Raw genomic sequence first — 41,600 nt, forward strand, 5'->3', positions numbered from 1 at the left:
CATAAACCTGACTTACTTTAGTGTGAGACTCTTGATACTTTTGCTATCTGATCCGAGGATCAGCTCGCTGCCATCAAGCGCCCACACTTATCGGCTGTTAATTTTTAAAGAGCATTTCTGCGAGGAACTCCGTGTTTCCCGGCAGCGCTGCGTTTTCAGCAGCAGAGAAATGAGATTATGAACCGTGTTTCGCAGCTCGTCAACAACTTTCTACACGACTTCGTTGCGACTGCGGGGCTCAACTTCCTGTACCGCCAAGGCTCGCTACCTCCGAACCCCGACAGCACCGCTTCCCTTCCTCTCGCGCCGTGTTTGCGTTAGCGCGAAAGAGGCGTGATTCTAAGCACCCGCCCCCATCCGCGCAAGCCCTTTGTGAAGAAAGTTTGAAAAAGCCTCCGTGCGCTCACGCGCACGGGGGCTTCGGGCTCGACGGGCCGTGAAACCCGACGCACGCCGCCTTTCAAAGATATGACGAAGGCGCCCTTTCCTTCTATATAAGGGACACGGAACAGGCAAGGAAACTGGCGCGGTCGAGTATCATGCCGCGACCGAACCACGCACTCATATTGACGATGGACAGCACGACTCAATCCGGCGACAGCGACCTTCGCGACGAATACGCGGCACTGCGCGAGCGCGCGATCCTGCTGGAAGAACAGGTGCCGCCGCTTCTGCAACGCATCTCGGACCTGTTGCCGCGCATCAGCGGCGAATCCGAACTGGCGGATAGGCATCGCGAGCGGCTCGTCGGCGCACGCAATGCGGCGCTGGTCTCGATCGAAAACTATCAGCAGGCCATTCCGTTCCTGCAAACGGCCGACTCGATCATCGAGCAGCTGGACAAGACGCCCGAGCGCGACGAAGACATCGAGTGGCGCGAATCGCTGCTCCAACGGCTGGACGAGCTGATCGACGTCGCGGTCGTGATGATCGACGATGCGGACAGCTACTTCGAACACGCGCAAGCCTGCGACCTGTCCAGCGTGCCGAAATCCATCCTCGAGGATTGAGCGGACTGACCCGAAATCGCGCGATGTAGATGCGTCGCGCCACGCCCGCCGACAGTCGCTAGCTGACCTGCCCGTCGCCGGGCCTGCCGCATTCCCCCACGAAACGCCGCTGCGGCCGCCATCCCGCGCGGAGCAGCACGCCGCTCCTACGGCGAATCGAGCGCGATCGTCTCGCTCATCATCGGCACACGGATGTATCCGCCCGCCGCATCGCCGTACGCATGCGCGTTCCCGTCGATCACGTACTGCGCGGTCAACGCACACAGCGTCGCGTCGCGCGCATCGACGGAACGCAGCGTCGATACGTCGATGCCCAGTCGCTCCAGCAAGTGCCGGCGCTGGTTGCGCTTCTGCTTCGCCGACGCCACGGCCTTGCCCAGCATCGCGCAAGTAATCGCATACGGATAGGTTTCGAAGCTCACGCGTCCGCCCGTGTAGCACGCGTCGGTCAGCAACGGATAGGCGTCCGCGAGCGCACGGTAGACGCGCTCCCCCATGAACATCCAGTCGAAGAAGCCCGACGTGCTCGCGGCGGCCTGCTCACGCGACGGCGTCGGGAAACACGAAATCCGTTCACGCGCGAGCGCCTGTTCGGCCGCGCGGCGGCCGCTCCCCGTCCACCACAGGCTCGGCGCGTCGACGCCGACGGCGACAACGTCATGAGCGAGACACAAGGCGGCTAGCGACTCGGGCGCGACCCGCGCCTCCCGGCAGACGACCGTCGCCCCACGCAGGATCACGAGATCGCACAGCTTCCTGTCGCCGCCGACGTCGACGCCCGCCACGGCAGCCGCTTGCCGCGCGACGGATCGGGCCGATCGCATGCGCGTGCGTCAGTCCGCCGGCCGCGCGGCGTACGCGGTGTCGAAGATCGCCTCGAGACCGGGATGGACGCCGCGCATCGGATCGACGACCGACTTCGCCCAGTCGAAGTACGCCTGCTTGCGTTCGAGCGGCCAGTCCGCGGGCGGATGCCGGGCGATGTCGCGCAGGTTGCAGATCTTGTCGGCCAGTTTCACGAGCTTCGCGCGCCGGCTGATGGTGGCCGCGTGCTCGATCTGCAGACGCTTGCGCTCGTCCTTCGGCAGCGACTTGTCGTCCGTGACTTCCATCACGATGTCCGCCACGTCCTTGCCGAACAGCCGCAGCAACTCCTGCTCGGTCGTCTCCGTATCCTCGACCGTGTCGTGCAACACCGCCGCGACGATCACGCGTTCGTCCTCGACGCCGGCCTCGTTGGCGAGCACGTCGGCGAGCGCGATCGGATGATTGATGTACGGCGACGCCTCTTCGTCCTTGCGCCGCTGATTGCGATGCTTGTCCGCCGCGAACGCAATCGCGGCTACCAGCTTCTTCATATTCCCCCCTCGTGTGGCCAGACCCGCGACCGCCGAACCGGCCGCATCCGTTTCCGAACTGCTCATACTACCTGTACGCGATGCCCCTTCCCGCGGGCCGGCATCCCGGCCCGCTCCGCGTCATACGCCGGCCGGCGCACGCTGCAACTCGACCACGTTGACCCGCGCGCCGAACACGTCCCTCACGAGCGGCAGCAGGTGATCGTGGTGCGTCAGGAACAGCACCTGGGTGCGCGTCGACAGATCGCGCAGCGCGTCGAGCCCCGCCTTCGCGCGCGCATCGTCGAAATTGATGAACAGGTCGTCGGCGACGAACGGCAACGCGGTGCGGCTGCCGAGCTGCAACTCCAGCGCCGCGATCCGCAGCGCGAGGAACAACTGATCGCGCGTCCCTTCGCTCAGCCCCGCGACCTCGACCGACGTTCCCCTCGTGCGCCGCGCATACAGCGCGGGCGGCGTCCGTTCGGTATCGACGGTCAGCTTCGCGAATTCGCCCAGCGTGAGCCCGACGAAAATCTCGCCCGCACGCCGGAGCATCGGCCCCTGCTTCTGGTCGCGATAGCGATCCGTCGCCCACTTCAGCAAGCGGCTCGCCGTGGCTGCCTCCAGATACTGTTCGGCCGCGTCGCCCATCGCCGCCAGCGCTTCCTGCCGCTTCGACTCGGCAACCGCCGCGTTCGCCTGGCCGTCGATCGCGCCGAACGCCTGGTCGGCCACGACCTGTTGCTGCGCCAGCTCGTTCAGCCGCTTGCCGACATCGCCCAGCGACTGCTTCACCGCTTCGAGATGCGCGGGCACGTCGGCGATGTCCTGTTCCGCCACCTCGGCCTCGACGGCGGATCGGGACAGCCCGTCGCCGTCGCGCACCAGCGCTTCATGCGCGGCATCGACCGCCTGCCGAAGCTGGCGCTGCCGATCCGAGCGCTCGGCCAACGGCAGCGCCGCGTCGATCGACGCGACGCCGGCCAGTTGCAGCAGCGGCTGGATACGCGCATCGGCGCCCGCCACCGCGGCAGCCGCGTCCGCGACCTTGGCGTCGGCCTGCCGCACGGCCTCGTCGGCTCGATCGATCGCCCGCGCGACTTCCCTCGCGGCCGCAAGGCGCATCGTCAGCCGGCGCGCCACGTCCGGCCAGTCGCCGCTCGCCAGCCATTCCGGCGCGAGCGCTTCGGCAAGCCGTCGCGCACCGGCCTCGAGCGCGGCCAGCTCCGCGCGGATCGCGGCGATCCGGTTGCGCGGCGCGTCGGCATCGGCCAGTTCGGCCGTCACCGTGTTCGCGAGCCCGAGCGCCCCTTCCGCCGCGGCCAGCGTCGCTGCGCTCGCGGACAGTTTCGCGTCGGCCAGCGCGTCGCGCCATTGCGCCTGCCACGCGTCGTAAGCCGCCTGCGCGTGGTCGGCCCGCGACTGCGCGGTCGCGCACCCGCGTTCGGCTTCCCGCGCGCGATCGTCGAGGCTGTCCTTCCGTGCGGCCGCTTTCTCGGCCGACTGGACGAACGTCTCGGCGACGGCGACGAGCGCGGCCAGCCCGTCCGACTCGCCGCCTCGCGAGACCGTCAGCAGCGCCACACGCAGCGCGGTTTCCGCGCCGGCGCGGGCAGCACGCATCGCATCGAGTTCGCGGCGCTGACGATCGAGATCGGCCTGCGCGGCGAACACCGCGTCGCGCTTCGCGAGCCAGTCGCCCATCGCCGCCAGCGGCATGCCGGGCACCGCGGCCGCCGTCGCGAGCGCGGCCCACGTATCGCGATGCGCAGCCAGTTCGCGCTCGCGTTCCTCCAGCGCCGCCTGCCGGCGCGCCACGCCCGCCCGCGCGGATTCGACCTGCTGACGCAGCGACTGCAGCGTCGCCGCGGCCTGCGTCGCGCCGAGCTGCGCATCGACGAGTTCGTCGGCGAGACGCATCGCGTCGTCGACCGCCGGCGCGCCCGTCGCGAGATCGACGGCGCCGCTGCGGACGTCGCCCCACGCGCCGTCGCGACGCGCGCGCGCCGCCAGCACGTCGGCGGTCGTGACGACCTTGTGGTTCTCCGCGAAATGCTTTTCCTGCAATTCAAGTCGTTCGAGCTCTTCGAGCGCACCGTCCCGCGCGTCGCGCGCGGCAGCGGCCGCGCTCGCGCATTCGCTGTCTTCCTTGAGCAGCGCGGCGAGCCGTGCCGCCGACGGCACGTCGAGCGCACGCAGCGCGCCGACCGGCATGCGCCATGGTCCGAGTGCATCGAGCGCGCCGGACAGCGTGCGTTCGGCCGCCGCGATGTCGTGCGCGAGCGCCTGCTCGCGCGGGCCGCTGTTGCGAAAACCCTGGGCATCGGCCAGCGCCGCGCGCAACGCTTCCGGCACGTCGACGGTCGACAGGCGCGCCTGTTGTTCGCGGACCTGCGCCAGTTCGCGCGTGCGTTCGCCGAGCGATTCGCGCGCGCCGACGAGCGCCTGATGCAGCGCGCCGTGTTCGCGCAGCAGGTTCGCGACCGTCTTCAGCGACAGCGCCGTCGGCAACGCGGCGCGCAGCGACGCCTCGTCCGTCGGCCAGCCGAGCTGCGCGGCCGCCGACGACGCGGCGGACAGATGCCGTTCGACGTCCGCGCCGAGCAGCAGCAGATCCTGCGCGTGATTCATGCACGCGCCGCGCAGCCGATCGAGCGCTTCGATATCGGCTTCGAGCGCCAGCGTGTCGGCGTCCGCGACAATCGCATCGCGCGCCTGCCGCTTCGCGAGCAGATCGGCACGCCGCTCTTCGAGCACCTTCTGCTCGGCCGCGAGATCGCCCTGCGCCTTCAGCAGATCCGCATACGCGGTCGGCGGCAACTCGACGACCGCACCCAGTTCCGCCAGCGCCGCGTCCTTGACCGTCAGCTCCTTCAGATACGGCGCGAGCCGCCGCACGCGTTCGAGCTTCGAGCGCAGCGCTTCGAGCCGGCGCTGTTCCGCGCGCGCCTGCTCGATCTGCTGCTCGACCGCTTCGCGCGCGTCCTTGCGATCGACCCAGTCGCGCGTGCGCACCTGGACCGTCTTCAGTTCGGCCACCGCTTCGTTGAACGCCGTTTCGGCCAGCGCAAACGCGCTGCCGCTGCGACGCGGCGCCCACAATTCGAGCGCGCGCGCATCGAGCTCCTCGCGCACCGGCCCGAGGCTGCCGACCCCGGCAGCCGATTCGAACAGCACCTGGCCGAGCTTGTCCGATGCGTCGAGAATGCTACGGCCGCCATCCACCAGCCGCCCGTGATCGAGCCCGAACATCTGCTCGAAGAATTCGCGCGTCGCGCCATCCAGGACGGCCGCCAGATAGTCGTCGGGCAGCTTGTCGTCGGCGGGCGTGCGCAACGGACTGCGCCCGCGCGCACGGTGGAACGCGAGTTCACCCGTGGCGCTCTCCAGCACGCCGCCGATCCGCAATTCGGGCGTGCTGTGCAGGAAATCGAGCGGCGTCTGGAGCTTCATCCCGAACAGCAACTCGGACACGGCCGTGCGAATCGTCGACTTGCCGGCCTCGTTCGGCCCGACGATCACATGAAAATCCTCGCCGGCCGACGGGAACCGCAGCGTTTCGTCGGTGAACTTGCCGTACTTGATCAGATCGAGCTGGCTGATGCGCATCGCTTACTCCCCCCTCGCCAGCCGCGCGAGCAACGCGGGCCCGACCTGCTCGACCAGCGCCGTCAGCTGGCCCGCGCGCGCCATCGTCAGCAACGGCACGTCCTCCTTCACGTCGCTGCGGACCTTGCCGACGAACGGCTTCAGGTCGCGTTCGAGCAGCGCGAGGAAATCGGGATCGTGCGCGGCATCGGCCAGGATCTGCTTCAGGTCCTCCAGCGCTTCGAGCGGTTCGCTTTCGCCCGGCTGACGATCGGCAGCGGACGTCGCGAGCCGGACCTTCTCGAGCCACAGCCGCTCGTTGCCGATGATGCCGATCTGGTTCAGCACTTCCGCACGCAACTGCGGCGCACGGCCGAAAAAGAGGCCGTGCGCGGGCGTGCGCCCGGTGACGGTGACGCGCACCGCGCGCGGCACGTGGCCGTCGACGGTCAACAGCGCCTCCAGCGACTGGCCGATCTTTCGCGACAGATCGGCCACCGACTGGCAATCGGACGCATCGACCGACACGGCTTCCCAGCGCAGCACGTCGAGATACAAGCGTTCGACCTGCGTCCTGCCTTGCTCGACCGTCACGAGCACCGCGCCGCGCCGGCCCGTCTCGCGGATATGACGCCCCTGCAGGTTGCCGGGAAACACGACGGTGGACGGGCCCGTCCATTGCTGGAATTCGTGCACGTGGCCGAGCGCCCAGTAGTCGTAGCCTTTCGCGTGCAGTTCGGCCAGCGTGCACGGCGCATAGTTCGCGTGCGCCGCGTAGCCTTCGAGCGCCGTGTGCAGCACGCCGATGTTGTAGTGCCCGGGCACCGGGTCCGGGTAGCCGATCGCGAGATTGTCGACGACGGCCTTGTCCTTGAAGCTCTGCCCGTGCAGCGCGACGTCGAATTCCGGCAGCCTGACGGTTTCCGGCTTGCGGTGGCCGAACACGGTGACGTTGTCGGGCAGCGTCAGCTTTTTCGTCATCTCGCTTTCGGCATCGTGGTTGCCGCCTAAGACGAACGCGCGGATGCCGGCCTTGCGCAGGCGCCCCATCTGCTGGCCGAAGAAGATGCCCGTGTTGTGATCCTTCCAGTCGCCGTCGTACAGGTCGCCCGCGATCACGAGAAACGCGACTTCCTCTTCGATCGCACGATCCACGAGTTGCCGCAACGCCTCGCGCGACGCGTTGCGCAACTGCGCGGCCGGCGCGTCGGGATACGCGCTCAGGCCGTGCAACGGACTGTCAAGGTGAATGTCTGCCGCGTGGATGAACTTCACGAAGGTTCCTCTGTTTTATGGCGAACGGGCGACGCCGCTCGCACGGGCCGTGCCGTCAAGCGCAGGACCGGTAGCCGCCGGGCTTGCCGCCGCACCGGCGACACGCGCCGGAGCTGATCATGCTGCCCGCTGCAAGCGGGTCGGGATGGTACCTGAAGGCGGGTAACGACATGCGTTCTCCGTCGGTCCGGATGGCGGGGAAGCACACGATACCGATGCGAACCGACATTGTGCCGCAGCACGAGCGAGCGACAGCGATACCGCGCCGTCGAAGAACGGGCAGCGCACGAAATGATGGCCGCGCGATCGTCCGATCGCGCGAATGGTCATGACGGGATGCCCTGGAATGCTATCGGACCGCGCCGGGCGGGCCGGAACGGCACTTTCGTATCGTCTGTCGTCACGGTGTCGATCGGACATGCTGGCCCGTGCCGACCGGCGCTGCGATCGTGGCGGCCGGCTGTCGGGAGCCCTGCTATTTAAGCATGGCGCGCGGGCATTGGGCAGGAGTCACCCGTCGATCCGGGACTGATCGAGCGCGGCGCTTCGGTGATGTTCGTTGGAGGCACTTTCTCACCGACGGAAGCGCTGCCGCCGGGCGACCCTGCGCATGCGCACCGTCGAAGCCCGGCACTTCAACCGCACGTGACCCGCGAACACGGTCGGCAGATACCGTTTCGATGCCGGCTCGCCCGCCGCTCGGCTTGCAGCACGGCAACGCATCGCTATCGGGCAATGCGGGAACCGGGACGGCGGCGGCCCCGCCTTCCCGGCATCGACGATTCGACGAGATCGGTCTTTGCGACCCGATGGTGCCAACTTCAGATCATCGTCTCGCGCTCGGTCAGATCGGCGAACCGCCCCTCATGCGGTGACCAGCCTTTCATGCGGCTGCTCGAGAAAACCGTCTTCGTAGAAGTAATCGAAGAACGTGCGCAACCAGTCGTTGGCTGGACGCAGACTCAATGCGAGCACGTCACCCGCAAGCCGCTTCAGTTGGGTGACGTCGATCGGAAGAATGCGCCCGACCGTCGGATCCGCAACGGGGTTCAATTTCTTGAGTACCGGAATCAGCATCGAAAGCGGATGCGCCGGGTCCTGCCGGACATGTTCGGCCAATGCCGCGAGCCACGCGTCGTAGCTGGTCCGTTCGATCGCGAAGCCTTCGTCTTCGATGAAATCGACCAGTGCGTCCAGCGAGTTCCAGCGCGGGTTGACCACATGCACGCCATGCCCCGCGGCAGTCGGGTCGAGCGACGCACGTACGATGATCCGGCTGACGACGTCGACCGGCAGGATGTTGTCGAACCCCACGTCGCGCGGCGCCTTTCCAAACAGGATGATGCCCTTGATCAATCGACAGAACAGATCGTCCAGGTTCATCCGCCCGCTCACCGCATGCCCGACGATCCGCGCCGGACGATAAACCGTGACGGGAACGCCGCGCGCGTGCGCCTGGGCGAGCAACTGCTCGGCGACCCATTTGCTCTGCTCATAACCGCTCGTCAGGTGTTCGTGGAACGGCACCGCGAGCGTTTCGGGCAACGCATCGGAATAACGGTTCAGCGTGCCGACCGTGGACACGTAGTGAATCGGCGTCACGCGATGCAGGCTCGCCAGCCTGACGATGTCCTGCGTCGCCAGCACGTTGACCTGCTTCAGCGTCGCGTACGGATAAACGAAGTTGACCAGCGCGCCGTTGTGGTAGATCGCATCGATTTCACGTGCGAGCGCGTCGAATGCAGCCGCCGACAAGCCCAGGTTCGGTTCGCCAAGATCGCCCGGCACGGCAACGATCCGATCGCGGTGCCGCGCGTCCCACAAGCCATGCGACTGCATCGCGGCCTCGATGCGCCGTACGCCGGCCGCCGGATCGTCGGCGCGAACCACGCACATCACGCGCGCGTCGGTCGTCTCGAGCAGCGTATGAAGCAGGTGCACGCCGAGGAATCCGGTCGCGCCCGTGAGCAACACCGTGCGATACGGGCGCCACGCATACGGTTCCCGTGTCTCGATCGTCGGGTCGAGTCGCGCTTCATCCTGCAAATCGACGGCCGGCGTATCGCGACGCACATCGCCATTCGCGATGCTGGCGGCCAGGCCGGCGATCGTCGGGGCGGCCAGCAGCGTTTCCATGTCGATCGGCTGCTGAAGCCGTTCGCCCACCTGATACAGCATCACGGTCGCTTGCAGCGAATCCCCGCCGAGATCGAAGTAATTGTCGTGAATGCCGATGCGCGGCTGCTTGAGCAACACGCACCAGATGTCGTGGATCGCCGTTTCCACCAGGTCGCGAGGCGCCGCCTGGCGATCAGGCTGGCGAACCTCGACGTCACCGGACAGCAGCCGGACACGGTCGATCGTGCCTTTCGCGGAACGCGGCAGCGCCGCGAGCGCGACGATTGCGCCGGCGGACAGTGCCGGCACGCCGCGCAGCCCGGCCAGCCGGCGTACGATATCCGCGGCGTCGGCCGTCGCGTCCTGATGGAACAGCGCATAGTTCCATTGCCCGCTTTCGGCGATCCGCTCCACGAGCGCGACCTCATCGACACCCGCCTGCCGCGCAACGTCGGCCTCGAAATCGAGCCAGTCCACCGTCGTCTCGTCGGAACCCGCATTCCGGTCGGGCAGCCACGTATGACAGCCATGCTCCGTCCGCCACGCGTCCAGCGTCGTGCGCAACCACGTCCCGTTGCGCGTGACGGTCAGGCTGTCCCGGTCCGGCTTGCCGTTGCGCAGCATCAGATCGGGCACCGAATGCCCCGACACGACGAGCGTACCGAGCGCGTCCCCACCCGCCGGGTTCAGATGGGTGTCGGCGACGAACACGGATTCATTGGCCGATTTTGCCGATACCACGCCCGATTCGACGCGATCGAATCCATCGGCCGACGACACCGCATGCGGGAGCGACCACGCAGGCCAGCACAATCGTCGCAAGCGTTTCGCGCCGGGTGCGAGCTCGACGAGCCGCGCGGCGTCCGCACGCGTCAACGAGCGTGCATCGACCATGATCCAGTCGGTGCGAAGCGCGCCGGCCGACAGCATCGAGGAAGCGCGGACGATATGACGCGTCGCTTCCGGGCTGAGGACGATACCGTGCCAGTTCGCATCCGGAGACGCCGCCCGCCGCACAAACGCGGGATCACCAGCGCTCGCGATCTGGTGCAGCGACAGCCCGGCACTCAGTGCGCCCAGTACCGTCCACAACGCCGTATGCGACAGCGGCCCGTCGCCGAGCGCAACATCCCGCGATGCACCGGCCGGTAACGTCGAGCCGAACGCGCGCGCGGCTTCGACAAGCTGGGCGTGCGTATAGCGCATGACATGCCAATCGCCATCGATATCGCGCCGCAGCAGCGAGCAGGCGCCCTGCACCGGATCCGACCGATCGTCGAGCATACCGTCGATTTGCCCGTACATCGGATCCTGCTCGTCGAATACGTAACACATGACGCCGGTCAACGGCGTATGCTGCGCGGTCGTCACGCAGCTTCGCAGCGGTTCCGGCGACCAACCGCCATCGACGATCGCATCGAACGCGGACGACGGCAGATTCGGGTCGGTCATCACGCAATCGACGCCATAGGTCAGTCCGGACAGCAGCAACACCAGCCCCGACACGGGGTCATCGCATGCAATCAGCACGCGCTCGCCCGGCCGATAGCCGAAACGTCGCCATTGACGCACGGCACGCTGCACGCGATCGGCAATCGTTCCATAGGTGACGCCGTGCGCGTCACCCGGCGACTGGCGCCCGTCCGGTCGGGAAAAGGCGATCCGATCCGGCGTGCGAGCGGCCTGCGCGGCGATATGCGCGGACAACGTCGCGTCGCCGATCGATGCGTGTGCGGATGCGTCGGGCGCGCCGCCGGCACCCGTCGACGATCGCGCATCGAGCACGAGATCGCATACTTTTCGCGGCGTCGCGTCGATCAGGACTTCGAGGAGTCCGCGGTATTGCGAAGCCATGCGTTCAATGAATGCCGCGTCGAAGCGGGCCGTGTCGTAGGTCAACTGAAACGTCAGCGTATCCGTCGGCAATACGACCAGCGCCAGTGCATAACTCGTTTCCTCGACGGCACGCGGCTCGTCGATCCGCCACCCGCAACTCGCCGCGAGCCGGTCGAACCCATCCCGGCCCGGATAGTTCTCGAATACGTAAAGCGTATCGAACAGCGATTGCTGGCGCGGCACTTCGCTGCATTTCAAGACGTCCGTGAGTGCGCTGGGCGCATGCTGTTCCAGGCGCTGCGTGTCGGCTTGCAAGCGCCGCAACCAGTCGGCCGTATCGAGTTCGCCGTCGAGCGTCGCGCGCCACGGCAGCGTGTTGATGAACAGGCCGGCCATGCGTTCGATACCGTCCACCTCCGCGGCACGCCCCGATACGACGATGCCGCCGACGACGTCGTTGCAACCGCCGTAGCGCGCAAGCAGCATCGCCCACGCACCCTGGCAAAGCGTGTTGAGCGTCACCCGGGCCGCGCGGCATGCGCGACTGGCCGCCTCCATCCATCCGGCCGGCATCGTGTCGGCCCGAACCGACAGCGTGCGGCGCGTGTCGGCGCCGCCTGCTGCGCCGTTTGCCGGCGAAGGGCATACCGACGGCGCGAATCCTGCCGGCTTGCGATAGCCGCGCAACAGATCGCGCCAATAGTCGAGCGAACTGTCGCCATGGCGCGTGCGCAGCCACGCAACGTAGTCGCGATAGTCCCGCGCGATGGCAGGAAGCGGCGCGTCCGGGCGGGAATAACGTTGAAACACCTCGCCGAGCAGCAACGGCATCGACCAGCCGTCGAGGATCGCGTGGTGATAGGTCCAGAGGAACCGATGCCGCTCGTGAGCGAGCTGGATCAGCGTGACGCGCATCAGCGGCGCGACGCTGAAATCGAAGCCGCGTGCGCGGTCGCTCGCCAGCAGGTGCTCGAATCGATCGGCTTGCTCGTCGGCCGCGCGATCGCGCCAGTCGATCACCTCGAACGGCAATCCGACCGTATGCCGGACGACCTGCAACGGATTCTCTTCGTGCAGGCGAATGAACAGCGTCTTGAGTGTGTCGTGGCGATGCACGACCGCTTCCCACGCGCCGCGGAATCGCTCGAGGTCCAGCGGGCCATGCAACACGCAGGAAAATTGCTCGACGTAGATGCCGGAGGCCGGATCGAGTCGCGAATGGTGAAGCATGCCTCGCTGCAGAGGCGTGAGCGGGTAAATCGTATCGACGTTTCGGGTCATCCTGGATTCCTGGTGCGGTCATGCTCGACGAACGCGCGGTATCGCGCGCCGCCGCGTTCAGCGCTCGAGTGCGTCGATTTCTTCCAGCAGCGCGTCGAGCGCGTCCTGGTCGACATCGAGTTGAGGAACGTCGTCGGGTGTCAGACCGCCCACCCCGTCGGCGCTGCAATGGCGAATCAGCATCGTCAACGCCTCTTCGACGCGGCACATCAGGCAGCCGATGCTTTCGTCGACGCCCGGCACCCCGAAGAAGCTCGACTCGACGGTCAGCCTGCCGCGCGACACGTATGCGACGACGTCCAGCAGGTGCGTGCGCCGCTGGCGCGGGCTGCGGATGCCCGGCGCCGGTTCGGGCGGCCCGCCGTACAGCGGCGACGACGGCCCCGACAATTGCTCCAGTTGACCGAGATAGGTAAACAGGATCGGTGCGCGCGGAAACGACGTCAGCGCATCGGCGCCGGCCTGCGGCTTCGTGTCGAGATAGCGCAGCACGCCATAGCTCGCGCCCTTTCGCGGCACCTCGCGCAGTCGGGCCTTGACCGACTTGACGAGCGCCGACGGATCCGACGCGTTAGCCGGCGTGTCGATCAACACCGGATAGATCGACGTGAACCAGCCGACCGTGCGGCTCAGGTCGATCGCGTCGCCGAGCGCGTCCCGGCCATGCCCCTCGACGTCCACCAGCAACGCGTCGCTGCCGCTCCATGCGTGGAACCCCGCGTGCAATGCGGCGATGAGCAGATCGTTTGCATCGGTGCCATAGGCACGCGGCGCCGTGGTTCGAAACGCGTGCGTCAGATCCGCATCGAGCGTGATCGCGCAACTGAGCGACGATTCCTGATAAGCATGCTGAACGATCGAGGTCAGCCCGTGACGCATCAGCGCCACCCGCTTCGGCCCGCCCAGCACATCGCGCACCTGTGCGTTCACGTTGCGCCAGTAGAGGCGATCGTCGTCGAGCGCGTCGCCCTGCGCCAGCGCAAGCCACTGGTCGACCCAAGCCTTCACGGAACTCGTCTTCAACGGCAACGCCGCGGCCGTGCGGGCACGCAATCGCAGATAACAATCGGCCAGGTCTTGCAGCAGGATGCTCCACGACACGCCGTCGATCGCCATGTGATGGACGACGATCAACAGCCGGCTGCTCGACACGCTCGTGCTCTCGAGCCACCTGACCGCGATGAGCCGGCCGCCCTCGAGGTCGAGGCTGCTCTGCGCGGCGTCGATCGCGCCGCGCCACATGCGTTCGCAATGCCGGCCGGCCGAGTCGATACACGGGACGATCGCAAAATCGACGGCGTCGGCGTCGCCGGCGAACACGTGCCGCATTCCGTCGCCGTACGCGACGAACCGGGAACGCAACACGTCGTGATGGCGCATGACGACGCGAATCGCCTCGGCCATGACGTTCGCGTCGGGCGTCTCGCCGAGCGGAACGAGCAGCGCCTGGTTGAAGTGCGAACGGTCGACGTCGACGCGCTCGACGAACCATTGCGCCGCCGGACCGAGCACGGTCTCGCCCTGCACCGGCCCCTGATCGACATCGAGGCCCGGCGTCTCGCGCACCACCGTCGACAGGCTCGCCACGGTCGTATGCAGGAAGATGTCCTGCGGCTTCAAATACATGCCGTCGAGCGCGGCCCGCGACACGATGACCGCGGCCAGAATCGAGTCGCCGCCCAGTTCGAAGAAATCCTGATCGACGCCGACGGACGGCTGGCCGAGGACATCGGCCCAGATCGCGGCAAGTTTGCGTTCGGTGTCGGTCGACGCGCCACGGTCGGCCCGCTCGCTTGCGCGAGGCAGCGGAAGCCCGCCTGCGTCGAGTGCGCCGCCCGCGTCGAGCGGCAGCCGGTCGAGCACCATGATCGCGTCGGGGTGCATCGAGTCCGGCAGCGCATGCTTCAATGCCGAACGAACCGCGTGTTCGAGTGCATGCGCATCCGCGCGGCCATCGTCCGCGACGAGATAGGCGACCAGCATTTCCTGCGTGTCCCGAACGACGCACGCACAGGCGACGGCGGCCACGCCGGGAATCGCGGAGATGGCCTGCTCGACCGTGCCGATCTCGATCGGCACGGGCCGGTGAAGCGCGACCCGCGACGAAGGATCGGCGCACAGCAGGTCGCCGCCACGGCGGACGACCGACACGCCGGTGGGTATCAGCGTCGTGTCCGGGCGCGCGGTTTCGAGCGGCGCCCCCGCACCCGATGCGCGGATCGACGCGCCGTCGAAGAAATGCAGTTTTCCGGCCTGACGATCGTCGGCGAAACTTCCGGACGATCCGAGCGCGAACGCAACGCGCCCCGGATACGACGGCGCCAGCAATTGCCAGCCGTCCGGCCCGGCCGCGAACGCACACAGCGCCGAACCGGTGTCCGAGTGCTGCACCGGAACGAAGTACGCCGCTGCGGCTATCCGGTTGGCGGCGGCGAACGACTTCAACGGTTGCGGATGCTCGCCGTACGCGACGAGCGCGCGTGCCCGCCCCATGCCGGCGACATCGGCACGTTGCAACAGAAGCGACGGCACGAGGAGCGACGGGCCGTCCGCGAGCAACCGGTCGAGCGCCGCGTACGCGCTGTTCGCGATCGCCGGGTCGCCGGAAGCGAGCGCACCGATGGCGGCCTGCCCGGACAGTCGAGCCGTGCCGCCAACGAGTACGACCTGGGCCAGCGCCGCTGCCGACAGCCCGTCATGCGCGCCGTGCGGAACGAGCGTCGTTACGTTGGCGTCGAGATGAAGCAATTGACCGACATAGTCGAGCAGCGGCTCGACCGCCGACGCGTTGCCTGCGGCAACGCCGTCGGCACGCGCGGCGGCCTCGCGCGCATGCACCACTTCGATCGCGTCGATCTCCCAGCCGGACCACCCGTTGCTACGACCGCGGCACACTGCGTCGGCCGTGTCGTCCGACACCGTATAGCATGCGCCCACGGCACGGATCGCGAGCAACGCGACCGCGCGCTCGGCGACACTTTGCAGTCGGAGTTCGACACGTTTTCCGGCACCGATTCCGAGGGCATCCAGTTGCGCACGGACGGCACGAATCGCATCGCGGACCTCGCCGTCGCTGATCGCGCGATGGTCGAATTGCCAGACCACGCGCGAGGCATCCTGCGGCATCTCGGATTCGACATGGGACGTGCGACGCACGAATGCGTCGGCCGCGGCAATGCGGTTTCGCGCATCGTCGCTCGGTGCGGTCGCGAGCGTGTAATGGTGCAGAGAACGGCTGGTGTCAGCCACCACCTGCTCGACGAGATGCGCATACTGGCTCGCGAATCGCTCGATCGTTCCGTCGTCGAACAGATCCGTATTGAACGTCCAGGCGGTCAGATATTCGTCGCCGAGATCCTGTACGTTGAGCGTCAGGTCGTGTGTCGCGCCGCGCGTACCGGTGCTCGATGCGGCGAGACGCTCACGATAGAACGGCACGCCATCCCCGCCTTCGGCGGCGAAATCGCCGCGAGCCTGGTTCCAGTTGTACATCACCTGGTAGATCGGCGACCGGCTCGGATCGCGCGCCGGACGCAGTGCATCGACCAGCAACGGAAACGGATAATCCTGGTGATCGAGCACGCGCAGCATCATCTCGCGCGTGCGCCGCAGCAAATCGTCGAATGTGTCGTCCGGTCGGACTTCGCACGCGAGCACGACCGTGTTCACGAAATGGCCGACCACGCTCTCGCTGCCGGGCGCATTGCGCCCGGAAGTCGGTGCACCGATCATCAAGCGCGCCTGCCCGGTATGAAGGTGAAGATGCAATTGATAGACCGCGAGCAGCAGCATGTACGGGGTCACGCGCAGCAACCTGGCCGTGTCGCGCACCCGATGCGATAGGGTCGCGCCGAGCGACCGGTCGTACACGCGGCCATGCTCGGTTTTGCGCGGCGGGCGCAACCGGTCGGTCGCCAGGCTCAGTGCCGGAAACCCGTGTGCCAGCTCGCGCCGCCAGAACGCCGCGAGATGCTCGCCGTCCGCGCCGTCGAGCCGGGCGCGCTCGTGTTCGACGCAATCCTTGTACTGCACCGGCAGAGGCGGCAACTTCAGCGGTTCGCCCGCGCGGGCAAGACGGTAGAGCGTGCGAAGCTCGTTGAGCAGGATCTCGAGCGACCAGAAATCGGCGGCGATGTGGTGGACGTTCAACAGCAGCACCACGCGAATCGCGTCGGCGCCGTCGTGCTCGTTCAGCAGCAGCTTGAGCCGGATCGGCGATTGCGTCAGGTCGAACGGGCGATTCGACTCTTCGTCGATCCACCGGCGGATGGCGGCTTCGTCGGCCGCGAACACGCGATCGACCGAGAACCGGGCGCGCGCTTGCGACCCGACCTGCTGGCGCGGCTCGCCATCGATCACGCGGTACGCGGTGCGCAGGATCGGGTGGCGTGCGATCAGATAGTCGACGCAGCGACGCAGCACGGACAGGTCGACGTCGTCGTCGATGCGCGTCGCGTACGTCACGTTGTACGCCGCACTGTCGGGATTGAGCTGATGCAGCGACCAGAGCGATTTCTGCGCGAACGAGAGCGGGTAGGTGCCCGCCGTTCCCACGAATTGCTCGAGCAGCGCGATGAGTGTCGCCTTGTGGGTCTTCAGCTCGTCGACGAGCGAAGGTGTCACCGCGCCCTTCGGCGCCTTGTATTGCAACTTGCCGTCCTGGGCCCAGAGCTCGATGCCGCGCCCCGCCAGTTCGTTGATGAATTCGATCGAGCTCACAGCTCTCCTCCTTCCATTTCGACGCCGAACGTCGCTTCTCCCGACACCAGGTCGATCCGGTCCGCGGCGCGCGACGGCGGTGTTCCGTCGAGGGTCCGCGACTCGCCGCGGTCGAGCGTCGCCATGATCGTGCGCACGACGTCGTCGAGCGTCGCGCCTTCGAGCAATCGCCCGAACGGAACATCGACGCCCAGCTCGCTACGCAATGCATTGCGGAATTCCGCGGCCATCAGCGAATCGAGCCCGAGCTCGATCAGCGGGATATCCGGCGCGATGCGCTCGCTCGACGTATGCAGGGTCGCGGCGATTGCGTCGGTGAGATGTTCGCGCAGCAATTGCATGCGCTCGCCGTCCGGCAACCCCGCGATGCGCTCGCGCAAGCCAGGGCCGGTACCGGCCGGGCGATGCGCCGGCGGCGCCGGCGGCACGAGTTCCGACAACAGTGCGCCCATCGCCCGGCTCGGGCTGCGCTTGATCAGCGTATCGACGTCCACGTTCCAGATCTGCGTCTGCCCGTCCGGTTCGGCGGCCAGCGTGTCGAACACGCGCAGTGCGACGTCCGGCTCGATCGGCTTGAGACCGAACGATGCGATGCGGCGCAGTTGCCGCGCGTCGAGCTGATCGACCATCCCGTTGCCGCCCCACAGGCCCCAGTTCATTGTGTGCCCGGGCAGGCCGTCCTGGTGGCGCAAGGCCGTCAGCGCGTCCACGTAGGCGTTCGCGGCGGCATAGGCGCATTGCCCCGGGGAGCCGACGCAGGCCACGATCGACGAAAACGACACGAAGTGCCGCAGCGGCAGATGCGCGGTCGCACGATGCAGATTCAACGTTCCGGCGACCTTCGGCGCGAGCACCTTCACTACGTCGGTCATCGGCTGGGTCGCGAGCAGGCCGTCGTCAAGCGTGCCCGCCGCATGCAGGACGCCCACGAGCGGATGCGCGGAATCCGCCTCGAGCGCATGGACGAGCGCGTCGACGTCGGCGGCCGACGCGACGTCGGCCGCCACGAATTCGACGATCGTGCCATGCGCATCGGCGATCGATGCAAGCCGCGCGCGTTCGCTGTCGGCCGGCACCTGGCGGCTGGCGGACACGATCTTCGGCACGCCTTTCCGGATCAGTTGCTCGATCACCCGCGTGCCGATTGCACCGCGCCCGCCCGTCACCAGATAGGCGCCGTGCGCAAGCGGTTGCGCCGCGCCGGCGTCGCGTGCGACGAGCCGCGGGACGTATACGGTGTCGCCATGCGACACGAACTGCGTCTCGCCGGTCGCCGCGGCGCCCGCCAGTGCGGTCAGCGCGCTCGCGCAAGACACCGCATCCGGTGACGGCAGATCAACCACACACACCGGAATGTCGCCGCTCTCGTGCATGAGGCTGCGGGCGACGCCCCAGGCGGCCGCCTGAAACGGCGACACGCGCACGTCGATGCCGGGCACGCGCTGCGCCGCCTGGGTCACGATGCAGACGGTCGGCGTGCCCTGCGGCCAGCGGGCCGACTGCACTTCGCGCCAGATGTTCGCGAAGTGCCGGTAAGCTGCGCCGACCGCGGCGAGTTCGTCTTCGGATCCCGCATCGTCCATCGACGGCCACACGTAGAGCAGCACGGTCGGTCGTGCATTCGGGCCGGCGAGTGCGTCGTCGTCGAGCGCGGCACGAATGCGCCGGGCACCTGCATCGTCGTCGAACCGGTCGTCCACCGGCAGCGCCGCGATGGCACACGCGTTGCCAGCGTCTTCACATGCGCGCGCCAGCATCGCGTCCAGCGCGGAACCGCTGCCGATCAGCACGAAGTTCGCGTGCGCGTCGTCCCCTTCATGTTCGGCCGCCGCAAACGGCCGCCAGACGAGCGTATTCAGCGCGACAGGCTCCGCAGTCCGCTGAAATCGGCGCGGATCGACGGCCATCAGCCGCAATCCGGAGACGACGGCGACGCAGTTGCCCGCGTCGTCGTACAACCAGAGATCCGCGGTGGCAAGGCTGCGCTTCACCCGCGCACGCACCGCGCACCACACCGCCCGCACGCCGGGCATCGGCATGCAAGCGATCCGCTCGATGCCGATCGGCACGAAGGCGGTGTTCAGTTCCGCATCCCATAGCGCGCCCGCGACGGTCTGAAACGCGTTGTCGAGCAGCGCCGGATGAACGATGCGGACGAGGTCGTCCGTGCCGTCCGGCTCCATTTCGATTCGGGCCAGCGCCACGTCGCCGTCCCGCGACAGCGCGCGAATCGAGCGAAATGCGCCGCCATATTCGAGGCCGGTGGCCTGCAAGCGCGCGTAGAAACCGTCGACAGGCAACGCGTCGCCGCATTGCGCGCGCCATGCGTCAAGTGCCGGCACGTCGGTAACGCCGTGCGTCGTCCCGATCTGCGCGGCGCATTGCAACGTCCATTCGGGTTCCGAAGCGGCCGTGTCGTGACAGGCGTGAATGTCGATCCGCGCGCCTGCTTCGCCCGGATGCGGAGTATCACCTGCGTGCACGACCGTGCCGAACGTCACCGCGTGGCCGGGCTCCAGCGTGAGCGCGTTATCGAACGACACGTCACGCGCGACCAGCCAGCGGCCGGCCATCGGTTCGGCATCGCCGCCATCGCGCCGCGATCCGGCGTCGAGCAGCGCCTCGACGAACCCTGCCGCCGGGAAAACGAGTTGCCCGTGCACGCGGTGTCCGCCCAGAAACGGCAGATGCCGATCGGATACCTCGCTCTCGTAGCGAAGGTGGTCCGATGCCGGAATCGCGAGACGCCGGCCCAGCACGCCGCGACCGGCGGTCCGCCGCGCGCCGGCCGCGCTCGTCAGCACGTTCGCCCGCTGCGCCGGCTCCCGCGCATTCACCCAGTAGCGGTGTGCCTCGAGCGGATACGGCGGCAGCACGCCGCGGCGCACGGCTTGCCGCATCGGCGCACCGGTTCGGGAGCGCTCGTATGCATGCCAGTCGACACGCCGGCCACACATATAGACATGTGCCAACGCACGCAACAACTGCTCGGTCTCGCGCCCGTCATGGTTCATCGACGGCAGCGCCACCACGTTGCCACGATCCGCCCGCTCCGCCGCGCATGCGGTGACGAGGCTCGAAAGCGTCTTGCCAGGCCCGATCTCGACGACCGTCGTCACCTTGTCGTCGAGCAGGGTGTCGACACCCGCACGGAAGGCCACCGTGGCCCGCACGTGCTCGACCCAGTACGCGGGATCGCACAGGCGTTCGCCCTCGAACCGACCCGTCACGTTGGACACGATCGGAATCGCAGGCGCGCGATACCGCACGGTCGCGGCGACGGCGCCGAATTCGGCGAGCATCGGCTCCATCAGCGGCGAATGGAATGCGTGCGATACCGCCAGCGCCTTCGTCGCGATGCCGCGCGACGCGAACAGTTGCTCGATCGACTCGATCGCGTCCGGGTCGCCGGACACCAGCACGCTCTCCGGTGCGTTGTCCGCCGCGATGGCGACCCGTCCGGGGTAGTCGCGCACGGCATCGGCCACCTGACGCACGCTCGCGAACACGGCGAGCGCACGGCCCGGCGCGGTGAGCGTATCCATCAAACGCCCACGCGCCGTCACGAGGCGGCAGCCGTCCTCGATCGAGAACACGCCGGCGATGCACGCAGCCGCGTACTCGCCGATGCTGTGGCCCATCACGACATCGGGCACGACGCCCCAGTGCATCCACAAGCGCGCGAGCGCGACCTCGAGCGCGAACATCGCCGGTTGCGTGTAACGCGTTTCGTTTATCCGGTCCTGATGGTCGCCCCACAGCACGTCGACGAGCGACAGTTCCCCTTGCGCCCCGATATGGCTGTCGCATGCGTCGAATACATCGCGAAACGGCGCGAAATCCCGATAGAGCTGTCGAGCCATTCCGGCGCGCTGCGCGCCCTGTCCGGTAAACAGGAACGCAAGCCGATCGCGAACGCCGCCGGGCTGCCCGCTCCGGACCGTTAGGGCCCGCGCCGCGTCCGACAGCGCATCGAGCAGCGTGTCGCGAGCATCCGCGACGATCGCCACGCGATGGCGATGGCTGTCGCGCGCGAGACGCAGCGCGCGGGCGACCGCGTCGGGCGCCAGCGACGCGTCTGCCCGCACGTGCGCCGCGCAGTCTTCGATCGCCTGCTTCAACATCGGCGCCGTGTGGGCGGACAACGGCCAGATGTCGTGACGCGCGTGACCGGCCAGCGCGACGTCCGCGTCGGGTTCCGCCGCGCGCGCCTCCTGCCATGCCTCGACGATCAGGTGTGCGTTCGTGCCGCTCATGCCGAACGAGCTGATCGCCGCCACGCGCCGGCCCGGTCGGGACGACGGCCACGCCGCATGCTCGGTCGGCACGCGAATGCCGTTCGCATGCCAGTCGACGTGCGTGGTCGGCGTATCGAAATGCAGGTGCCGCGGCAGTTCGCCCTTCTGCAGCGCGCACACGACCTTCATCAGCCCGGCGACCGCGGCGGCCGATTCGAGGTGCCCGATATTCGTCTTGATGCTGCCGACGTACAGGTCGCCGGTGCGATTCGTGTCGCGGCAGTACACGTCCTCGAGCGCGCGCAGCTCGATCGGATCGCCGAGCGGCGTACCGGTGCCGTGCGCCTCGACGTAGTCGACGTCGGCCGGCGACACGCCGGCGTGCTCGAGCGCTTCGCGGATCACGTCGCGTTGCGCGCGGCCGTTCGGCGCCGTCATCCCGTTGCTGCGCCCGTCGTGATTGACGGCGGAGCCGCGGATCACCGCCCGGATCGGCCTGCCCTGCGCCCGCGCATCGGACAGCCGCATCAGCGCGACGACGCCGCAGCCTTCCCCGCGCACGTAGCCGTCGGCGGCCGCGTCGAACGTCCGGCAGCGGCCGCTCGGCGACAGCGCCTGAAGCTCGCTCAGCGCGATCGTCATCTCCGGCGACAGCATCAGGTTGACACCGCCCGCGAATGCGACATCGGACTCGCGGGTACGCAGGCTATGGCAAGCCAAATGGACGGCGACGAGCGACGACGAGCACGCGGTGTCGAGATGCAACGCCGGGCCATGAAATCCGAACAGGTAGGAAATGCGTCCGGCCGCGAAGGGCCGCGCGGTACCGAGCGAGGTCTGCGCATAACTGAGCGTGTCGGCTGCTACGCCTTCGCTGACGCGCGCGTAGTCGTCGACCGACGAACCGACGAACACGCCGGTTCGGTACGACGCGATCGTTTCTCGCGAAAAGCCGGCGTCTTCGAGTGCTCGCCACGTGCATTCGAGCAGCAGCCGCTGCTGCGGATCGATGTGCGGCGCCTCGCGCTCCGACACGCCGAAGAATCCCGCATCGAAACGATCGACGTCGTCGATGAACCCGCCATGCCGGCTGTAGCTGGTATCGCGCCGGCCCGGCCGCGGATCGTAGATCGCATCGGTCCATCGGTCGGCCGGCACGGGGCCGACGGCGTCGGCCCCGTCCGCGAGCATCGACCAGAGCGCGTCGGCGGAATCCGCGCCGCCGGGCAGCCGGCAGCCCATGCCGACGATGGCGATCGGTTCGTTCATCGCGCTGCGCGCGTCGGCCAGTTCGCGTTGCAGCGCGTCGATCTTCAGCAACGCTTGCTTCACGGGGGTAAGGGGCGCGGCGGGCGCGCGGTTGGACTCGGTCATGTGTACCACTCCAGACGTTCGCGGAACGAGACTGCCGGGGATCGGCTCAGCGCTGCAGCGCTTTCAGCAGCAGCGCTTCGGCCTGCGCGTCGGAGAGCGCCGCAAGCTGATCCCGGGTAGGCGGCGCGTCGGCGCCGACGATCGGCGCGGGATGCGCGTGCGCGGCGGCCGACGCGGGCGCGTCGCTCGATCGCAACGCATCGGCCGCGCCCTGCATCCGCGCCAGGTGCGCCGCAAGCTGCTCGACGTTCGAACAGTCCCACAGCACGGCGGCGTCGAACGTCAGCCCGATCGTGTGCTGCACCTTCAACGAAAACTGAAGCGCGCTCATCGAGTCGAAACCCATCTCGACCCACGCGGCCGTGCGCGACACCTGCGTCTCGGCGATCTTGAGCCGCTCGGCGACGATCCGTACGATCCGGTCCGCGATCTCGCGCTCGATCAGCATCGGTTCGGAACGGGTCTCCACCTCGGCGACAGCCGGCGCCACCGCACCGTCCCGTGCAGCGCCCGCCTCCATCGCGTAGGCGCCGTCGGTCCAGCTGGCGACGGCGCGCAGTTCGCCTTGCAGATACGCACGACGGCACAGCGCGCGCGCGATCTTGCCGCTGGAAGTCTTTTCGATGGTCGCCGGCTCGACCAGCACGATCGCGTGCGGCGTGACCCCGAAGTCCTCGCCGATCGCGACCACCATCGCGCGCAGCGTGGCGTCGAGGTCCAGCGTCCGGCGCGCGGTGCGACCGACTTCCTGGATGATCACGAGCTTCTCTTCTCCGTCCGCCTGCACCGATACGGCGGCGCCGCATCCGCGACGCAACGCCGGCACGGCGTCCTGCACGCATGCTTCGATATCCTGCGGATACAGGTTGCGTCCGCGAACGATCAGCATGTCCTTCACGCGGCCGGTCACGTACAGGCGGCCGTCGACGCGCGCGCCCAGATCGCCCGTGCGCAGGAACGGACGTGCGTCGGGCTCGTCATCGAAATGCGCGCCGAACGTCGACCGTGTCGCTTCGGGGTTGCCGTAGTAGCCGACGCCGATCGCGCCGCCGCGCACCCAGATTTCGCCGACACCGTTCGGGTCGGCGACCGGGCGACCATCGGGGCCCGCGATCCGGATCTCGGTGCCGGGCGCCGTGCCGCCGCACGACACGAGACTTTTCGCGTTCGCGGCGCCCGGCTGAACCGGTTCAACGATGCCGGCGGCGAGCTTCACGTTATCGACGTCCAGGTAATGGGCGCCTTCGCCGTAAGGGACACCCGACACGATCAGCGTCGCCTCGGCCATCCCGTAGCACGGATAGAACGCCCCCGGGGCGAAGCCGTGCGGGCATGCGGCGTCGATGAACTCGGTGACGGTCTGACGATGAATCGGCTCCGCGCCGCAGAACGCGACACGCCAGCTGGACAGATCGAGCCGGCCTCCGTCATCGCTTCCGTCGAGCGCGGCAGCGGCAAGCGCATACGCAAAATTCGGGCCGCCGGACGTCGTCGCACGGTGTGCGGAAATCGCGCGCAACCATCGGCCCGGCTGCTGGACGAACGCAACGGGCGACATCAGCACCACCGACAGCCCGATCGACGCCAGTTGCAACGGCATCGACAGCCCCATGTCGTGATACAGCGGCAGCCACGACAGCATGCGGGTGTCGCGATCGTGCCGCATCAGCAGCGCGATCGACCGTTGGTTGTCGATGATGTTGCCGTGCGTGATCATCACGCCCTTCGGCGTGCCCGTCGATCCCGACGTGTATTGAAGGAACGCAAGATCGTCCGGCGCCGGCATGCGCGGCAACGCCGACGTGTCCCGCGCCCCGGCGTCGACGAGCGCTTCGTACGTGACGAGCGTGCAGCCGGTGAACAGCTGCTGCGTCGCGCGCAGGGTCTCGATGGTATCGATCGAGGTCGCCGGCGCCACGATCAGCGTGGCGCCGCAATTGTCGGCAATCGCGTGCAGCTTCGCCCATTGCGCGACCTTGCGGACCTGCTGCGGATGATAGGCCGGCACGGCCACGCGCCCCGATGCCAGACATCCGTAGAACGTGCAGACGAACTCGGCGCTCGTCGGCAACAGCAGCAGCACGCGAGCGCCCGGCCCGGTCAATTGCGCGAGTCCGCGCGCCACGCGCATCATGCCGGCATGCAGATCCCCGAACGTGCTCTCGCTTTCGATCGCTTCGCCGTCGCGCAGGATGGTCAGCGCGACACGGTCGGGGTCCCGCTCGGTGTGATGGGCGAGCGTCTCGATGATGGAGGTCGGTTCGACTTCCATCTGAAACACGTTCGGATTCGGATGCGTCGTCATGGTGTATCCAGAATGAGGTCTGTGCGAGCCGCCGCGCGAAGGCGGCGGCTTGCGCACGGGGGTGATCTCATGCGTCTCGCAGGAACGCGTCCGCGATCGCGCGGCGATTGAGCTTGAGGTTGCGCGTGCGCAATCCGCCTTCGACGTCGAATGCGCGGTCGGTGAAAATCACCTTCACCAGTTGCCGTTGTGCCGGCAGCGTGCCGTTGACCGCACGGACGAGTGCGCGCAGCGCGTCGGTGACTTCCAGATCGTCCGGCCGGCGCGTCGCGATGACGACGCCGAGCCCCGCTTGCGGGCCCGCCATCACCACGGCCACGTCGACACGCGGATCGCGATACAGCAGCGCCTCGATCGGCTCGGGATGGAATTTCTCGCCGTTGCTCGTGACGATCGCGTCCTTCTTGCGCCCGACGACGCGCAGAAAGCCGTCGCGGTCGAATTCGGCGATGTCGCCCGTCGCGACCGCATTCGGCGCGATGAATGTCGCGCGAGTGTCTTCTTCCGGCGCATCGAAGTAGCCGAGCGACAGCAGCGCGTTCCGTGTGACGACGACTTCACCGTCCTCCAGCAACGAGACGCTGCCCGGCTCCGCCGGCTGGCCGACCGTACCGACACGCACGTGCCCGGGCTTGTTCCACGCAACCATGCCGGCCTCGGTGATCCCGAACGCCTCGTACAGCGCGATCCCGCAATCCCAGAAGAAATCGAGCGCCGCGCGCTTGATCGGCGCCATCCCGGTGACCATGTAGCGGATGTTGCCGCCGGTCAGCGCGCTCAGTCGCTCGGCGAGCGTCGACGGGTCGCTGCCCGGCCCGGCAGCCGCGCGCGCCAGCGTATGCAGCGTCTCGTACAGCACCGGCGGGGCGATCACGAACGTCGGACGGTGCCGTTTGAGACCCGGAAAGAGTCCGTGGAACGGCACCGACACGAGATCGATCCCGTGATACAGGCAGAAGTAGTACGTCATCCGTTGCTGATAGTTCGCGAACGGCAAGAACGTCAGGAACCGGTCGCCCGGCGCGACGCCGAATGCGTCGCCATACAGGCCGAGCAAGTGCGCGGTGCCGCGGCGGCTCATCACGAGCCCTTTGGTCCTGCCCGTCGTGCCGGAACTGAACACCAGGGAATGGGTATCGGGCGCATGCTCGACCCGCACCGGCTCGATACGCGTGTGCGAATCGCCGCGGCTGGCGGGATCGATATCCACGACGCGCCCGGCGATCGCGCCGGCGGTATCGAGCCATCGTGCGTCCACGGCCAGCACGCTCAGCCGGTAGCGCTCGATCAACGCGTCGCACGTGTCGATCAGGCCATCGTTCGGAAACGCGACCGATACGCAGCCGAGCTCGATGCATGCCAGATCCCACACCATCCACGGATACCCGTTCGGCGCCGCGATGCCGACGCGCGCCCCGGGTACGAGGCCGATCGCCTTGCCGCGCTCGACCGTGGCAAGCACGTCTTCGAACAGTTCGTGGAAGGTCCGGACGGTTTCGGCCCCCTTGTCGTCGACAAAGGTCAGCGTATGACTGCTGTCGCGCAAGCGCGCGACGAGATCGTCGAAGGTCATCATCGGCGTCGTCCCGTCACGCGTGCGCGACGCCCTCGACGGATGCGTAATACTTCTGCGCGGCGCTTTCATACATGTTCCAGAACAGCTTGCACGTGTGACGCACCGCGAACAGCGCTTCCTGTTGCATCTCCACGGTCGTGCACAGGTCGGTCACGAGCGAGATGCCCTCGGCGACGTGCGCGACGTCCTCTTTCTGGTGAACCGAAAAGAATCGCGTGTCTTCCTCGGTGAGCCCGTAGCACTTCGCCAGAATGGAGTGGCGCGCGTCGCCCGCGCGGGTTTCCAGGCTCTGCCCTTCGCTCGCGATCATCACCGCGGCGGCGCCGATATGATAGGTGCCCTCGCCCTTGCAGTTCTCGAGGCGATAGTCGATCAACTCGCGCGTGGCCGCGGACGGCGTCCATGCATCGCGCTCCTCGTCGCTGATGTTTTGCGCGCGAATGAAGTCTTCCATGAGCTCGACATGGTTCTTCGTTTTCGAGAAGCGCCCGGTTTCCTCTTCGAACAGGTTGTACAGCAGCCGGCGCTTGTGGTCGGGAAACGGGCAGCGGAAATACAGGTTCTCGATGTACTCGAGAAAGTACCGGGTGATCTGGTATCCCTCGAGCGAGATGATCTTCAGCAAGCGCCAGTTTTTCCGAGGCGTGAACAACTCCGCGAAGATCGGGTGATCGAGCGTGAGCTGCTCGTCCAGTGTTTCGCGCAGCGCGCGGGAAAACGTCGCTTTGTCCATCAGCACGGCTTCTTTGGTGAGGGTCATGATCGTTCCCTGTCGGTGAGGTAACCGGCAATGTAATGGCGGCTTTCAAGACTGAAACCTGTCCGTTCGGGCGAGTGTTTCCCCGTCCGCGCCAACCCTGTACGTCAGTGCAGGTAGGCAGTGCGGTGCCTTGACGCTATAAAGCGGAACCCCTACGGCACTTGGAGAATCCGATGGACGACCACGCGAACGTGTTCGCTACGCTTACCGAACTGATTCCGCAAATTGCTGCGCTCGATATTGCGCCGGACATGCTGACGCGGGAAACGTCGCTGACGTCGGATCTGATGCTCGATTCGATCTCGCTGCTGTCGCTGATGGCGCTGACCGAGGATCGGCTCGGCATCAGTTTCGCCTCGCACACGGAGCAGGTCGCGAACCTCGAAACCATCGGCGATGCGGTCGATCTGGTGGACATGCTGTTGTCCGTGAAAGCGTAACGAGATGACGATGAACGATCATCCGCTCGACGCATGCAGGATGTCGTCGGCCGGCGGCGACCGTGTCTTCCTGCTGGATGCCGGCGACCTCGACGCGCTGCGCGCGGCGGCCGAGGCCGGCGACACGACTACGGCACTCGGCGCGTACCCGCGCATCGCCCGGCTTCGCGACGCATTGAACGCGCCCGATTCCGGGCGGCTCGCCGTCGTCGTCGACGATCCCGAGATGCGTCGCACACGCGAATTCGCGTCCTTGCCCCGCCTCCTGTCGGCCGCGCTCGACGTTGCGTCCGCATCCGTTGCGAACGCATGCATCGTCGTGCTCGGCGACGCGCTCGCGGACGGCACGGCGGCCATCGGCGAAGCCGGGACGCGCTGGCCGGCGTCGCTCGACACGCTCGCCGACGCGGTCGCCGAAACCGTGTTCGAGGTACGCCGCCGCGCCGACACGTACTTCGAGCAGGAACCGCTGGCGTTGCCCGCCGAAACGGCCGGCACGGCTCGCCTGCTGACGGCCGAAGCGGTGCTGGCCTGGCTTGCGACGGAAGCGTCGCCCGGCCTGCACGTCGTGCACGGCGACCGGCGTATTGCGTGGCGCGAACTCGCTGAAAGCGTCGCGCAAACGGTGCCCATTCCGACGCGAAGCGATGCCCACCAGGCCGGCGCCGACGCCATCCTCGCGCTGCTCGAAACGAATCTGAAGCATGCCGAGCACATGCTGGGATACGCGGATCACACGCCCGTGCCGCCGACCGACATCCGTTCTCACCGGCTGCGCTGCGACGGCTTCGACTGGCGAGCCCGGATCGCGTCACGCGTCGCCGCTCACGCGGCCCGGCACGAACGGCGCGACGCGCCCCGGTTTGTCGACCTGCCGTCCGCGCGCCGGATCACGACCGGCAGCGGGCATGAGTATCTCACTGCCGGGCGCGGCCCGCGGGCCATGTTGCTCATCAACGCATTCGGCATCCCGCACGACGTGTGGCACGACTTCGCGGCCGGATTGGCACCGGATTTCTCCCTCTACCTGGCGGACGACGCAAGCGATACGCCAGCCGATGGAGAACTGACCCGCGCCTACTATTCGAGCCCCGATGCGCCGGACCGCTACGCGCGAAGCGTGGCTGAATTGCTGGACGTCGAGGGCATCGACGCGATTCACGTCGCGAGCTGGTGCGGAGGCGCCCGATACGCGCTGGCGCTGGCTCGCGCACTGCCTGGCCGCATCGCGTCGATGAGCCTGATCGCTCCGTCGTTTGCCGGCGCGCAGGACTACGACGGCGCCGACAGCGCGTACGAAAACAATCTCAACACGATGTGCTCGCTCGTCGCGCGCATGCCGAAGGCCGCGGACAGCATGGCCAAATCGATGATCGGGCTGCTGGAGAAGCGGACACGAAGCGACGCACCCGAGGGCGGCCACGCATCGATGTTCGCGCTACCCGATTCGGCGACTCGCCACTGGCTGCACGCACCGTTCGTGTCGCCGGCGAACATGATCGAATACAGCCGGCAATTGCTGAATTTCCGCGCCCATCGGATCGAAGCCGAACGCGACGGATCGATCGCCGGCATCCCCGCGCTGCTCGTGACCGGCGAATACGACGAAATGACCTGCGCGATACGTGCGCGAGCCATTACGTCGGCCCAGCTTCGCCCGATCCAGGTCGAGCTCCAGGCCGGCAGTCATCACATGGTTCACCAGAATGCGGCGCTGCTCGCGCAACTCGTCGGCACCTTCGTCGGCGCTCGGGCGCTGACACCCGACGCACTGCCGCATCCGAGGCTGCGTGTCCTCCGGGCGGCCGACCGTGGCGAGATGGAAACGGAGATGGAGATGGAGTCGGGCGAACTGTGACGCACGCGCCTTCCGATGCCCGTTCGGACAGTTACAGGCCCCGGGCATCGATCACTAAAGTCGCACTGTGAAGCAAGCCGGATCACACGCGGCCGGTCGCGTCGTACAACTCGCAAACGACGCACAAGCCAACGCCAACCCGCTGGTCGGAGATGTCGAATGTACGCAAACAGCCTTGTCGAACTGATCGGCGATACGCCGCTGCTGTATCTGAAAAGCCTGTCGAATGAACACAGGCGAATCCGCGTGTATGGAAAGCTCGAGTGCTACAACCCCGGCAACAGCGTGAAGGACCGGAGCGCGCTGCAGTTGCTCCGCCAGGCCGAGCGCGACCATGGCCTCAAGCCGGGCTGGTCGATCGTCGAATCGACGTCGGGCAACATGGGGCACGCACTCGCGATGCTGTGCGCCACGCGCGGCTATCGCTTCATTTGCGTGCTCGATCCGAAGACACCGAAGACGAATGCGAATCTCGTGCGCGCATTCGGTGGAGAGGTCGAGATGGTCGAACACCCCGACGAGACGGGCAGCTATCAGCGCAAGCGCATTGCGGTCGCGAAAGCGATTGCCGCGAGCGTGCCGAATTGCGTGAACCTCGATCAATACAACAATCCGGCCGCGATCGACGCCCACTATTACTCCACCGGGCCCGAAATCGTCGCCCAGCTCGCCGATCGGCTCGACGCCGTGATCGTGTCCGCCAGCACCGGCAGCCATCTGAGCGGCATCGCACGCTACGTGAAGGAGCGCGACCCGGCCACCCGCGTGATCGGTGTCGAGCCCGACGGCTCGGTCGTGTTCGGCGGCACCTACCGGCCGCATCTGCAGAACGGCGCGGGGCTCAGTTTTCAGCCCGGCAACATCCTGATTCACCTCGTCGACGAAACGATGCGCATCGTCGATCGCGATGCATTCGTCGGCTGCCGCCGCCTCGCGCTCGACGAAGGGTTGCTGCTCGGCGGTTCGTCCGGCGCCATCGCGCAGGCCGCACGCCGCTACGTCGCCACCTTGCAAGGCCCGGCCAACATCGTGCTCGTGCTGCCCGACAGCGGCACCAAGTATCTCGACACGATCTACGACGATCAGTGGCTGGTCGATCATGGCCTCCAGGCCGTGCTCGACGACCTGTGCACCATCGCGCCCCCGCCACGCGCCGAAAGCGCCGTGGCCCTCGAAACCACGTGATCCAGGGACACTCATGAACGACTCCATCCGTACCTTGCTTGCCGACGGCGCGCAGTATCCGATCGTGTTGCCGAAGGCCAACGTCACGCACGTCACCTATCGCTGGACGAACGCCGTCGACGATACCTTGGGCGCGCAGATCGTCGAACTGATGCGGCGCACGAGCGAAAGCGCGCCGATCATCGGCTTCGCCGAAACGATCACGGACGCGGAAGCGAACCGCTATCTCGAGGAACTGCGCTCGAATCTCGCCGCGGAAAAGGTGCGCCTGCTGACGATCTTCGCGAACACCGGGCAATTGATCGGCCTGTGCACGTTGCGCCGCAACCTGAACCCGAACAATCGCCATATCACCGACCTCGCGAAAGGCATGATCCACGACGCCTGTCGCGGCGGTGGCGTGCTGCCCGCCGCGTTCGTCGAGATTGCGCTGCAATGCGATCGGGACAATGTCGAACTGTTGACGCTCGACGTGCGGGACGGCACGCCCGCTCACCGCGTATGGGAACACTACGGTTTTCAGACGTGGGGCACGTTGCCGGACTACGCCCGCGCGAACGGGAAGATGCATGCCGGCCACTTCATGATGCAGCGCGTGGCGGACCTCAAGGAACGTGCGCTCGGCATGCTCTCGGGTCGCGACGCCGAACGCACCGCCCCCGCCAAAGCATCGGTATGAGCCACGCCATCTACGACGGGCCGATCATCGACTCGCACTGCCACATCGCGTCGACGCGCTTCATCCCCACCGCGTTCCTCGAGGGATTCTGCGCCAACGTTCATGTCCGGCTCGTCGCCAACGGCGTACGGAAATCGCGATCGGAACTGCTCGATACCTATCTCGCGCAAAGCCAGGACCACTTCGGCGATGCACTCGTGGCCGACATGACGTCGGCCGGGATCGAGCAGGCCGTGGTGTTGCTGCCCGATTTCACGTACGTGATGAAAAGCGATCTCACGATCGCCGAGATGTATGCCGAGCATCATGCGATTCTGCAGCGTCACGGCGAGCGCTTTCACGTTTTCGGCGGCATGGATCCGCGTTGGGGCGCGGACGGTGTCGCGTTGTTCGAGAAAGGCGTGGTCGAGTACGGCTTTTCCGGATTGAAACTCTATCCGCCGTGCGGTTACAGCCCGAGCGACAAGCGCCTGTACCCGCTGTACGAAATCTGTCGCGCCCACCGGTTGCCGGTTCTTCTGCACGTGGGGCCGACCAGCCCGGCGCTCGAGTTTGCGTACTCGCACCCGGATCTGCTCGACCGCGCGGCGTTCGATTTTCCCGACGTGAACTTCATCCTCGCGCACGGCGCCGTCCATCACGTCGACGCTTGCGCGCGACAGTGCGCGTATCGACCCAACGTGTATCTCGACGTCAGCGCATTTCTCGGCTCGCAGCATCCGGGGGGGTGGCCGGTCGCCCTCGCGGAGCTGTTCCGCATGAACATCAATCACAAGATTCTGTTCGGCACCGACTGGCCGGTCTTTCGCAATTCGGGCGGCCACCGCAAGGTCATGGAGCAGTTCCTCGCCGCCGATGGCCCGCTCGCGGCCGTCGCGCCGGTGCAACGCAAGTGGTTGATGTCGGGCAATACGCGCGCGCTGCTGCCGGCATCGCGCACGATCGATGCGATCGCGTGAGTCCGGCCGTCGCGTGCGACGGCCGTCCCGCACGCACTACGGGCTCACGGCCGCGTCGATGATCGGTGCCCTGCTCGTCTGGACCGCATGGCCGGGGCATCGGGCCGACGCGATGGCGGAAACCGCCGACGCGCCGGACCACTGGCGCGCCGACGAACGCGCACAGCTCGAATCGATGCGCCTGCCCGCGAACGTCGTCGCCAAAGTCGACCCGTCGAATCGCGTGGCCGCATCCCCACGGGCGGCCCAGCTCGGCAAGCAATTGTTCTCGGATCCTCGGTTCAGCCGAAACGGCGCGATCGCCTGCGCAAGCTGTCACACCCCCGATCGCCAGTTCGAAGACGGGCGACCGCTGGCGATCGGCCTGGGCATCGGCGCGCGTCGCACGATGCCCGTCGTCGGCACGACCGATGCGCCGTGGCTGTTCTGGGACGGCCGCAAGGATAGCGTGTGGTCGCAGGCGATCGGGCCGATCGAGGATCACAACGAACACGGCGGCACCCGGCTGCGCGCCGCCCATGTGCTTGCCGAGCACTACCGCGACGCTTACGAGCCGCTGTTCGGACCGTTGCCCGACCTGCGCGCGCTGCCCCGTGACGGGGGCCCGCTCGGCACGGACGCGGAGAAAGCTGCCTGGCAAGGACTCGACGAACGCACCCGCACCGACGTGTCGCGCGTGTTCGCGAATCTCGGCAAGGCGATCGCGGCGTACGAAGCGACGCTTCAATATGGGCCTTCACGCTTCGATACCTATGTCGACGGCGTCCGGGCCGGCGATCCGGTCAAGCTCGCCGCGCTGACGCCGACCGAAAAAGCGGGCCTTCGCCTGTTCGTGAACAAAGGCCAATGCATGACCTGCCACACCGGACCCATGCTGAGCGACCGGCAGTTCCACAACATCGGCGTACCGCCGCGTAGCGGAACGGCTGCCGATCCCGGTCGCGCGGCGGCGGTCGCCAAGGTGTTGCACGACGAATTCAACTGCATGGGGCCGTTCAGCGACGCGAAGCCCGAGCAGTGCGAGGAACTGCAGTTCATCTCGACCGACGATCCCCAAATGCTCGGCGCGTTCAAGACGCCGAGCCTGCGCAACGTCGCGCTGCGGCCGCCGTACATGCACGCGGGTCAATTCGCGTCGCTGGACGCCGTGATGCGCCACTACGCGGACGCGCCCGCGGCCGCGATCGGGCATAGCGAACTGAAAAGGATCGCGTTGTCGGACGAAGAGCAACGGCAACTCGTCGCGCTGCTCGGCGCGTTTTCCGGCCCCATCGTCGAGCGCTGATCGTCCGCGCCGTCGTGCGTCAGCGCGACGCGTCGCGAACGGCGACGCCCATCACCTTGACCTGGCCGCCGAACGGCAACGCAGCGGCCTGATAGACGGTTCGCGCAGGCCGGCGATCCTCAGGAAACAGATCGGCATACACGTCGTTCACCTCCGCGAGCGCACCGATGTCGGAGAACGCGATGTCGACGAACACGAGATCCCGCGGGCTGAATCCCGCCGCCTCGATCGCACGGAACAGGTTCGCGAACGCGCGACGCGCTTCTTCGGCCGGCGTGCCGGGCACATAGCGGCCGTCGACGTCCAGCGAAAGCTGGCCGCTGAGATAGCAGGTATCGTTCGCGACCACCGCATGGCTGATCGGCGACGGCCACTGCGGCAATTCATGGCCCGACGTTACATAGTGTTTCATGCAGTTCTTCTCCTTGGAGCAGGTGGCGCTGCCGCGTCACAAATAGTGCTTGACGAGCAACTGGAAGAGATTCGACTGTGGCAGCGCGCCGTATTCGGTCGACGACGCGCCCGCATTGATCTGCCATTGCAGCGCGACATCGGTTCTGGCGAAGCGATAACGCGCCTCGAGCCAGGTGAGCCGGCTGCGATCGGCGAGATTCAACCGCACGAAACCGGAGAGATCCAGACGCGGGATCCACGCGTCCTGCCACCTGACCATCGCGAAGAGCCCGTCGCGGGTCGTGGGATCCTGCTGGGCGGCCGCGAGGGTTCGATACGCGGCGTAACCGGCCGGCGGGCCATTGCGCAGCGCCTGCCAACCGGCACGATCGAGCGCGGCGCCGTCCCGGTCATACTCCAGCGTGACGGACAGATTGCGCGACGTCGTGCACGTCGCGCCGGTGGCGAGTTTCCAGCGGAACGCGACATCGCTGTACGGCTGCCCCAGCGCACGTGCCAGCGTCGACGGACCTCGCCCGCCCGACCACTCCACGTATCCGACGCACGCATTGTTGACGAGATGGACCAGGTTGACGCCGAATTGCGGCGAACTGCCGGGCTTGCCGTCATCGTAGATCATGATTTGCGGCGACAGATCCGAGACGACGCGCTGGCTGAACTGAAGCATCCAGCGCGTGCGCTGGTTCGTCGCGCCGAAGTCGGGCGAGAACGATGCGTCGGTCGCGCGATCCGCGATCCGCGGCGCGACGAGCGCGCTGACGGAGCCGTCGGCCCACAATTGCTGGCCGCGCAGCATCACCGTACCGAGCCGGTTCTCGCGCAGGCTCGCGGGATCCACCGAGGTCACGGAACGGACGGCGTTGTCGCGGAAAAAGTCGGTGGGGTTGTAGCCGGTCGCCACGCCGAGCCGCACATTGACGCGGCCGGCCTGCAGCAGCGTGCTGCCGCCGCCAACGCGGCCGTCCACATACAGTTCCTTCAGCGTGTTGATCGCGCCCGAGTCGCCAGCGAAGCGCCACGGGCCGTTCAGGTCGAGTCGGTCGGCAAGACTGATGCCCCAGCCGTTCGAGAATGCATGACGCGCCGTCAGGTCGAGCGACAGCCGCGTGGCCGTCCGCGTGCCGCCCGCGCGCAAGGTGGCGAAACGCAGGCCCGGTTCAAGACTGAACTGGTACTTGCCGTCGTCGACCTTCTGCACCGGCGTCGCGTCGGCCAGCGCCAGCCCGGCCTCTTCCGCGTCGTTGGCATGGCATACGCTCGCCATGCCGGCCAACGCGATACAGGCGATGCCGATGCGCGTCATCATTCAGGTTGGAAACGCGCCATGAAATCGGACTGGAACCACGCATCCGGAATCTCCCGCGCCACGTAGTCCGCATATCGCATCACGGTCACGAGATTCGGATTGAGCCCGTCGATGATCACGATCTCGGTGGGCCGCAACGCACCGAGCTGCTGTTGAAAGCGTCGATAGAACGCCGTCTTGAGAAGCTTGCCGCTCTCGCTGAAGAAACGTGCCTTCACGGGTCGCGCGTCCGTCGTGTCGATCCACATTTCGATCGAGTGATACGTCATGTCGGATACGCTCTGGACCAGCTTCAACCGGTAGGCGCGGCGCGTCTGGCGCTCGCCGTCCTGCACGTCCTCCTCCGCCTCGACCTGGGCACGATATCCCTGGGCGAAATTGACGGTGACCACGTCGCCGTTCGACGCCTGCCCGAGCAGCCGTTGCTGCGGCGAAATACGGATGGTCGCCTTGCTCGCCGGATCGAAAAACCACAGATCGTTGCCGCTCTTGAGCATCAGCTTGTTCGCATCGCGTGCCGGCGCGGCGAAGCGAATCAGGCTGCGAAACTGACCGCTCGCCGGGTTGATCCGCGAATAGGCGGTCAGTGCGTTCGAATCCGTTTGCTTGCCGTCGGTGTACTGCGTCAGCGTGACATTCAGCGTGAACGGTTCGCTCGGGTTGCGAACGGCATCGCTCGCGGCGAGGATGCGTTGCGGATCGGGCGCGGCGTGTGCGGTACAGCAGGCGAGTGCGAGGATCGCGGCGGCGCCCAGGCGCGCCATCGAATGCGTCTGCATCGGAATCTCCGGGGCAAATACGGAATGACAGGGACGAGTTCGGCTCCCACCCGAAAACGGGTGGAGAACCGACAGGCTTGGGGAGGAACGGGTTGACGCTGCGGAGTGCAGCTCAGTAGCCCGGATACTGCATCTGCAGTGCGACCCATGCGGCCGTGCGCTTGCCGAACTCGGACGAGATCGCGTTCAGCGATGCATCGAGCGCATGCAACGGGTAGCGCGTGATCGGCGCGGACAGCATCCGCGTCGGCGCGTCGACGCCGGTCACGCGGTCGGGAACGATCGTCAGCCCACGCCGGGTGCGCACGGGTTCGCGGTTCGCGGCCACCGTGTAGGCGGTCGAGCGGAACGTCGTGGAATAGGCGTCGGCCTCGAGCACGAGCGCGATTTCGTCGACACCCGGCGCGATCGGGATACCGAAATCCTCATGCGACCAGAACGACACGTAGTTGGTCGCGATCGTCGCCATCGCCGGCAAACCGAGGTTGAAGCGATCGCTCGCGATCTCGGACGACCATGCAGGCCGTCCGAGCCGCTCGCCGACCTGCAGCGCGCGTTCGCGCCCGGCGAGCGCCTCGACGAGCGCAAGCGATACCGGGATCGTCGCGGTGACGCCGGTCGTCGTGACGACCTTGCCGTCGGCAACGTAACGCTTGCCGTCGACCCAGCGCGTATCGGCAAACTTCTTGCGCAGATCGTTCATCGAATACCAGTGCCCCGTTGCACGGCGGCCTTCCAGGAGCCCCGCACGGGCGACCACCCAGACGCCATCGCACACGCCGATGATCGTCGCGCCCTTCTTCGCCTGCTCGGCCACCCATGCCAGCAGCGCCGGATCGCTGTCGCGATGCACGGCCGGCACGATCACGTAGTCCGCGCCTTCGGGCACGCGCTGATCGAACTGGGCGGTGGTTTCGTCCGGAATGACGTTCATCGGCGCCGGGAACATCCGGATGGGGCCGGGCTTCGTCGCGAGCGCGACGAGATCCGCCGCGCCCGATTCGGCCACGATGCCATAGGGAACGACGTAATCGGTCAGCTCGGTATAGTAGTTTTCGCCGACGACGGCGACGATCGGGCGCGTGCGCCCGAAGCGCGGCTGATAGGCGGGCAGCCGGTCCGCGCGTGCCGCCGCGGGCACGGCGGCGGCCGGCGCCGATGCTTCGCTCGCCGGCCCCGCATGGGCAAGGTTCGCGATACCCGATGCAAACGGCGCGAGCAGCAACATCATCCAGTACAGCATGACTTTTCGCATTGAAGCCTCTCCGTGTAGGGAACTCATCCAGTAATCAGGCGCGGCGCCCGTGTCGACCGTCACGACGCCACCGCCGGCGGCAACACGACGTTGAACGTCACGTCGTCGTCGCGCTGCGCGTGCCGGACCTTCAGCGTGATCGTCCACCAGCCGGGCATGCTGAACTTCATCCCTTGCAGCCGATACGTTCCGTTTGCGTCGCCGTCGACCACGCGAGGGCGCGTCGGCAGGCCGTGCCCGTGCTGAGGCATCCCGCCGCTGACTTCGATGCGCGCACCGCGCACGGGCTCGCCGGATGCACGGTTCACGGTAACGGTCCACGCATGGATCCGGTTCAGCGGCGGCGGAGCCGTCGGCGGTTCGAGCGTCACGACGTACGCACCCGACGCCGTCGCTCGCGTCAACGACAGATTCAGACCCGCGGGAACCGGCTGCTCGGCCGGCGTGCCACATGCGCCGAGCATGGCGATGCCGCTCCCGGCGAAGGCTAACATGACAATCCGCCGACGAATCGATTTCATCGACATTTCATCGACGCCCGATCCGATCGTTCGATCACGCATAGCGGAGCGCATCGACGATCTCCATCCGCGACGCGCGGCGCGCGGGCAGCAACGCGGAAAGCATCGCCACCACGAGCAGGCCGATCGCGGTACCGACGATCAGGTCGTTCTCGCCCCACACACGAATGATCAGCGGCACCGGCGAGCGGCCCGGCGGCGTCCACGTCAGCCCGCTGACGTTGATGACGCCGGCGAGCAACGCCGCGCTGGCGACGCCGAGCACCGCGCCGATCACGCCGAGCAGCAACCCTTCGCACAGGAACAGGCGACGGACGCCCGCGCGGCGCAATCCCATCGCGCGCAGCGTGCCGATTTCGACCGTGCGCTCGAACACCGCCGTGCTCATGGTGTTGCCGACGGTGAACAGCACGATCGCGGCGATCAGGAGCGCGACAAAACCGAACAGCGTCGCGAACATCGCAAGCGCCTGACCATAGAACGGGTTCAGCACCGTGTAATCGACGACTTCCGTGTCCGTACCGGCGAATTTCGTTTTCAGCAGCGTCTCGATCCGGGCCTTCGCGGCCGGCAAATCCGACGTATGGCGCAACTGGACGACGATCGCCGTCGCCTTCGGCTGCTCGGTGCCGTAGACGAGTCGTTGCGCTTGCGCGAGATGCAGGCCGACGTACATGTCGTCGTATTCCTTGATGCCCTGTCGCTCCGCCTTCACGACCTGCAGTTCCGCCACGTTCGGCGCACCGCGCGCGGTCGCCGCGAGCAGTTCGATCCGCCGGTCGCCCGCCGCGGCAGCCGGCGCCGCGCGCGTACCCTCGGCAAGGGCCGCGATGTCGCCCGGAAGCGGCGAGGCGGGCGTGGTGTCCGTGGGCTTCCTGGGCGGGTTGCAGTCGGGCACCTTGAGCGGCCCGCACAGTTCGAGCACCCGCGCGAGGCCCGTCCCGATCACGGCTGCGTCGCCGGTCGTTCCGGTCAGCGCCATCGGCGGGATCGTCACGGGGAAGTGATAGTCGTTCCAGGCGCGCATCCGGTTCTGGTCGTCGACGCGCACGCCGAGCGCGAGCGCGGTACGCGACAACCCCGCGTCGAAATTGCCCGCGATACCCTGCAACTGCAGCGTGGGCGTCGCGACGAGCACCATCTTCGCCAGTTCCGGATCGGCCTTCACGGCGTCGATGATCGCCGCGTAGTTGTCGATCCCGTACGCGGAAGGATTCCCGCTGCCGAACTCGTAGAACCCCTTGCGTTCGATCTGCAGGTGGCCGCCGTATTTCACGTAATCGGTTTGCAGACCATACGTGATGTTGCGCGTATAGCCGCCGAACAGCAGCACCGCGTGCGCGCCGACGATCATCGCGAGCAGGGTCGTGATCGAGCGGCGACGATTGCGCAGCAGATTGCGGAGCGCGAGCGAAAAAGTCTTCATGCGAACGCCTCCTGGTCGGCGGAGCGTGTCACGTCGGACACGATCCCGTCGGCAATGTGGACGACGTCGTCGCCTGCCGCGATGACCTGCGGATCGTGCGACGAAATCACGAACGACACGCGCCGCTCCCGTTGCAATCGCCGCATCAGCGCGATGATCTGCTGACCGGTCTTGCTGTCCAGATTGGCGGTCGGCTCGTCCGCCAGCACGAGGTTCGGCGACGCGACGAGCGCGCGTGCGATCGCGACGCGTTGCCGCTGACCGCCCGACATCTGCCCCGGACGATGCTGCGCCTTGTCCGCGAGGCCGACCGCATCGAGCATGTCGCGCACCCGCAGCGCACGTTCGGATTCCGTCAATCGCGTGCCCGCGAGAAGCAGCGGATATTCGACGTTTTCGTGCGCCGTGAGCACCGGCAGCAAATTGAAGTTCTGGAAGACGAAGCCGAGCCGTCGCGCACGAAAATCGGACAGCGCGTCGTCCGACAAACGACCGACCTCTTCGCCCGCCACGACGATGCGGCCGCGGTCGGGCCGGTCCACGCATCCGACGAGATTCAGCAACGTCGACTTCCCGCTGCCGGAAGCACCGGCGATGACGGTCAGTTTTCCGTCGCGAATGTCGAGCGTGACGTCGCGCAGCGCGGTCACGTTGACGGAACCCATCAGATACGACTTTTCAACGGCTTCGAGTATTACGGCGTTCATGGTCTCGATATACGAAGTTGGCAGGCCGCGACAGCACGGTGCAAGACGATCGCGCAGCGCAGAATACCAACTTGCATGCAGGGAAAAACCTGTTCGTTGGGGCAGCATCCGGGCGCGAACCCGATGCCGGGATCATATGTCGCGTCCCGCATTCGAGAACAATCACGGCCGGGAGGGATCGTCAACCTGTACCGTCGGACGGCACACGTCGCCGGCCCTTGCGATTACGCTGCACCGTCATCGGCGCGCCGCCCCGGATCGGATCGCGGCCGCGACGCGTCACGACTTCCGCTCTCAATCGGCATGCCAGTCAAGATAACGCCCTGGTTCATCCTGCATCGCCCGCAACCCGCGGCCACGCACCGGCTGTTCTGCTTCCCGTATGCCGGTGCCGGTTCGCTGCTCTATCGGCGCTGGGCGCTCGATCTGCCCGACTGGATCGAAGTCGTGGCGGTCGAACTACCGGGACGCCAGACGCGCTTCTCGGAAGCGCCCCCCACGTCGCTGGATGCGATGACGGATGCGTTGGCCACCGCCGCGAACGGGTTGCTCGACAAGCCGTTCGGCACCTTCGGATACAGCTTCGGCAGTGTCGTCGGGATCGAATGGCTGAAGGAACTCGATCGGCGACGGCTTCGCGGGCCCATTCACGCATTCTGCGCGGCGCACCGCGCACCGCATGTTGCGCCTCGTCCGTTAGCGCTTCATCGATTGCCGGAACCGGACCTCATCGATTGGCTGAAGACGATGGGCGGCACACCGGATGCGTTGCTGTCGGAGCCGGACTGGCTTCGGCATTTCCTGCGCGCGCTGCGGGCCGATCTGGCGCTGGCCGAAGGCTATTGCACCGACACGCCTTTCGCGTTGCGGTGCGGGCTGACCGTATTTGGCGGGCTGCACGATCCGCATGTCGATATCGACGCGTTGCGCGAATGGCGCCGCTACAGCGACGGGCCGTTTGCGCTTCATCGGTTCGACGGCGATCATTTCTTCATCCATGCCAGGGAGCGCGAACTCCAGGATCACGTTGTCGCGACGCTGGCCGCACACGCATAGTCTCGATACAGCGAACCGGTCGCGCCCGCGTTGTTCGCGAGGTCGTTTCCTCACAGCATCACGCGCTCGATCCCGCCATGGTTGGCCCGTGCGACATAATCGGCCATCCAGTTCTCGCCGAGCACCTGGCGCGCAATTTCGACCACGATGTAGTCGGCCTCCAGGTTCGCGTCCTCGTTGTAACGCGACAGCCCCTGCAGGCACGACGGGCAGCTCGTCAGGATCTTCACGTCCGGGCCGTTCGTGCCCGCATTGGCCGGCGCCGGCGCGTCGCCCGCCACCACCGGAATCGCGCGCAGCTTCGCCGCGC

At 67.0% G+C, this 41,600-nt stretch carries 26 protein-coding genes; 8 read left to right on the top strand and 18 right to left on the bottom strand.

Annotated features, from left to right (window positions below; genetic code table 11):
• The first annotated feature begins 572 nt into the window (after positions 1-572).
• The gene (locus QZM72_RS33095; protein ID WP_256979792.1) at positions 573-1,010 is read left to right on the top strand and encodes an ATPase; all 438 of its coding nucleotides are present in this window, start codon (positions 573-575) and stop codon (positions 1,008-1,010) included.
• A gap of 146 nt (positions 1,011-1,156) precedes the next feature.
• On the opposite strand, the gene QZM72_RS33100 is transcribed toward QZM72_RS33095, so the two are convergent.
• From QZM72_RS33100 to QZM72_RS33145, 10 genes are all read right to left on the bottom strand, one after another.
• A complete protein-coding gene (locus QZM72_RS33100; RefSeq protein ID WP_089470977.1) occupies positions 1,157-1,834 on the bottom strand; it encodes a DUF429 domain-containing protein in 678 nt (225 codons plus the stop codon).
• 9 nt (positions 1,835-1,843) lie between these two features.
• Positions 1,844-2,368, bottom strand: a complete 525-nt coding sequence (locus QZM72_RS33105; protein ID WP_089470976.1) for an HD domain-containing protein — start codon at positions 2,366-2,368, stop codon at positions 1,844-1,846.
• A 120-nt stretch (positions 2,369-2,488) separates the two neighbouring features.
• Positions 2,489-5,959: a YhaN family protein gene (locus QZM72_RS33110; RefSeq protein WP_089470975.1), complete on the bottom strand. Its 3,471-nt coding sequence runs from the start codon at positions 5,957-5,959 to the stop codon at positions 2,489-2,491.
• Positions 5,960-5,962: 3 nt separating this feature from the next.
• Positions 5,963-7,213: a DNA repair exonuclease gene (locus QZM72_RS33115; RefSeq protein WP_089470974.1), complete on the bottom strand. Its 1,251-nt coding sequence runs from the start codon at positions 7,211-7,213 to the stop codon at positions 5,963-5,965.
• Between the two features lie 864 nt (positions 7,214-8,077).
• Positions 8,078-12,448 carry a thioester reductase domain-containing protein gene (locus QZM72_RS33120; RefSeq protein WP_301740211.1) on the bottom strand — a complete coding sequence of 1,457 codons (4,371 nt, stop codon included), beginning with the start codon at positions 12,446-12,448 and terminating at the stop codon, positions 8,078-8,080.
• 57 nt (positions 12,449-12,505) lie between these two features.
• On the bottom strand, positions 12,506-17,167 hold the full coding sequence (locus tag QZM72_RS33125; RefSeq protein WP_301740212.1) for a condensation domain-containing protein: 4,662 nt from the start codon (positions 17,165-17,167) through the stop codon (positions 12,506-12,508).
• Positions 17,164-22,779 (bottom strand): type I polyketide synthase, encoded by a 5,616-nt coding sequence (locus QZM72_RS33130; protein WP_301740213.1) that lies wholly within the window; start codon positions 22,777-22,779, stop codon positions 17,164-17,166. The genes QZM72_RS33125 and QZM72_RS33130 overlap by 4 nt, the downstream gene beginning before the upstream one ends.
• A 46-nt stretch (positions 22,780-22,825) precedes the next feature.
• Positions 22,826-25,084, bottom strand: coding sequence for an AMP-binding protein (locus QZM72_RS33135; protein ID WP_301740214.1), 2,259 nt, complete (start codon positions 25,082-25,084; stop codon positions 22,826-22,828).
• A gap of 67 nt (positions 25,085-25,151) precedes the next feature.
• Positions 25,152-26,660: an AMP-binding protein gene (locus QZM72_RS33140; protein ID WP_301740215.1), complete on the bottom strand. Its 1,509-nt coding sequence runs from the start codon at positions 26,658-26,660 to the stop codon at positions 25,152-25,154.
• Between the two features lie 13 nt (positions 26,661-26,673).
• Positions 26,674-27,420 (bottom strand): TenA family transcriptional regulator, encoded by a 747-nt coding sequence (locus QZM72_RS33145; protein WP_301740216.1) that lies wholly within the window; start codon positions 27,418-27,420, stop codon positions 26,674-26,676.
• Between the two features lie 173 nt (positions 27,421-27,593).
• Here QZM72_RS33145 and QZM72_RS33150 point away from each other — a divergent pair, with 173 nt between their 5' ends.
• The 6 genes from QZM72_RS33150 to QZM72_RS33175 all read left to right on the top strand — a co-directional run bounded on the left by QZM72_RS33150 (position 27,594) and on the right by QZM72_RS33175 (position 33,826).
• The gene (locus QZM72_RS33150) at positions 27,594-27,860 is read left to right on the top strand and encodes an acyl carrier protein (protein WP_089470967.1); all 267 of its coding nucleotides are present in this window, start codon (positions 27,594-27,596) and stop codon (positions 27,858-27,860) included.
• A 10-nt stretch (positions 27,861-27,870) separates the two neighbouring features.
• On the top strand, positions 27,871-29,718 hold the full coding sequence (locus QZM72_RS33155) for a hypothetical protein (RefSeq protein ID WP_301740217.1): 1,848 nt from the start codon (positions 27,871-27,873) through the stop codon (positions 29,716-29,718).
• Positions 29,719-29,877: 159 nt separating this feature from the next.
• Positions 29,878-30,903 carry a PLP-dependent cysteine synthase family protein gene (locus tag QZM72_RS33160; protein ID WP_301740218.1) on the top strand — a complete coding sequence of 342 codons (1,026 nt, stop codon included), beginning with the start codon at positions 29,878-29,880 and terminating at the stop codon, positions 30,901-30,903.
• Positions 30,904-30,916: 13 nt separating this feature from the next.
• Positions 30,917-31,582, top strand: coding sequence for a GNAT family N-acetyltransferase (locus tag QZM72_RS33165; RefSeq protein ID WP_089470965.1), 666 nt, complete (start codon positions 30,917-30,919; stop codon positions 31,580-31,582).
• Positions 31,579-32,541 carry an amidohydrolase family protein gene (locus QZM72_RS33170; protein WP_301740219.1) on the top strand — a complete coding sequence of 321 codons (963 nt, stop codon included), beginning with the start codon at positions 31,579-31,581 and terminating at the stop codon, positions 32,539-32,541. Before QZM72_RS33165 ends, QZM72_RS33170 begins: the two co-directional genes overlap by 4 nt.
• A 13-nt stretch (positions 32,542-32,554) precedes the next feature.
• Entirely contained in the window at positions 32,555-33,826 is a 1,272-nt protein-coding gene (locus QZM72_RS33175) for a cytochrome-c peroxidase (RefSeq protein ID WP_256979790.1), read from the top strand.
• Positions 33,827-33,845: 19 nt separating this feature from the next.
• Here QZM72_RS33175 and QZM72_RS33180 read toward each other — a convergent pair whose 3' ends face one another.
• The 7 genes from QZM72_RS33180 to QZM72_RS33210 form a co-directional block, all read right to left on the bottom strand.
• Complete coding sequence (locus QZM72_RS33180; protein ID WP_089470962.1) at positions 33,846-34,238, bottom strand: RidA family protein; 393 nt, start codon at positions 34,236-34,238, stop codon at positions 33,846-33,848.
• A 36-nt stretch (positions 34,239-34,274) separates the two neighbouring features.
• Positions 34,275-35,546 (bottom strand): hypothetical protein, encoded by a 1,272-nt coding sequence (locus tag QZM72_RS33185; RefSeq protein ID WP_301740220.1) that lies wholly within the window; start codon positions 35,544-35,546, stop codon positions 34,275-34,277.
• A complete protein-coding gene (locus tag QZM72_RS33190) occupies positions 35,543-36,310 on the bottom strand; it encodes an outer membrane lipoprotein-sorting protein (RefSeq protein ID WP_301740225.1) in 768 nt (255 codons plus the stop codon). Before QZM72_RS33190 ends, QZM72_RS33185 begins: the two co-directional genes overlap by 4 nt.
• A 127-nt stretch (positions 36,311-36,437) precedes the next feature.
• Positions 36,438-37,580, bottom strand: coding sequence for a DJ-1/PfpI family protein (locus QZM72_RS33195; protein WP_301740221.1), 1,143 nt, complete (start codon positions 37,578-37,580; stop codon positions 36,438-36,440).
• Positions 37,581-37,639: 59 nt separating this feature from the next.
• Positions 37,640-38,074: a FixH family protein gene (locus QZM72_RS33200; protein ID WP_301740222.1), complete on the bottom strand. Its 435-nt coding sequence runs from the start codon at positions 38,072-38,074 to the stop codon at positions 37,640-37,642.
• Positions 38,075-38,135: 61 nt separating this feature from the next.
• Entirely contained in the window at positions 38,136-39,527 is a 1,392-nt protein-coding gene (locus QZM72_RS33205; RefSeq protein ID WP_089470958.1) for an ABC transporter permease, read from the bottom strand.
• A complete protein-coding gene (locus tag QZM72_RS33210) occupies positions 39,524-40,234 on the bottom strand; it encodes an ABC transporter ATP-binding protein (protein WP_089470957.1) in 711 nt (236 codons plus the stop codon). The genes QZM72_RS33205 and QZM72_RS33210 overlap by 4 nt, the downstream gene beginning before the upstream one ends.
• Before the next feature lie 75 nt (positions 40,235-40,309).
• Between QZM72_RS33210 and QZM72_RS33215 the strand changes: the two genes are divergently transcribed.
• Complete coding sequence (locus QZM72_RS33215) at positions 40,310-41,290, top strand: thioesterase II family protein (RefSeq protein ID WP_301740223.1); 981 nt, start codon at positions 40,310-40,312, stop codon at positions 41,288-41,290.
• Positions 41,291-41,340: 50 nt separating this feature from the next.
• Here QZM72_RS33215 and QZM72_RS33220 read toward each other — a convergent pair.
• Positions 41,341-41,600 (bottom strand): DUF3400 domain-containing protein (locus QZM72_RS33220; protein WP_301740224.1); only part of this gene is annotated, 260 nt, incomplete at its 5' end.

Source organism: Burkholderia sp. AU45388, from assembly GCF_030481585.1.
GTDB lineage: Bacteria > Pseudomonadota > Gammaproteobacteria > Burkholderiales > Burkholderiaceae > Burkholderia > Burkholderia sola.

Excerpts from the sequence above, each read along its gene's own strand:
- QZM72_RS33095 (WP_256979792.1), top strand. The coding sequence starts at position 573 with ATGGACAGCACGACTCAATCCGGCGACAGCGACCTTCGCGACGAATAC.
- QZM72_RS33100 (WP_089470977.1), bottom strand. The coding sequence starts at position 1,834 with ATGCGATCGGCCCGATCCGTCGCGCGGCAAGCGGCTGCCGTGGCGGGC.
- QZM72_RS33105 (WP_089470976.1), bottom strand. The coding sequence starts at position 2,368 with ATGAAGAAGCTGGTAGCCGCGATTGCGTTCGCGGCGGACAAGCATCGC.
- QZM72_RS33110 (WP_089470975.1), bottom strand. The coding sequence starts at position 5,959 with ATGCGCATCAGCCAGCTCGATCTGATCAAGTACGGCAAGTTCACCGAC.
- QZM72_RS33120 (WP_301740211.1), bottom strand. The coding sequence starts at position 12,448 with ATGACCCGAAACGTCGATACGATTTACCCGCTCACGCCTCTGCAGCGA.
- QZM72_RS33130 (WP_301740213.1), bottom strand. The coding sequence starts at position 22,779 with ATGACCGAGTCCAACCGCGCGCCCGCCGCGCCCCTTACCCCCGTGAAG.
- QZM72_RS33135 (WP_301740214.1), bottom strand. The coding sequence starts at position 25,084 with ATGACGACGCATCCGAATCCGAACGTGTTTCAGATGGAAGTCGAACCG.
- QZM72_RS33140 (WP_301740215.1), bottom strand. The coding sequence starts at position 26,660 with ATGATGACCTTCGACGATCTCGTCGCGCGCTTGCGCGACAGCAGTCAT.
- QZM72_RS33145 (WP_301740216.1), bottom strand. The coding sequence starts at position 27,420 with ATGACCCTCACCAAAGAAGCCGTGCTGATGGACAAAGCGACGTTTTCC.
- QZM72_RS33150 (WP_089470967.1), top strand. The coding sequence starts at position 27,594 with ATGGACGACCACGCGAACGTGTTCGCTACGCTTACCGAACTGATTCCG.
- QZM72_RS33155 (WP_301740217.1), top strand. The coding sequence starts at position 27,871 with ATGAACGATCATCCGCTCGACGCATGCAGGATGTCGTCGGCCGGCGGC.
- QZM72_RS33160 (WP_301740218.1), top strand. The coding sequence starts at position 29,878 with ATGTACGCAAACAGCCTTGTCGAACTGATCGGCGATACGCCGCTGCTG.
- QZM72_RS33165 (WP_089470965.1), top strand. The coding sequence starts at position 30,917 with ATGAACGACTCCATCCGTACCTTGCTTGCCGACGGCGCGCAGTATCCG.
- QZM72_RS33170 (WP_301740219.1), top strand. The coding sequence starts at position 31,579 with ATGAGCCACGCCATCTACGACGGGCCGATCATCGACTCGCACTGCCAC.
- QZM72_RS33180 (WP_089470962.1), bottom strand. The coding sequence starts at position 34,238 with ATGAAACACTATGTAACGTCGGGCCATGAATTGCCGCAGTGGCCGTCG.
- QZM72_RS33185 (WP_301740220.1), bottom strand. The coding sequence starts at position 35,546 with ATGATGACGCGCATCGGCATCGCCTGTATCGCGTTGGCCGGCATGGCG.
- QZM72_RS33190 (WP_301740225.1), bottom strand. The coding sequence starts at position 36,310 with ATGGCGCGCCTGGGCGCCGCCGCGATCCTCGCACTCGCCTGCTGTACC.
- QZM72_RS33195 (WP_301740221.1), bottom strand. The coding sequence starts at position 37,580 with ATGCGAAAAGTCATGCTGTACTGGATGATGTTGCTGCTCGCGCCGTTT.
- QZM72_RS33200 (WP_301740222.1), bottom strand. The coding sequence starts at position 38,074 with ATGTTAGCCTTCGCCGGGAGCGGCATCGCCATGCTCGGCGCATGTGGC.
- QZM72_RS33205 (WP_089470958.1), bottom strand. The coding sequence starts at position 39,527 with ATGAAGACTTTTTCGCTCGCGCTCCGCAATCTGCTGCGCAATCGTCGC.
- QZM72_RS33210 (WP_089470957.1), bottom strand. The coding sequence starts at position 40,234 with ATGAACGCCGTAATACTCGAAGCCGTTGAAAAGTCGTATCTGATGGGT.
- QZM72_RS33215 (WP_301740223.1), top strand. The coding sequence starts at position 40,310 with ATGCAGGGAAAAACCTGTTCGTTGGGGCAGCATCCGGGCGCGAACCCG.